Here is a 41,325-nt window from a genome sequence, read left to right on the forward strand (position 1 = left end):
AGGGTAAGGCTCGTCAACCTCATTCAAGTGAAGAACCGCCGGGAGGCGGTTTTTTGCTTTCTGGCCCCGGTGAATGCCGACCGCGTCAGGCAGCAGATTCCCGCGCCGCTTCATCCGCGGGAAACAACCGGATCCATGCAATCGCCAAGTTCCACAACGCGATCAGCAGCATCGGGACGATCGCCAGCACCACCCATCTGCTCGGCGCCCACATCAGCAGCTTCACGACCATGTAGCCGCACAGCAGGGCCCACAGTGTGTTCAGCACCAATGCCGCCCAACTGGCCAGCCGCTTGGAGTCGCTCCGCGCCGCGATGAGCGCGACGCCTGCGGGCAGCAAGCAAAGCACAGTGAACACATCGCTGCTGGTGCTCGGCCGCGCGAACGCGAGGTTGAGGACGATCACGAGCGCGAAGAGGGCGAGCTGCAGGATGTTAAGGACGCGAAGCAGTTTCGGCATGGATGAATGCGATAGCGCGGTTTGACGGGCGGCGCGGGATTATGGAGGTCTGACATCCCCGTGCGCGATGATCGCGCCATGCCGCCCGCCGCCGCCACGCCGCTCCCGAAGATCGTCCCTGTCCAGGGCTCCCCCTGGCAAGTCCTCCTCACCTTCCTCCGCCTCGGCCTGACGTCCTTCGGCGGACCGATCGCCCACCTCGGCTACTTCCGTTCTGAATTCGTCGAGCGCCGTCGCTGGCTCGACGACGCGCGGTATTCGGACCTCGTCGCCCTCTGCCAGTTCCTCCCCGGCCCCGCTTCCAGCCAAGTCGGCATCGCCATCGGCATGCTCCGCGCGGGCTGGCTCGGCGCCCTCGCCGCGTGGATCGGCTTCACCCTGCCCTCCGCGATCCTGCTGATCGCCTTTGGCTACGGCATCTCCCACTTCGCCTTCGTCGCCGACTCCGGCGCCGTCCACGGCCTCAAGGTCGTCGCCGTCGCGGTCGTCGCCCAGGCCGTGTGGGGCATGGCCAGAACCCTCTGTCCCGACCCGCCTCGCGCCGCCCTCGCCATCCTTTCAGCGCTCCTCGCGCTGATCCTCCCCTCCACCCTCGGCCAACTCAGCGCCCTTGTCGTCTGCGCGATCGTCGGCCTCCTCGCGTTCAAGGCCCCGCCGACCGACGGTCCCCATGAGCTTCCGCTCACCACCGTCTCCCGCACCGCGGGCGCGATCTCGCTCGCGCTCTTCGCCGCGCTGCTCATCGGCCTTCTTCTCGCCGCCCACACCGGCTCGCCGCTCTTCACCCTGCTGAGCGGCTTCTTCCAGACCGGCGCCCTCGTCTTCGGCGGCGGTCACGTCGTGCTGCCACTGCTGCAAGCAGTCGCTGTCCCCTCAGGCGCCATCGGCAACGCCGAGTTCCTCGCCGGCTACGGCGCCGCGCAAGCCGTCCCCGGTCCGCTCTTCACCTTCGCCGCCTACCTCGGCACCGTCATGCACACGCCCTTGCAAGGCTGGATCGGCGGCCTCGTCTTCCTGCTCGCGATCTTCGCGCCCGCCTTCCTGCTGGTCGTTGGCGCGCTCCCCTTCTGGGACAGCCTGCGCCGCCGCACCACCGTGCGCGCCGCGCTGATGGGCGTCAACGCGGGCGTCGTCGGGCTCCTGATCGCTGCCCTCTACGACCCGCTCTGGACCAGCGCCATCCATTCCAAGGCAGACTTCGGCCTCGCGCTCACGGCCTTCGGACTGCTGGTCCTCGCGCGCGTGCCGCCGCTCGCCGTCGTCGTGCTCTGCGCGATCGCCGGCGCGGCGCTTCAAGGCTTCTGACGGACCCACGCTCCGACTCCTCGACTCCTACGCCACCATGCCCGCCCCACCCTTCACCCTCCTCCCCAGCCGCCTCCCCGGCGTCGAGGTGGTGCGGGCCGACACCGCGCGATCCTTCGCCCGACACGTGCACGACCAGTTCGGCATCGGCCTGATCGATCGCGGCGCGCAGAAGTCCGCGAGCGGCCGCGGCATGGTCGAGGCCGGCGCGGGCAATCTCATCACCGTCAATCCCGGCGAGGTCCACGACGGCGCCCCCATCGGCGACCACGGTCGCAGCTGGCGCATGCTCTACCTCGACCCCGAACGCGTCTTCGAGCTCGCCGCCGACCTCACCGGCCGCGCCTTCACGCGCGACGTCGAGTTCACCCACCCCACGCTGCACGACGCCCGCCTCGCGCGCCGCTTCGAGGCGCTCTTCCCCGCGCTCATCGCCGAGCCCGCCACCGCGCCCTCGCTGCAAGCCGACGCCGCGTTGCTGATGCTGCTCGCCGACCTGCTGTCGCCCCGATCCAGCGAAACGCCGGTCACACCCGCGAGCATCACGCCCGCCCGCACGCGTCTGGACGACGACCCGACCCGCGAGGTCGATCTCGCCACCCTCGCTGCGGACGCGGGCCTGAGCCGCTTCCAGTTCCTGCGCGCCTTCTCGCGCGCCACCGGCCTCACGCCGCATGCGTATCTGATCCAACGCCGGCTCCAGCTCGCTCGCGGCCTGATCGCAAGCGGCCTCCCGCTCGCCGATGCGGCCGCCGCCTCCGGCTTCTGCGACCAGAGCCACCTCACCCGGCACTTCGTCCGCTGCTTCGGTCTCTCCCCAGGCGCCTATGCGAAGGCCTCGCGCTGAGCAGGCTGAGCCGCTGCAATTTCATCCAAGACGCTCCGTCCGCCCCGGCCGACGATGACCCCGTGTCCATCGCCATCTCCGAGGCCGCCCGTGTCGTCCATCACAAGTCCTGAGTTCCTGATCACCTCGCTGATCGTCGTCGCGTCGCCCGGGACGGGCGCGCTCGTGACGCTGGCGGCCGGCCTCTCGCAAGGCGCGCGCGCCGCGGTGATGGCATCCATCGGCTGCACGCTGGGCATCGTTCCGCACATGCTGGCCGCGGTCACCGGCCTGGCCGCGCTGCTGCACGCCAGCGCCACCGCCTTCGACGCGATCAAGGTCGCGGGCGTGCTGTACCTGCTCTACATGGCCTGGGCCGCGCTGCGCGATCGCGGCGCCCTCGCCGTCCAGGCCGACGCTCCGCCTCGTCCGGCGCGCGAGATCGTCTTCCATGCGATCCTCGTGAACCTGCTCAACCCCAAGCTGTCGATCTTCTTCGTCGCATTTCTGCCGCAGTTCATCGCCGCCGACGCGGCCCAGCCGACCCGCGAGATGCTCGCTCTCTCCGCCGTCTTCATGGCGATGACCTTCGCCGTCTTCGCAATCTACGGCGTCTTCGCCGCCGCGCTGCGACACCGCGTGCTGGAGCGTCCCTCGGTGCTGCGCTGGATGCGGCGCGGCTTCGCGGCCGCCTTCGTCGGACTGGGCGTGAAGCTGGCGCTGGTGCAACGCTGAACGCGCGTCGGCATCGAGGAAGAACCCTGCATGAGCTTCTGACGATCGCTTCCTTGGGTCGAACCGCCCCAAGCGGCACCCTGACGGATCGAGTTCGCGTCGCGCCGTCCGGCGGCGCGAGCCCCCTCCACTCCGCTCAGAGCCCGCCTTGACCATCGAACGCTTCGCCTCCTGCGCCGCGGCTGCCGCCGCCTTCGCCACCCTGTCCGCGCTGCCCGCTGCCTCCTTCGCCCAGTCGACGCCGACCGGCGCCGCGACCGCCGACAGCGCGCTCGGCCAAGTCGTCGTCACCGGCACGCGCCGCGTCGACCGCACGCTCGCCGATTCCGAATCCCCGGTCGACGTCCTCAGCGGCCAGGACCTGCGCCGCACCGGCGCCGCCGACCTCGCCAGCGCGCTCGGTCAGCTGCTGCCCTCGCTCAACTTCCCGCGCCCCTCGCTGACCGACGCCTCCGACGCCGTGCGGCCCGCCCAGCTGCGCGGCCTGTCGCCCGACCAGACCCTGGTCCTGGTCGACGGCAAGCGGCGCCACACCTCCGCCGTCGTCAACATCAACGGCACGCAGGGTCGTGGCTCCGCGCCGGTGGACCTGAACGCGATTCCGCTCGCCGCCATCGACCGCATCGAGGTCCTGCGCGACGGTGCCGCCGCGCAGTACGGCTCCGACGCGATCGCGGGCGTCATCAACATCGTGCTGCGCAAGGGCGCGACCGGCGGCGACATCAGCCTCGAGGCTGGCCAGACCGACGCCGGCGACGGCGGCCGCGGCGCCGCCTCCGCGAGCCTGGGCCTGGCGCTCGGCGACGAGGGCTGGGCCCGGCTGGCCGTCGAGACCCGTCATCAGCAGCGCACCAACCGCGCCGGCGTCGACACCCGCGACGCCGCCACCGAGCCGCGCCGCGGCCTGGTCAACAACCGCCTCGGCGATCCCGACAGCACGCAGCAGGCGGCCGTCGTCAACGCGCAATGGGGCAAGACCGATCTCGCGCAGGTCTACGCCGTCGCCACCTTCAGCCGGCGCGATTCGATCAGCGCCGCCTTCTGGCGCACGCAGGCCACCGCGACGGCCAACGGCGTCGCCACGCTCTATCCGCAAGGCTTCCTGCCGCTGGAGAACAGCGCCAGCACCGACATCGGCGCGGTGCTCGGCGTGCGCGGCGAGGCGGCCGGCTGGCGCTGGGACGTGAGCGTCAATCATGGCCGCAACCGCTTCGACATCGATGTCGCCAACACCGCCAACTACTCGCTGGGCGCGGCCAGTCCGACGCGCTTCGACGCCGGCCGGCTGACCAACCAGCAGACCGTCCTCAATGCGGACCTGTCGCGTGAGATCGACGCCGGCCTCTTCGCGCCGCTGACGCTGTCGCTGGGCGCCGAGTACCGCCGTGAGCGCTATGGCATCGATGCGGGCGAGCCCGGCTCCTATCAGAACGGCGGCGCGTCCGGCTTCCCGGGCTTCCAGCCGTCCAACGCCGGCAGCCATGGCCGCCACAACGAGGCCGTCTATGCCGGCGTCGAGGCGCAGCTGTCCAAGGACTTCAGCGCTTCCGCCGCGCTGCGCGCCGAGCACTACAGCGACTTCGGCAACGCCACCTCGGCCAAGCTCTCCGGCCGTTACGCCTTCACGCCCGCCGTCGCGCTGCGCGGCACGCTGGCCACCGGCTTCCGCGCGCCCTCGCTGGCTCAGCAGTACTTCGCGACCACCTCGACCAACCTGATCAACGGCGCGCTGGTCGACGCCGGCACCTTACCGGTCGGCTCGCCCGCGGCCAACGCGCTGGGCGCGCAGCCGCTCAAGGCGGAGAAGTCCCGCCACCTGAGCCTGGGCCTGCTGCTGCAGCCCACCGCCAACTGGCAGACCACGATCGACGCCTATCAGATCGACATCGACGACCGCGTGCTGCTCTCCGCCAACCTGAGCCTGCCGGCGACGCTGCGGGCGCAGCTGGCCGCGCAGGGCGTGCTGGTCAGCGCCGGCCGCTACTTCACCAACGCGCTGGACACGCGCACCCGCGGCGTGGACCTGGTCAGCACGCTGAGCCAGGACTGGGGCCGCTGGGGCCGCGGCAACTACTCGCTGGCCTTCAGCCACATCGAGAACTCGATCCGGCGCGTCGCCGACAACCCCGCGCTGCTGACCGCCAACCAGCTCGAGCTGATCGACCGCGTGACGCTGGCGCGCGCCACGGTAGGCTCGCCCAAGGACAAGCTGGTGGCCAGCGCCGAGCACCGCTGGGGCCCGTGGAGCGGCCGCGTCGCGCTCAGCCGCTACGGCAGCTTCGTCGTGCGCCAGAGCAATGCGGCCAACGACCAGACATTCGGCGCGGCCTGGGTGGCGGACATCTCGGCGGGCTGGGAGTCCGGGCACTGGAACGCCAGCGTCGGCGTCGACAACCTGACCAACCGCTACCCCGACAAGGTCATCGCCGCCAACGCCGTCGGCGGCATCCTGAGCTACACGCAGTTCTCGCCCTTCGGTTTCAACGGGCGGCAGTACGTCGTGAAGGCGGGCTATCGCTGGTGAGCCCCGCCCCTTGACCCTGACGTGACGTCAGGGTTCATGATCCGGGCGTCATCACTCACAGCCCCTCATGACCTACTCCATCGGCGACCTCGCGCAGCGTACCGGCCTGACCGTGCGCACGCTGCATCACTACGAACAGCTCGGTCTGCTTCTGCCGTCAGCCCGGACCGACGGCGGCTATCGGCTCTACGGCGACGCGGATGTGCAGAGGCTGCACCGCATCCTGGCGTATCGCCAGATCGGCCTGCCACTGAAGGACATCGCGCCGCTGCTCGCACCGGATGCCGTCGTTCCGCTGGCCGAGCTGCTCGACCGCCAGATCGCGGCCGTCGAGGCCGCCATCGCGGCTCAACAGCAGTTACTGTCGAACCTGCGTCGGGTATCGGCTCGCGCTCGCGGAGGCGACGCGCCCGGCACCGAGGAACTGCTGCGCCTGATCAACGCGCAGCGCGTTTTCGAACGCCATTACTCGGCCGAGGAGATCGACCAGCTCCACACCTTGCGCGAGGCGCTCGCGCCGTCCGACCTCGATCGCTTCAAGCGGGACGTTCCCCGTTTGCTGAAGACCTTCCGCGAGGGTCTGAAAGCCGGCGTCGCGCCCGACGCGCCGTCGATGCGGGAGGCCGCTCTCGAATGGACGGCGCTCGAAGCGCTGGTGCCGGTCGACGAGGAGATCCGGCGCAAGGGCCGTCAGATGGTGGAAGCGGATACCGGCTTCCACCAGCTGAGCGGCATGGATGCGGCGCTCGCCCGCTTCATCGACGCCGCCGTGGCGGCCGTGAAGCCGGCCGCCGGCCTGCCATCGCACCCGGAATCGCACGCGGAGTCGCCGGTCTTGTGACCTCCGGGACACGTGGCGGCGCGGGCCTCGGTAGCATCGGCGCCCATGACTCAGCCGACCGCCACGCCAGCATCCGCGCCCGCCCACGCCGACAGCCCCCTCCTCCCGCTGCTCTTCGTCGCCGTCTGGAGCACCGGCTTCATCGGCGCCAAGTTCGGCCTGCCGGACGCGGAGCCGCTGACCTTCCTGGCCTGGCGCTATGCCATCGTGATCGTGCTGATGCTGCCGGTCGTGCTGCTCGCCCGCGCGCCCTGGCCGGCCAGCCCCGCCGCCTCGGGCCACATCGCGATCACCGGGCTGCTGGTCCACGGCGTCTATCTGGGCGGCGTCTTCACCGCCATCGCGCGCGGCCTGCCCGCCGGGATCACCGCCCTGGTCGTCGGGCTGCAGCCGCTGGTCACCGCGCTGGGCGCCCGCGCCTTCCTTGGCGAGCGCATCTCCCGCCCGCAATGGGCCGGCCTGGCGCTGGGCTTCGTCGGCGTGGCGCTGGTCGTCGCACAGAAGACCGCCGCCGTCTCCGGCGCGGCGGTGCTCACCATGCTCACGCCCGCGGTCATCGCGCTGCTGGGCATCACGGCCGGCACGCTCTATCAGAAGAAGTTCTGCCCCGCCTTCGACTTGCGCACGGGCGCCGTCATCCAGTTCGTGCCGACGCTGATCATCACCGCCGGGCTCGCGCTGTTGACCGAAACCACGCAGGTCCGCTGGACCGGTCATTTCGTCTTCGCGCTGGGATGGCTGGTGCTGGTGCTGTCGATCGGTGCGGTGAGCCTGCTCAATGTACTGATCCGGCGCGGCAGCGCGGTCAATGTGGCCAGCCTCTTTTACCTGACGCCGCCCACCACCGCGCTCATCGCCTGGGCCCTGTTCGGCGAGACCCTCACCGGCCTGTCCATGCTGGGCATGGCGATCGCCGCCGTCGGCGTGTGGCTGGCGCGGCGCACCCGGCGTTGACCGGCTGAGCGCGCTTCCTCGCCACGCCCATCGGTCGCCGGACCTGGCCTCAGCCAGCGTTCAAGGCGCTTTGAGCGCCACATCGCAGGACACGCGCCGCATCGGGAAGTCGATGCCGCGCGTGGTGCCGTTGCGCTGGCCTTCGATGCGCGCCGCCAGGCGGTCCTCGCCGACCGCCTTGTAGAGGATGCGCTGCGGGAAATCATGCGTGGGGTTCTCGAAGGTCACCTCGCGCTCGCCCATCGTGATGGCGGTGAAGCTCGCCTCCTTCTGCCGCGCCGGCATCGCCACGTAGACGACGCGACCCTCGGCGTCGCGACGGATCTGCAGGAACTCGTGATCGACCGTGCGGCCGTTCTTCACCGTCCGGCTGACGCCGAGCATGGTCCCGCCCGCAAGCGGCAACCAGTGCTCGACGGAGCCCGCATCGGCGTTCTCCGCCGCCCAGCAGCCGGCCAGCCAGCCAAGCGGCTCGAGGGAGGGCTCCGCGGCCTGCGCCCGTGGGGCGGCCGTCGACAGCGCGAGCGGGACGAGCGCGGCGAAAACGCAGGCTGAAATCGAAGCGGCGGCGTGGCGCATGGCGATAGTTCCGTGCAGGGGGTGCACGAATCTACCGCCGGCGCCACGCCGCCGCCAGAGGGCAGGCTCCCCGGTTTCCGGGTGCCGATCCGGTCGACCTTGGCCGTCGGCCGAAGCCTTCAGCCGCGGTCGTCGGTGGCCGCGGTCAGTTGCGGTCCTCGCGCGCCGGCAGCGTGCTGTCGCTGTTGTAGCTGCTGCCGCTGTTGCTGCTGTTGTTGTTGCTCGTCGAATCGCTGTTCATCGAGCTGTCCGGCTGCGTGCGCACGTTCGGGTCCTGGCGCTGCTCGGTCGTCGTGTTGTTGCCGTTGTTCTGGCTGCTGGTGGCCGTCTGCCCCTGCTGCTGATTCAGGGGCTGAGGCGGCTGACCGGTCACCGGATCCGCGGCCTGGGTCGCAGGCGGCTGCGTGGTCTGCGTGGCCGGCGGCTGCTTCATCTGATCGTTGTTGTTGGACAGCGGATCGTTGGTCTGATCGCGCGCCCCGACCGAGCCCGAGCTGCCGCCCTGTCCACCGCTTTGCGCATACAGGATGCCGGCGCCCGAAGCCAAGGCGATGGCCATCGCCACGGTGGTGATCTTGGAACGAGGAGTCATGACATCTCTCCTGAGGAGTGGTTGGAAGGTGAACTCACTCGGCAATCACCGTGCCGGTCGCTGCGGCTGCAAGGGCTGCAACGGCTGCAAGGCTTGTTGCGGCTGCAAGGGTTGAACCAGCGCCCGCGCCTGCGCCAGACCGCGCGACGGCGCCTCCCCCATCGGATCGGCCGCCGGCGCCACTGCGGCGGCCACCGCGATCCCGACCAATCGCTGACCGATGGCCTGCAGGCTGGCCGTCTGCGCGGCCATGTCGGCCTCCGCATCGAAGGCGTCGCAGCCCAATCGCTCCGGCGCGATCCCGAGTCCCAGCGCGTGGAAGTAGCTGGCCTCGCTGACGACGCTCAACTGGCTGCCGATCATCCGGTGGACCTCCAGATCGGGCATGTCGATCTGTTGCCCCTGCACCGTGCACAGCACCGGCACGCCGGTGATGCGGCCGGCCAGTCCCGCCAGCCGATGCGCGCCGGGCAGATGCGCATGCAGCACGTCCACGTCGCGGCTGCGGATCAGCCCGACCAGCACCTGGATCGCGTGCCAGGGCGGATCGTCGGGCATGGGCACGATGACCAACTCGGCCCCTAGCGCGCGCAAGCGCTCCGCCTGCGGCCCTTCCGCCGTGCACAGCACGGTGAAGCGCAGGGCACCGCTCTGCCCCAGTTGAGCGACGAGCCGCTCCACCAGCCGTGCGGCGGCTTGCCCGTCGGCATCGGCGTCCTCCTCGGAGGCGCCGAGCAACTCGACGACGTGCGGCGCGCCTGGACCTCGCTGCCGGTTCATGGGAATCCTTTCGGTCAACAAGCGGCGGGCGGCAAGCGCCATACCCACTCACTGCGCGGCTTGCACGACGCCGAATTCGGCCTTAACGTCACCCCAAGAGAAAGCGCTTTCATAGTCCCGCGACCGAGCTTCGGACCGGGTCCGCGCCCCGCCCGAGACAGCCCTCAAGAGAAGCCCCATGAAGCGAAGCAAGCCGCTGCTGCCGACCTCCTCCCACGTGACCCTCGGCAAGGTCGCCGCCGCTTGCGGCGTGTCGCCGAGCACCGTGTCGCGCGTGATCAACGGCACCGCCATCGTCAGCGCCGAGAAGCAGGCCCGCGTGCGCCGCGCCGTCGAGGAGCTGGGCTTCGTGCCCAACACGCTGGCGCGCGCGCTGGCGGACGGGCGGACCTTCAGCGTCGGGCTGGTGGCGCAGTACCTGGAGAGCCCCTTCTACGCGCTCATGCTGCGCGGCATCGAGGAAACGCTGTCCGCCGCCGGCTACGGGCTGGTAGTCGCCAGCGGGCACTGGAACGCCGAGGAGGAAGCACGCTGCGTCCACGCGATGCGCATGCGCCGGGTGGACGGGATCATCGTGCTGACGGGGATGCTGGAGGACGAGTTCCTGATCGAGCTCGCACGCGAGCTGCCGGTGGTCGTGACCGGGCGCGCGCTGGAAGCGCCCGGCCTGCATGCGCTGCCGTCCAAGGACTTCGACGGCGCGCGCGCCGCCACGCGCCATCTGCTGGAGCGCGGCCATGCGCGCATCGCCTTCATCGGCGGCGACGTCTCGCATCCCGATTCCCATGAGCGCGAACGCGGCTACCGCGCCGCGCTGGCCGAAGCCAGCCTGGGCATGGATCCCGCGCTGATGCGCGCGGGCGACTATCTGGAGACCGGCGGCGCCGCCGCCACCGAAGCGCTGCTGGACGAGGGCGTCGACTTCACCGCCATCTTCGCGGCCAACGACCAGATGGCCGCCGGCGCCGCGCAGGTGCTGTACCGCCGCGGCCTGCGGGTGCCGGAGGACGTCTCCATCGTCGGCTTCGACGATCTGCTGTCCACCGCGCATGCCAGCCCGCCCCGCACCACCGTCAGCCTGTCGGTCGCCGAGCTCGGCCGGCGCGCGGCGCTGGCCATCCTCGACCTGCTGCAGCACCGCGCGCCGCGCGTCCATGCGCCGGAGCCCGAGTTGGTGCTGCGCCAGTCGGTGCGACCGCCCGCGCCTCAGCGCGGCGGCAGCGCGCGCTCCATGTCGACCAGCCGCTGAGTCAGCGTGCTCATCACCCAGTCGTCGCCGAGCGACTCGGTGTTGGTGAAGACGAAGGACGCGCTGCGGCCTTGCCGGCCCATGATCACCAGGCTGCTGTAGCCGCGGTCCTCGCCGCTGTGGGCGAGCACGGCGCGACCTTCGATGTCGTCGCCCTGCCAACCCAGCGCGTACTCGCCGGACTTGAGCGCGCGCAGGCGCTGCACGTAGGCGGTGGGCAGCGGCGTCGGCTCGCCGCGCAGCGCCTTCAGATGCCAGCGCAGCCAGACGGCGTAACTCTCCGGCGGCAGCGCCAGCCCGCCGCCGCTCGGCGCGAGCACCGCCAGCCAGGCCGCCATGCCGACCTCCAACGGCGCGATCGCGGTGACCTTGCCCTTCACGCCGTCATGACCGATGGGCGCTTCGGTGAGCGTCGGACGAGTCGGTGAAAGCAGCCACGCCACCGCGATGGTTGAGCAGCTGCTCCAAGGTCACGACGCGGTAGGCGGGCAGCATGCCCTCGGCCAGATCGGGCAGCGCCTCAGCCAGCGTGGTGGTCCAGGCGATCTGGCCGCGCTCGACCAGGCGCGCCGCGACCGCAGCGGTCATGGCCTTGGTCGTGGAGCCGATCTGGAAGAAGTCGGTCGCGCGGATGGGGTCGTCGCCTCCGATGCGGCGCACGCCGGCGACTGCCGTCAATGCGATCGGCGCGGTCGATGCGGCGTCGCCCCGCTTCGCGTCGAGGTGGACGACGGCGACGCCGACCAGACCGGCGGCGGCCGCGTCGCTCGCGGCGCGCTGCACGACGGCGAGCGACGCGGCCCGGTTGGAGGGGCCGCCATCGCGCCGGCCGTCGCCGGAGCCACAGGCGCTGAGGATGATCGCCGCCGCGATCGAGACGCCGAGCACCAGCGCGAAGACCATGCGGGAGCGGCCCGTGGAGAGCGGCGTCGCGGGATGCAGATCGAGATCGAGTTTGAGGTGCGGCTTGGGCGAGCGATGGCGAGTCGGAGACGTCATGACGGTGGCGGCGAGTGGACGACGCTCCGCATTCTTCGCAGCCAACCTCAAGATTGGCTAAAGATCGCTCACACCGGAGCGCCCATGCCGACGCTCATGTCGGCGCTCCTGTCGAGGGCCCCTGCCGAAGGGGCCATGCCGAAGCTCATGTCGTCGCGGGCACCCGCTGCCAGCGCACGACGACGGCCAACCCGACGCCGCCATCGGCGCGCGCGAGCCCATCCGCCATCGACGCCTCGCCGCCGAGCCGGTGCGCGGCTTCGCGCACGATGGCCAGTCCCAGTCCGGTGCCGGAGATCTCGCTGGGTTGCTCGCCGTGCCAGCAAGGCGTCGAAGGCGCCGACCAGCGGCATCAGCTCGTCATGCCTGGGCGCGACGCCCAGCGGGGCCAGGTCTTGCGAATCGCGCCGCTCGACCGCGCGCGCCAGCAACGTGAGCGGCCGCATGCCGCACCGCGATCCACATGAAGAACGGCCAAAGAGATCGAGGCGGCTAAGACGGTTCCAAGGGCTTCAGCGACTGGAGCACGGTCGGCAGCAGCTCGCTGACGGTCGGATGGATGCGCACGCCGTTCATGACCTCGGTGTAGGGCCGCTTCGCCACCGTGACGTCCAGCAGCGAGTGGATGGCCTCGTCGCCGTCCACGCCCAGGATGCTGGCGCCGAGGATGGCCTGGGTCTCCTGGTCGACGAGGATCTTGATGAAGCCCTTGTCCTCGCCCTTCTCCACCGCACGGCCGACGCGCGTCATCGGCCGCGTGCCGATCAGCGCCGGACGGCCGGTGGCGCGGACCTCGCGCTCGCTCAGGCCGATGCGCGCCAGCGGCGGATCGGTGTAGAGCGCATAGGTCACCAGCCGTTGCCCGACGCCGCGGGAGGCGCCGTCGAAGAGATTCGCGGCCACGACCTCGAAGTCGTTCCACGAGGTGTGGGTGAAGGCGCCGCGGCCGTTGCAATCGCCCAGGGCCCAGATGTGCGGCACGCTGCTGACCAGGCGGTCGTCGACGACGATGTTGCCGCGCTCGTCGAGCCTCACGCCCGCCTGCTCCAGGCCGAGGTCGTCGGTGTTGGGGCGGCGGCCGGTCGCGACCAGCACGTGACTCGCGCGCAGCACCGGGTCGCCGCGCTGGCAGTCGACATGGACGGCGACGTCGCCGCCTGCGCCGGTCCCGCCCTCGGCCGGCGCGAGCCGCACGCACTCCGCACCGGTGCGGATCGCCAGGCCCTCGTCCTCGAGCAGCGCCTGCAGCGCCTCGGCGACATCGGCATCCTCGCGCGGCACCAACTGCGGTCCGCGCTGCACCACCGAGACCTCGGCGCCGAAGCGCCGGAACATCTGCGCGAACTCCAGTCCGATGTAGCTGCCGCCCACGACCACCAGATGCCGCGGCAATTCGGTGAGCCGCATGATGGATGCGTTGGTCAGCCAGAAGACGCTGTCCAGGCCCTGCACGCCGGGCTGCGCCGGACGCCCGCCGACGTTGATGAAGAAGCGGTCCGCGCGCAGCCGACGCCCGTCGACCTCGATGGTGTGCGGGTCGATGAAGCGCGCATGGCCCATGACCAGCTCGACGTTCTTCATGCCGCGCAACCAGACCTCGACGTTCTGGCGCGACTTGCCGGAGATGCGGTCCTTGCGCGCCATCACCGCCGGCAGGTCCACGCCGTTGCCGCCGATGCCGTCGGGACCGCCCGCACGCACGCCCCAGCGCGCGGCCTCGCGCACGACCCAGGCCGCATGGGCGCTGGCGACCAGCGCCTTGGTCGGAATGCAGCCGGTGTTGACGCAGGTGCCGCCGACGCGCGAGCGCTCGATCACGGCAACGCGCCAGCCCTCGTTGGACATGCGCTCGGCCAGGGGCGATCCGGCCTGGCCCGCGCCGATGACGATGGCATCGAATGATTCGCTCACGACGACTCCCCGGTGGTTGCGGCGGGAGCCAGTCTGCCACCGTCGCGTGACGGTGGGGCGCGTTCAGGGAAGTCCGTGCCGGCGCCGGATCGCGGCGAGCGTGCCGCGTTGCTCCAGCGTGAAGATCGCCTGATCGATGCGCGCGAGGTCCTGCTCGCCCAGGCGGCGGCGTCCGAGCATCAGGCTCACCGGCTGCGAGCTGTAGCCGTAGGGCTGGCGGATCAGCCGCATCGACGACAGCCGCGCCTGCGTGTCCAGGTCCAGCGCGTCGCCCAGGATCAGCGGGGCGCGGCCCAGGCGCAGCATGTCGATGCCCTGGCGCGTGGTCGGATACGGGATCAGCAGGCCGGCCTCGTCGAGCTTGTGGCGATGCGCCTCGAACTCGGCGCCCAGGCCCTTGGATTCGACGTGGAGCAGCCGGACGCGGCCCGCGATCAGGTCGTCGAAGCTGCGCAAGGTGTCGAGCTTGGCGTCGTGAGGGACCGGCGCGGCGACCATCATGACCTCGTTGCGATAGCTCCGCGTGTACATCACCGTCTTCGCATTCAGCGGCGACGGCGTGGCCGAGAAGATCACGTCGAACTGGTCGTTCAGCAGCTCGCGATAGCGGCGCTTGCGCCATTGCGGCGGCGCCTGGACCCAGCGCAGCTCGTAGCCGGCCTGGCGCGCGATGGCTTCGAGCAGCTCGGCGTCCATGCCGCGCATCGTGCCGTCGGGATCGCGGTACAGATAGGGCGGCCAGGCCTCGGCCAGCGCGCGGATGACGCGGGCGGGCGCGCGGCTGTCTCGCGTTTCGCGGGCCGGCGGCGCGGCGTGCGCGGCGCTCCATCCCAAGGCGACCGCGCCCAGCAGCGCGCGACGCGACAGCGCCGCAGGCGTGCGGTGCTCGGCGGGCGCGCGAGGCCCGGGTGTCTCCATGTTCTTGTTCATCGAAACGGCTGGCGTCGGCGCGCCGGGGGTACTGCAAGCGTGCAGCGTACCGCTTTCATCCGGGGGAATTGCTGCGTGGTCCCCCTCATGCGCGTGTCGCCGAAGCGCGCTGGCGAGCGACTCGCGCCCGGGGACTTGCCTCGTTGACGGCCGGGTCGGCGCGCCTCTAGACTGGACCGGCCCTTACCGAGGGGCACCCGACCGATGGGGACGTCGACGACGCATCGCGCGCGTCGAGCCGCCCCGGGATCGGAGCTTGACCCGGACTCGTGCTTGCCCCGTGCGGGCAGCAGGATCGTCGCCAGCGACGGTCCCAGCGTGCGCCGGATCCATGGCTCACCCCACCGTGAAGTTCCGCCGCCGCGACCGCGCGTCCCGGCGATCTGGCGCTCGCGCCAATTGCAACGCAGAGGGAATCCATGAGCCATCTCGACGCTGTCGACGTCATCGCCCGCGACGTCATCGAACCGCTGTCCATCCGCACCGATCGCGAGGGCCGCTTCCCCCGCGAGGCCATCGATGCGCTGAGCCGCGCGGGGCTGCTGGGGCTGGTCTCCGCGACCGCGGTCGGCGGCCAGGGCGCCGGTCTGCGCGAGGCCGCCGAGGTGGTCGGCCGCATCGCCCGCGACTGCCCGTCCACCGCGATGGTGGTCTGCATGCATTACTCGGCGACCGCCGTGATCGAGGCGCTCGGCACCGAGTCCGTGCGGCGCGACATCGCCGCCGGCAAACACCTGAGCACGCTGGCCTTCTCCGAGGCCGGCTCACGCAGTCACTTCTGGGCACCCGTCGGCACCGCGCGCGGCAGTGGCGCGCAGGTGATGCTGGACGCGCGCAAGAGCTGGGTCACCAGCGCCTTCGAGGCGGACAGCTACGTCTGGTCCAGCCGCCCGCTTGCCGCCGAGGGCGCGAGCACGCTGTGGCTGGTCGACGCCAAGACCCACGGCCTGAGCCAGCCCGGCGGCTTCGACGGCCTGGGCCTGCGCGGCAACGCGTCCACGCCGATCACCGCGGCCGAGGTCTTGATCCCCGCCGACGCGCGGCTGGGCGAGGACGGCAAGGGCTTCGAGACCATGATGGGCGTGGTGCTGCCGTGGTTCAGCGTGCTGAGCGCGGCCTGCTCGGTCGGCCTGATGGAGGGCGCGATCATGCGCGCGGCCGGCCATGTGGGGCAGACGCGGCTGCAGCATCTGGAGAGCGCCCTCGCGGACCTGCCCACCATCCGCGCCTATCTGGCGCGCGGCCGCATCAAGACCGACATGGCCGGCGCGCTGCTGCAGGACACGATCGCGGCGATCGGCGCGGGCCGGCCCGACACCATGCTGCGGGTGCTGGAGGTCAAGGCCGCCGCGGGCGAAACGGCGTTGGAGGTCACCGACATCGCGATGCGCGTGTGCGGCGGCGCGGCCTTCCGCAAGGAGGCCGGCATCGAGCGCCTGTTCCGCGACGCGCGCGCCGCGAGCGTGATGGGGCCGACCTCGGACGTGCTCTACGACTTCATCGGCAAGGCGGTCACCGGCCTGCCGCTGTTCTGAGGAGACGAGATGAGCGTGCGTTCTGAATCGCTGTCTGAGCCGGTGTCTGAGCCGCTGCTGATGGGGGCCGTGGCCTACGCGCCCAAGGTGGTCACGATCTGGGAGGGCTTCAAGGCGTGGTTCGCCGAGCACGGCCTGGCCTTCGACTACCTGCTCTTTTCCAACTACGAGCGCCAGGTCGAGGCGCAATTCGACGGCCGCATCCACGTGGCCTGGAATTCGCCGCTGGCCTGGGAGCGCGCGCGGCGCATCGCCGCCGCGCGCGGTCAATCCGTCGAGGCCATCGCGATGCGCGACACCGACTGCGATCTGCGCTCGGTGATCGTCGTCAAGGAGGACTCGCCCCTGCGCTCGGTCGCGGATCTGCGCGGCCGCACGCTGGGCGTCGGCGCGATCGATTCTCCGCAGGCCACGCTGATTCCACTGGATCATCTGCGGCAGCAGGGCCTGGTCGGCGGCAGGGACTTCCAAGTGCGTCGATTCGACGTGCTGGGCGGCAAGCACGGCGATCACATCGGCGGCGAGCGCGATGCGGCGAAGGCGATGCTCGCCGGCGAGGTCGATGCCTGCTGCCTGATCGACGGCAATCACCTGGCCTTCGGCCTGGACGGCACGCTGCCCGCGGGCGGGACGCGGATCCTCGCGACCACCGGCCTCTTCGATCACTGCAACTTCACCACCAGCCCCGGCGCGCCGCAGGACGCGCTGCGCCGCTTCACCGAGCTGCTGCTCTCCATGCGCTGGGACGATCCGAAGGTGCGCCCGTTGCTGGAGCTCGAAGGCCTGCGTGCGTGGCGGCCCGGCCGCACCAGCGGCTACGCGCTGCTGACGCGCGCGGTGGACGACGAGGCCTTCTATGCCGCCGATGGACGCATCCTCGCCGCCGACTATCGATATTGAGGGGCTGGGCCTCGATCAGGGCGCGCTGCTGCTCTTGCGCCGCGCGCTCGCGGAGGTCGCGCCCGGCGACGAGCTGCGCGTGCGCGGCAGCGCGCCGGCCTGGCAGCTGCATCTGAGCGCATGGTGCCGGCATCAGGGCCACGGGCTGCGCGTGGAGGAACTCGCCGACGGTCGCTGCGAAGCGTGGGTCACTCGCTCGGCCCAGGCGGACGGGCGATGGCGTGACGCGCTGTCCACGGGCCCTGCACTGCTCGCCGACGGTGAGCTGCCGTTGGCGGAAGCGTCGCCCGGCTGGGGGCTCGCGGCGCGGGGCGCGCTCGTCGAGGCGGGCGGTCCCTCGTTCGACTTCACGCTCACACGACGCGACGAGCTGTGGGCCGCGACGGCCGGGGCGCTCTATCGCCAGGCCGCCGCTGCGCAATGGGACCCGGAGCAGGCCATCGCCTGGTCCGATGCGACCGTCGTACCCGACGAGCTCGAGGCCGCGGTCGTGCAGCTCATGACCTATCTGATCGAGAACGAGAACGCCGCGCTGCTCGTGCCCGCGCGGCATCTCGGGCGCATCCATCCCTATTACCGCGAGGTGATGCAGCTGCTCGCGCTGCAATGCGCGGACGAGGCGCGACACGTCGAGGTCTTCACGCGCCGCGCGACGCTGCGGGGTTCAGGCCCGGCGCGATCGAGCGCGGGCGGGCAGGCCTCGTTGAGGACGCTGCTGGAGGCGCACGACTTTTCGCAGGCGACCTTTCTGCTGTCGGTGCTGGGCGAAGGGACCTTCGTCAACCTGCTCAACTTTCTGCATGAACACGCGCCCGATCCGATCACACGCCAGATCGCGCGCCTCACCGCGCGCGACGAAGCGCGCCATGTGGCCTTCGGCATGGCGCATGTGGAGCACCGCGTCGCGATGGAGCCGGGCTATGTCGCGAGCCTGAGGAACGCGATCGAGACACGCTATGACGAGCTCGCCGCGACGACGGGTTTGAATGAGCACGTCTTCGATGCGCTGGTGCTGCTGGCGGCGGGCTCGCTCGCGCCGGCGGACATCGCGCGCGGGCATCAGGCGGTGCAGCGGCTGCAGGCGGAGATGGCGATCGGGCGCAAAGCCAGGCTCACGCGGCTGGGCTTCACGCCTGAAGAGGCGGAGAGGCTGGCGGGGCTGCATACGAGGAACTTCATGTGAGGGCAGAAATCCCCGCACACGACGTCGGGAACAGACATGAAAAAAGCACCTAGCGATTCCTCGCTAAGTGCTTGATTCGTTGGCGGAGAGGGGGGGATTCGAACCCCCGGTACGGGGATACCGTACGCCTGATTTCGAGTCTCGAACAATGTTCAATGCCGACAGTCACTTAGCCCACTTTAGCTTCCGCATCTGCTGCATTCTGCGGCATCTTCTTCAGTCGCGAACCGCATAGACGGAACGACTTTGCGGAAGCGATTTCTGGCTCAAATGCTGTATAAATCCACAGCATGTATTGGCACGTTCGTCGGAAATTCAGCCAGGGCGCCGCCCTCACCCAGACCCTCTTCGCGCAGCAGGACGAGGTGCTCGGGATGCTGTGCATCAGCGAGGAGCGCGACGAGGAAACGCGCCGCCTGACCAGGGTCGCGCGGCTGCGCGAGCATCCGAACTACCCGGACAAGATGCCGCTGCCACTGTTCGAGGCGATCGTGGTGCACGCCGGGCTGGGCGCCTGGACGGTGAGCGGCTTCGAGCGCGAGGGCGAAGGAACGTGCGGACAGCGCTCGTACCTGCAGAGCTGGTTCATGCGGCCGATGCTGGCCCGCGAGGAAGTGGAGCTCGAGGATCGGTACCGGCGCGAGGTGCTCGCCCGGCTACCAGATCACATCAGGCCCGGCTGACGGCGCGCTGATGCCGATAGGTCCACTTCAGGCTGATTGCGGTCCTCCGGACGGCGATTGCCGGCTGACCGCAATCCACACTGAACAGACATTGGCTGTCCCGAGCCCGTTGCCGTAAAGCTGCCGATCAGACAGTGCCCCATACGCTCGAAGGAGACGCCGCTGTGCCACCATTCACTGGATTGCTGCGCTGGGAGGCGGATTGAGGCGTGGGCGCAGCGTCGGCCAGCGCTGCCACACCCTTGGAGTAGCTTTTATGAGAATCATCAATGCGTACTACGGCCCCACCGTGCTCGACTCGATCGAGCGCAAGCTTAGTCAGGGCCGGGGGGATCGATTCGACGTGGGCGTGGGTTATGCGAGAAACCTCACCGGGGAAGTATTCGAGCGATTCGGCAAGGCATTGAAGTCGTGGCTCGAACTTGACCAGGGACGCGAGTTCCGGCTATTCATCGGTGACCACCGTCACCCGATGGACACGCCGGCTCAAAGCAAGGAAAAAATCGAAACTTGCACCCGGGTCGTCGCCGCTCTCAGCAATTACGCGCCCAGTGTCCAGGAGCGAATGGAAGTCGTATTCCTGCCGAGACTCCACGCGAAGTTCTACAGTATGTGGTCGCGTGGTGAACCAAATGATTGCCTCGAATGGGTAATTATTGGTAGCAGTAACCTCACGGACGCTGCGCTTAAAGAGCAAAACATCGAGTTGGATATTTACTTGGAAGCTAAAGATCGGCCGATACAGACCATCCAACAGACCTTGCTGGCCGTTATTGGCTCAGCTTACCGCGACGGAGACTCATGGGGGGAGTTGCACGACAAGATAGACGAGCTTACGGCGAAGACTCGCTGGGAGAACGACAAGTTGAGGTCGGTCGCGGAGTGGGATGCCGAGATGGAGGCTGAGTGTCAGGCCGAGGAGCGACGAGAGGCCGAAAAGCAGGCGCGATTGGATTCCGACCGGCGTCTTGGAATCACTGGTTCAAATTAGACAGACGAGTACGAACGTCGTGCGCCGAAGATATGTGTCCAGCCTTTTCGCAAAGCTGCCGCTAATGAGAGCCCGTTGCTGGCCGACAGCCGCCGCTCCGGGTTGGAAGCTCAACTGTCTGCAATCGCTGCAAAGCAGTCAGCCGCCTTGGCGCGCCAGAAGCTGGTCTGTTGTCTTCGCGTCGGCCTGGTCGAAGAACTGCGCCGGCTGGGGCCTGATCAGCGCCCGGGCGTCGTCGACCGCCCCGGTCAGCCAGGCCGCCCAATCTTCTGGCTCGACGTGAATGACCGCCCGCTTGTCCTGCTTGTCCGCCGGCAGCTTTGGGTCTGGCTTGTGCAGGCGCGCCAGCATCGGGTGGTCGTCGCAGTTGCATGTCAGCATGGTGAAGTTGGGGACGATCTCGCCGGTGTCCTTCTCGGTCCAGTGGTTCCAGATCCCGGCCAGCATCCACGGCAGGCCGTCGGCGCGCTTGAGCTGCCACCACACGTTCTTGCCGGTCTCCCAATTCGGCTCCTGGTACCAGGTCGCCGGGATGAGGCAGCGCCGGCCCTCGTTCCACGCCCCACGGAAGGTCGGCGAGGTGGCGACGGTTTCGCTGCGGGCGTTGTTGGTGCTGCGCGGCCGCGGCGCCGGCGGCTTTTTCCCGGGCATCACCTTGGGCTGCATCATGTCCTTGCGTGCTGGCGCGCCGGGCCGGATCAGACCCCACTGGCCGAACTCTCCAACGGCGCCGCCCTCCCCGTCCGACCGGAGGAACAGCCCGGTGTCGAACGGCCCGACCGTCGGCTTGATGCCGACCGGCGCAGCCTCCGGCAGCCAGAGCTTCCCCAGGTGGCGGCAGACGTAGACCTCGAAGTCGGTCTTCGGCGCCATGTGATAAAGGTTGCACATGGCCTCGATTCTGCGCCCGGCATACGCGTCCGACGCCATAGAGTCAGAGCTCCACTACCTCTATATCAGGGAGAAGCCATGGCCACTACTGTCACCATTCCGGGCGGCGCCAAGATCAAGATCACGAGGGTCGATGGCAGCGAGGAGAAGTACACCCTTCGCGGTACCGACGGCAAAGGCCTCATCCTTGAGGATGAGAACGGCCAGCGGGGGCCCAACGAGATTGGCGTCTACAAGGCGATCTCGGTGGACACGAGCCATCTGCCCTGACTGAAGTCGGCTATGCACGATCGGTAGGCCAGGACCGAAGCAGGCCCTTTCGGTCGTACTGGATGACCTGGACCCCGTACTCGTCACGCAGCTTGCGCGCGATGTCGCGAAAGTCGCGCGGGGTCAGGTCTGTCCCGTCGCGGCGGAGGGTCCCGCGGATGAACGCGCGGCCTCGGTCCAGCAGGTCGACGGTCGCGATTGCGCCATAGGGGATGTGGCCGTCGAAGTCGTCCAGCGTCACGAGCTCGCGCAGGATCAGGCTGGTCACTTCAGCGTGCCACATCGCGTTCCCCTAGGGCATCAGGGCGTCGTAAGTTCGCTCGCAGAGCTGGCCGGCGAGGCGGGCTTGGTCAGCATAGAGGACCACTCGCTCCGCAGCCGCGTCCATCCTGCCGAGCACGTCGGCAAGCAGTCCGGCGGCGGCGCTGGCTGACGGGCAGCTGCCGGCAGCGGCGGCGGATTCTCTGGCGCGATCACCGAGGGAGGTGGCGAGATCCGTGGCGTACCGCTGCAGCTGGCCAGAGCTAGCCCGCAGGCGAGCAGCGTCAGCCTCAGCGGCCACGCGGGCGGTGTGTTCAGCATCGATTGCCTCCTGGCGTTGCTTGTCTCGTTGCGCCGCCACCTTGGCGCGCAGCTCGATCGCCTGGGCGTGATTGCGCTCAGCGTCGGCGCGGTAGGTCGCGAAGTCGGCGGTGACCTTGTCCGTCGCGGCTCGGGCGACAAGGGCCGCGCGCCACTGCACGCCGGCCAGCACCAGGGCTGCCAGCAGCGCCAGCGCCAGGACTGGCGTCAGCAGCCGCTCGATGAGCGCCTTCACGCCGCCCCCAGACACAGGTCGGTCTCGGCTGCCCGGCGGTTGGCCAGGCCCTGCACGAACGTGAAGACCTTCTTGCCGTCGACCATGCGGCTGGTGAAGCTCCAGACGATGGTCCCGTCGTCGCCTCGGCTCAGCCGGCGGCACCCGCGATCCCACTCGCCGCGGTTGAACGCGGCCATGGCGCCGCTGCCGCAAGTGGCCGGCGCGCCGAGGTTCCAGGCGTGGCTGCTGGCGGCGTCGAAGACGCGCTGCGGCGGCAGGATCTTGAAGCAACCGGCCAGCTGGATCTGCACGCGCGCGACGGCCGCGCCTACCTCGGCATCACACTTCGCGCGTGACCACTTCTCGCCCACGATGATCGGCGTCGACGTCACGTGTTTGGTCAGACCCTCGCAGACCGTGGGCAGTCCGCCGGCCAGTTTGTCGGCATAGACCGTGTACTCGCCTGCGCCCTCCCAGTTGCCCAGGAATCCGAGCAGGCCGGCGCCGCCGAGCACCAGCGCGCCGCCCAGGTGCGGGAAGTACTTCAGCTTGCCGTCGCTCATTCGTCGAGCTCCATCGGCTTGCTGACCACGGGCGCCCCGAGCTTGCTCTTCATCCACATCCCGAAGCTGGTCTCCTCCCGCCACCACTTGCGCAGCAGGTACAGGATCTGCAGGACGATGAAGACGCCCGTCAGCACGCCGGTCCAGTTGATCGACACCCACCAGGGCGACGAGAGCACGGTGGCGCCGGCCGCAGGCGCCGCCTTCGCGGCCTCGATGACGATGTCCTTGATCTCAGGTTTCATGTTCTTGGGCCTCCCTCAGGCCTCGTGGAATGCGGCGATCACCGCGTCGATGTCGACCGATCCAGCGACCGAGTGCAGGTACTTCACCTCGATAGCGTCTCCGGTCCGCTGAACCGAGAACACGTTGGCCGCGAATGCACTGCTCGCGGCGTACTGGATGTCGTTGCCCGCGATCACGACCTTGCGCATGTGGCGTCCGGCGACGGAGAACATCGCGACCATCAGCTCGAGGATGTAGATCTGCGATCCGACCGGGAGGCTGTAGATCGGGATCGCCTGGTTCTGAGCGACGCCGCCCAGGCTCTTCGTCACGATGTTCACCGGCTTGGCGACCATCGAAGGCATGTTCCCGTTGGCAAAGATCGGGATCACGGGATAGAGGTTCTGAAGGACCGTGCCACCCGAGTCGTTGACGACGGGGTTCACGCGCAGGTCCATGTCCCACAGCTGCAGGTCAGTCGACCGGTTCTGGATGAACAGCACGACTCCCGCCGCGCCCTTGCGCGTCCAGCCTCGTACTTTGTGGTTCTTGCCGGAGAGCACGGCGTAGCCGGTTGTGTTCTCCATGCAGAAGTTGTAGAGCTCGAAGTCCTCCGCGTTGGCGTCGTTGTTCGAGAAGAACGAGCCGGCGCAATCCTTCAGATGGATGTTGTTGGCCTTGAACCCCTTGACCGGCCCGAAGGTCTGGATCGCGAAGTCGCCCACGCCCTGGATGTAGGCCTCGCGCAGGCGCACGTTCTGGGCGCCCATCGTGTTGCCGGTGTTGCTGACGTAGAAGCCGTTCAGGCCGTTCTTGATCGAGATCCGCGCGATGTCGATGTTGCTCATCGCCACGTCGGGCTGGTCGTTCATGCAGATGACACCGCCGACCTTCGCCGCGTTCTTGGTGTAGGCCTGGACCTCACCAATCAGCAGGTCAGAGCACGGGATACCCGGGGAATAGCGGACCGTCAGGGTCCACGTCACCGTGTCGATGCCGGTGACCCTCCCGATGAAGCCGCTGACGGCCTTCACCGCCACGCCCTGATTCGAGCCGATGCATTCGATCTCGTTGAGGTGCACGTCCTCGCAGAGTTCGGCCAGAAGCGCGTGGTTGCTGCTCGGATCGCCAGCGAAAGAGCAGTTGAAGATCCGCAGCCCCTTCAGTGGTAGGCCGCCGGATCCGACGAAGACACCCACCTCGTGGGACGCATGCCCCTGGGCGTCGACGCCGATGTTCTCCATGGCGAAGCCGCCAAATGCCCCGGTGCAGTTGACGACCCCCTTGATGACCGTCCCGCCCTCGTACTTCTTGGTCGTGTGGTTGAACGTCGGGCGCTTCTCGCCAAGCAGGCGCACGCTGTTGCCCACGTTCACGTCGCCGACCCACTCGCCGGAGGGGATCAGGATCGTGCGGCCCGGGTTCGCCGTGACGCACGCTTGCAGCGAGGCGTAGAGGTAGGGCGTGACAATCTGGTTGACCTGGCCGCCCAGCCCCGTCGTGTTGCTGGGCGAGTTCCCGACCAAGGTCCCGCCGGACGGCGCGCCGAGGTCCGCCGCGGTCAGGCCCTGGATGAGACGGAACTTTGCCGCCTCGAAGGTGCCGCTGGTCGTGAACGGAAGCTGGTCCAGCTTGGGGGCGTAGACGCTGCCGCTGTAGCTCACCGTCTGGTTCGGCTGCGTCATGCTCAGGCCGGACGCGTAAGCCACCGGCGGCAGGTAGCCCAGGCTGGCGAAAAAGGCCTGGGTCTGCTGCAAGGTGTCCGCCTTGATGCCAGCCAGCGTCTTGCGGGTGGATCCAAACCGGTCGACGTAGGTCAGCGCCGTCGAGTTGACGAACTCGTCCGCCTTCTCCGCGTTGAACAGCAGATCCTGAGGGAGCTTGCTGGGGATCGGCGTGGTGCTAGGCGTCGTCATGCATCGAACTCGTAAAGGCGCGCGTCATAGCGGGTGGATGCTATGGAGACGGTCGAGCCATCCGAGTCCGGCCGAGCGGACGTGATCGTGAAGAGTCCAGCCGATTCGATCTCTGCCTCCGACAGCCCTGGGCCGAAGGCATAGCGAGAGCCGCATTGCCGCGTCCGGTCCGCTACGTAGATGCCAGACGGGAGGCTCTCTACGGTCAGTAGGTAGGGGTCGCCGGCAACGGGATAGCACTTCACGGGGAGCGAACTGCGGCCGGAGGCATCGGTGACGATCAGGCGCCCATCCGGCTCGTCCTTCCAGTCCAAGGGCTCACTGGTCCGGATGGTGAGCCCGGAGATGGCCATGACCTCGCCGCCCTGCAGACCGTCGTCACCCGCGAAGTCGTTCGGGTCGATGTACCGCACCAGACTTCCGGGCCCGATGGATCCGGCATCGGCCAGGGCAATGTCGCTGAAGGTCTCGCGCTGGTAGAGCAACCTGCGCACCTCGAGCTGGGCGCGGTTCATGGCTTGGCTGCGCGTCGTGCATCCGGTGAGCTTGATCTTCTGAGGATTCGAGCTCGACGCTTCGATGATCGTCTCGCCTGCGATGGTCAGCCGGATGTAGGACTTCTTGCTCTGGGTCGCCTCATCCACGAACTCGACCTCCACGCCATCGTGAGAATCGGGCATCTGCGCAGAGAAGTTGATCGTCGAGTTGCCGTTGCTGGCCAGATTGCGGTAGTCGAACTGAACGTCCGGCTCCGACTTTGCCTCGTCGCGGCTCACCGTCCACTTCGTTCCATCGCGCCAAACTAGGCACCGCGCATGGTTTGCGATCAGCGCCATGCGCTCGCCGAGGCTCATGTCCGCGTCATCGAGGCTTCCATCGAATCGAAGCAGCGCCGAGTCCTCACCGATGCGGTCGTTGATCTCGGCGAGCATCTCCACGTCGATGCCACTGATGTCGTATCCAGCCAGCGTCCAGACATGAGCCATCGCGCGGGCGAAGTTTCGAGATGTGCTGAGCGTGTCGCTGTCCAGAGCGCGGACCTTGCGCAGCCAGCGGAGATTGAACTTCCGATCGCTGAAGCCCGTAGCCTCGTTCGTCGCCTTCGTCGTCACGCGAATGACCGTCACCCCAGGCAGCGTCTTGGTCGCGTAGTACCGCACCGCATAGAGCTCTTCGAGCTTCGCGACGTCGGTCCCTTGATCGCCGATCTGGTTGGTCTGGCGCGTGAACTCGCATCGGTAGCGACCGGTGCCGGCGGCCGGCGTTACCGTGTTGGTGTAGTACCGAGCGTCGTAGGTGTCTGCGGTGTAGCTATTCGTCTGCGTCTCGCGGGTGCCTGGAACCTCGACCCCGCCCGAGTCAACCTTCCACCACGATGCCTTGATCGCAACGGTGCCCTTTAGCCCGCGCAGGAACACCGTGTTCCAGCGAATGCGGCTGCATTCCACCGGGAGCGTGTACGGGCCGATGGTGGTGTATGTCGTTGCGGTCTGGGGAGTGATCTTGAAGTCGATCAGAGTTCCCGACTGCGCCGAGCTCCACGTCGACGTCGTGAAGATGAACGTCGCATTGCTGCCCGATACGCTGAAGGACGCCACGGCGCAGGTCTGATCGAAGACCGTCGGGCCGCCGCCGTAGGTGAACGTGACGCGCGCAGATCCAGTACCCGCGAGAGCCTTGAGCGGCGCTAGGTTCGATGCATCGGGAATCGTGACGCTCAGCGACGTCGATCCGGCCGCAGCGCTGAACGACCCAACCGGGTTGATCGTCACGGCCCCGCTGGGATAGACGATCTCCTGTCCGTTCACCTCGTCGCTAGCGAAGGTCTCGAACACGTCCCGCAGTGTCGTGGAGCGCCGCTCCGGATAGCCGGCACCAGCGTCGGGCGGAAACACCTCGTAGCTCGCGCCAACAATGTCCGTGATGGGCGTCTCGGCGTACTGGACCGCGCTGATCACGCCCTCGCCGCGCGAGACACACAACCACTCGGTGACGTACTTGATGTGGTTGATGTACTCGATGGTGCTGGGCTGAATCAGGTCCGGCCAGACCCGGCGGAAGCCGTAGACATCGGGTATCGCCTGATAGGCCCGCGCGACGTTTGACTGCGCCGTCAGCGAGTTGTTGGGGCTATCCTTGCCGGCGCCAGCCACGCTCGGGGGCTTGGGGATGAGGGCCACCGAGACGATGAGTGCTGCGACGGCCGCAGCGACAAGGACCGTCAGCGGGTCGAATCCCTCCGGCCGGCGGCACACCCGCACCTGATCGGCCACGGTCGGCAATCGCTCCATGCGGTCGTCGGTCGCCGGATCAACGCGCTCGGCGTTGATGTAAACCTCGCAGGATGCCCCGCTGTCCAAGTGCCGGGCGATGTTCTCTTGGATGGAGACGCTGTAGTCCCAGCGATAGTTCGCGGCCCCGGTCGCGCCAGACGGGTCGTTGTAGATGCTCAGCATGGGGAGTACCGGTAGAACTTCGCCTCGCCATAGACACGTTGCAGCGCGGACAAGCGCGTGACGCGCACAGCCCCGGGCTTGCCTTCTCCCCCCTCGGCGTGGAGGACGCGGCGGGCGTCTAGGAGGATTCCGCAGTGCGTTGGCGCACCATCACGCCACGCCATCCAGACCGTTGCGCCCGCCTCCGGCTCGCATTCGCGCCACTGCGGCAGCGAATGGAATCCGGCCTCGATGTCCATCTGCGGCACCGGGCCCACCTCCACCCCGAGAACCTCACGGAACCAGAGCACCACACATCCGAAGCAGTCCATCCCCCGCCAGTCGGATCGCCACTTCACCCATGGCACGCCGACAGCGCGGTTCACGAAGTCGACAGGGGTCATCAGGGCTTGCACCCGAAGGGATGCTAGGGAGTGCCCTACAAGATCTCGAGGCCTGTGAAGACCGCGGGGTCGTAGATCGGCCCGACATCGCGCCGCATCGGGTTGTCGATGGTCGCCGTCACCTGCACCTGGTCGTTCGAGAACGCAATGCCATTCGACTCGGCAACAAACAGGCTCCACGTCACCTGAGGCGCATCAGTGTCGGCAAGGTAGACCTCATAGGTGACGGCGATGGAGGTCAAGGCCAGGGAGCCTGCGATGCGCCGCATCTGCCGCTTGAACTCGCGACCGGCCTTCTCGCGTGAGAAGGCAATCGTGAGCTTGGGCTGCGCGTCGCTCTTTTTGTCCGGCGCCTTGATCGTCATGCCGGCCGGCGTGAAGACGTTGCCTCCCAACGTCACCGGCTGATACTGGTTTGCCACCAGACGAATCGGTGCATCGAAGGCTGGATGCTCGAAGGTGATCGCATGGAACGTGGGCAGCGGGCTCTTCGTAGCCCAGTAGGTGCGGCGGTCCATCAGTCGAGCGGCATCGCCTGGTTGACCGTTTCGTCCAGGTAGCCCGCCCACACGCTCCAGCCTGGCAGCCCGATGATCAAATCTACCGCGTCCTTGAAGCCGTCCGGGATCAGCTGGGCGCGGGCCATGATCTTCGCCGTGTAGCGGAACAGCGGGCCGTCCTCGGTGGCCGGTACCAGCGAGTCGGGCAGGAAGCTGCACACATGGTCCAGCAAGCCGAACTCCGTGCGGATCGGCATGACGAAGTCGTCAATCCAGTAGTTGAGCTTCTGAGTGCCCCAGAGCTGGAACGCCACGGCCTCATCGGGGCCGAACACGAAGGTCACATCCCAGAAGACGGGAACGTCTGTCCCGGTCTCCTGCTTGTACCCCGGTCCGCGCCGGGGATCGGCCATCGAGAACTTGGCCGGCTGACTGCGGCTCTTGCCCGCGCGCAGGAGCGACGGAATGGTGAACGGAAAGGCCTCAGGCATGGGGGTCATGCTAGGAAGCCGACCCGTTACAGTCGCCTTACAACAACTCGGGAGGACCTATGCTCCGTCGTATCGCCGCCGCGGCTGCGGCATTTTCGCTTGTCGGCTGCGCGACTCAGTCGTCTTTCTATCGGCCCCAGATCTCAGCTGTGAACGAGCCTGCCATCGACGCCGAGGTTACGGTTCCGGTCGGCGAGCGAATGCTCACTCAAGGTATGTTCGTGCGGCAGGACGGCTTCAGTCTCCTCGCCTCGTTCAAGCCCTCGTGGGCTTACACCCTATCGGTCGGTGACTACGTCAAGACTGGCGACGGCGATCTTGGTGAGTTCTTCATGCCGAAGTTCAATTCGACCGGAGGCGGATCGGTGGAGAAGGCACTCCTCGCGGATCCATGGAAGGCCTTGCTATTGAGGAAGGACGGCCAATTGTGCGTGGTGACCGTCTTCTCGGCATACACCTGCGATTCCAATCCTCCGCTGGTCCGGAAGACCTTCAACACAGTCACAGAGCAATCGTTCCAGCAGACGTTGATCTACAGCGGTCGCGTCGGAAACAAGATCAACATCGGCTATCGCGAGTTCACCTCCGACATGGCTCGAATGGCGTTCAACAACAACGTCGAGTACGACCTGACCGAATCCACCACGATCGGCTACAGAGGCGCTGAGATCGAGGTGATCGAGGCCACGAACCGGTCCATCAAGTACAAGGTCAAGCGGTACTTCTCAGCGGTTCGCTAACCTCCTACAGGCGACCGGTGACGTTGGTGCTGCCTCGCATGGCGGTCCACACTGGACCGCTGTTGCTGGCGATCTGGCCGGCGACTTCAGCCACCGCGATCTGCACCACGCGGCCAGTTTCGTCGACCTGGGCCGATACCTGCGCCGTCGGGTGGCTGTTGTTCACCACAACCTGCAGGTTGATCTGGCCGCTGCCGATTTCGTCGTTTGGAGTCACCTTTCCGCGCTGCCCTGGCAGCATGTACTGATTGCCGTTGGCTGCGGTGAACATCTCCGGTCCCTTCTCGCCTACGCGATAGAGCGACGAAGCCTCAACTCCGCCGCCGTACATCCGCGCCCCTGCCACTGGCGCCGCGGCGATTGCCGGCGTGCCCAACGCTCCAGCAGCTGCCGCGGCAGCGGCGGCGGCGGCCGGCGCCAGCGCTGGGCCGATGATGGGGATCGCCGCCGTCGCCATGAATGCGTTCTGCGCTGCCAGCGCCGTCGTGGCTCCGACCTGAGCCGTGACCGCCGTGGTGTAGAGCGCCGCGTTTGCCGCCTTCGTCGCCATCTGCGCCTTCTCGGCAGCTTGGCCGATGAGCGCATTCTTGATGGTCTGAACGCCAAGCTGCACGAGTGCCCCGACGCCTTCATTCAGGACCGTGTTCGCCAGGCCGCGAATCGCGTCCGTCGCTGACATGGTTCCAGTCAGCAGGCCCGTGATTGCACTCGTCGCCGAACCTTCCAGGATGTTGAGCGAGTCGATCAGCGTCTTGTTGGCCAGCCCCTGATTCGCGAACTCGGTCTCCGCAATGGCCTGGCGCTGCTGCTGGAACTGAGTGAACAACTCAGTCCGCTTCTGCTCCACGAGCGCGGCACCGTCGATGCCCGCCTGAGCCATCTGCTGCTCGTAGTACTCAACGATTGCCAGCTTCTGCTCGTACTCCCGAGTCAGGGACGCCAAGGGGTTGACGCTGAGCACCTGTTGACGGATCGCGTTCTGGGCGTCGATCGATACGCGTTCCTTCTCCGCCGTCGCACGCGCGTGGCTGATCAGCTCAGCCTTCTCCGCAGCTTCGATGCGTCGAATGTTCTCCTGGCGCAAGAGGTCGATCTTCGTCAGCTCATCGGTGGCAGCGGCGATTCTGTTATCGGCCGAGATCTGACTGAGCTGCTCTTCGATCTGATCACGCTCCTTCTGGGCCTTGAGCGACGCTACCGCCTTCTGTTGCTCCGCCTGCGTGTAGTTGATGACTCCGAGCTTGGCCAGCGCCGAGGACCGGCGATAAGCCTCGACCTCAATCATGTTGATCTGCTCTTCGCGATCGGTGGTCGTGGCGATGTTGAACTCGGCCAAATCCTGCGAGGTCTTCTCCTCGACCATCGCGCGCTCGCGGGCGTACTTCTTCTGGATCTCGACCCGACCTAGCGCGTAGGTGCGCGCGTTGGCCGCGTCTTCGATCATCCGCTTGTGGTTGTCAGCGAGCTCCGCCTTCTCCTGGGCGTTGATCTGGTCCATGGCCGTCGCGTTGGCGGCGACCAGGTTCTGGTAGTAGGCCTGCGCCTCATCTGCCTTCTGGCCGACGCCGTAGGACTTGCGGATCGCAGCGACGCGCTCTTCGATCTTGACCTGATCCAGCCCCGCGGCCTTGCCGAGCTCGCGCGCCTGCGCGATCTCCTGCTCCATGCGCTTGCGCTTCTCCAAGAACTGCTCGCCGCCCTTGTCGAACTCCGCCAGCGCCTTGATCTGCGCGGCCTGACGCGCCTGATCATTGGCGGCGTCCTTCTGGTGGGTCCGGCTCTTCTCCTGCAGCGCGAGCTGCTCCTTGAGCGCGTCGATCTGCTCTTGCATGGCCGCGGCCTGCTTCGCCCGGTCGGCTTGGGTGTAGCCGAAGGCGCCGCGCGAGCTCTGGAACTTCTCAAGGCCAGCTTGTGCTGCTGCGAGCTTCTTCTCCAGGCTCTGCGGGTCGTTCCGGCCGACGTCTAGGATGCCATCCCAGGCGGCCTTCGCCGTGTTGGCGACCGCCTTCCACGCGCGCTCCAACAGTCCCAGGTTCTCGATGATCTGCGGCGTGCGGCCGAGGATCGCGGACGCATAGGCCTCCTGGGCGACCTTGGCTGCCTCCACGGTCTTGCCCTGGTCGGTGAGCGCCTTGATCTGCTGGTACAGGCTGGCGGTGAGGAAGTTGACGCTCTCGTTCAGCTTCAGCGACGCGTTGAGTGGGTCCTTCCCGAGCTCACGGAAGGCCTTGGCGGTGTCGGCAACTGCCGGGCCGCCAGCCTGCTCCAGGCGAAGTGCTGCCTCCGTGATGCGCTGCAGCGACTCGCCGCCGCGCACGCCAGCCGTGACGAACTCATTCAGCGCATCAGCCGCGGCGCCCTGCGTCACACCATCGATGCTCCCGCTCAAGGCCTTGGCCATCGAGTTCAGGCGTTCGATGGTCTCGCCGGTCTGGTTGCCGGTGAGGGTCAGGCTCTTGCGGAACTCCTCACTCTCCTGGCGTCCCTTGACGAAGCCAACGATCAGTAGGCCGACAGCTGCGGCGGCAGCGGTGAACGGCGTCACCAGCCCGGCGACGTAGCCGCCGAGTGCGCGCACCGCGGGCCCGACGCCACCGAACATGTCCTTGAGCTGTCCGCCCTGCTGCATCAGCACGGTGAACGGCGATTGTCCCGTGGACAGGCCGGTCACGATGTCGGTGACCTGGGCGGGGATGTTGCGCTCTGCGGCCTTGCGAGCCTTGTCGGACATGCCGCCGGGAGCGGCCGACGGTGCTGGGGCGGGTGCCGGCGCAGGCGCGGGGACCTTCGGCGCGGTCGCCTGCTCCTTCTTGCGCTTCTTCGTGGCTTCGGCCGCAGCCTCCTCCGCCTTGGCCATGTCCTTGGCGGCGTCGGTCTGCTTCTTCGTGGCGGTCGTGTTCTGGCCGGACGAGCGCGCCGCAGAGCTCGACGCGTCCGCCGCGCCGCGCGTGGCCGTGGTGAGGCGGTCGGTCGCCGCCGCGGCGTCACCGGTTGCGCGCCCCTGCTGCTTGGTCGCTTCGACCAGCTGCTTGATGTTGGCCGACAGCTCCAGGACCGCAGACGTCACGGCGGTGAAGGCCGACTCCATCTTGTCGACGGACTTGTCGACGTCCTTCTGGGCTGCGACGAGGCCAGCGGTGTCCGCCGTGACCTCGTAGTAAATCTCACCGACCTTGGTTGCCACGCTTTTCCTCCAGCGCGCGGATCCGCTCGCGGTACTCCTCGCGGGTTGGCACCTCGCGAGCCTTCTCCTTCGCCTGCGGATACTTCATCTCGAACATGGTCTGGAACTCGGTCATGCTCAGCGCTTCAGCATCTGCGCTCGAAAGCCCGAAGTGCACACGCGCCGCGGCGATGTACTCCGTTGCATCGAAGGTCTGCGAGAACTGGCCACCGCCGGCAGATGCGCCAGGGCGCGCCTTGCCGCAGATCCCGTGCTGCATCAGATGCCGCGCGATGACGATCTGCTGCGCCGGAGGCATCAGGCCCGATTCCCAAAGGCCGGGCCGCACCTGGCAACCGATCAGCGGGAACGGGTCATCCTGATCGCACAGACAAGCCAGGACATAGGCCGCTTCTTGCGCGGCCTTGGGCCCGTGGAGTCCGGCGTATAGGGCCACGATCTCATGGGGTGTCCCCAGCGAAGCGATGCGACCCAGCGAGGGGGTGAAGGTCCACTCCCTCCCCTCGCTCTCTCCGACTCTGACGAAGCCGGACTCGACCAGCATCAGAGGTTGAAGAGCTGGGCGGTCAGGCCAGCGGCGCCGGTCAGGTGGACGACACCCTTGCAGTACGCGTCCACGGTCGACAGGACGACCGCGACGCTCGCGCCGACTCCCACGGGGATGGAGAGACCCGCCGATACGTCGATGGGGGAGCCCAGTCCCGGCACCGTCACCGTGGTACCGCCGTCTCCGTCGATCTTCACGGTCAGCGCGCCGGCCGTCGTGTTGCGGAACACCAGCAGCTGCTTGCGCGAACGGTCAATGGTGATGGTGTCGTCCGCCGTCAGCGTCGAGATCGCTGCAGCGAAAGCGCCGTTCTGCTTGGCGTTGATGGAAGCAATGGCAGCCATGCGCTACTCCTTAGGGGGTGGGCGGGGTGTAGACGACGGCGCCGTTCGACATGGCAGTCATGCTCCAAGTCGCGGCGTCGGCGTAGGGGCTGTCGTCGTTCCACTCGGAGACGATGAACGGACCCTGGTACTGCGCGCCGTTGGGGTAGATGACCTGCATCCACACCTTCGGCTGGTTGGCCGTTCCGGCACCCGGGCTGATGACGTGCGCCTTGAACTCTTCCTGGTTGAAGATGTCGTCGTCGTAGGTGACGCCATCACCGGAGAATTCGCTGGACTTGAACGTGACCAGGTTGGTCTTGGTGAAGTCCGGAGACTGGTCCGCCGTGGTGTCCACGGTGTCCCAGCTGGTCTTCATGCTCTTGCCGCGCATCATGCCCAGACGCTTGAACGTCAGGCTCGTGGGGTTGGCACTCTCATCGCCAATCGCGAAATTGACGATGACGTCGCGCCCGGTATAGGTACCCATGTCGGTAGTCCTTCAGGTGGTGATCGTGGAAATCGGGATCTCGAGCATGGGTCGGTCGTCCGTCGTGAACTTCGGGCCGATCGGCTCGCTCGCCTGGATGAGCACCAGGCTTCCGCTGCTCGCGCGCGTCGCCTCGACAATCCCATCCGCAGCGTCCGATGCTATGGAGAGGGCTTCGCCCTTCGCTCCCACCAGTAGGATGGTGAACAGCGGGCGCCGAACCAGCTCGGCAGGCAGGCCGCCGATTGGCAGGATCACCGCGTATCGGTCGGCGACGTTCCCGTCGGTCCATCGCCCGAACTGGATGCGCCAGCCGGGCAGAAGTGGCGTGATGAACTCACGCAGCGCGTCGGCGGCGTTCATGCTTTCAATGCTCCGGTGATGACCTTCTCGATGTTCTCGGCCGCAGCCTCGAATCCCTTCTTGAGGAATTCCTTCTCGGCGGTGGCGCGGCGGAAAGTCTGCTTGTGATCAGGGTCGTGGACCGGAAGCGCATAGGCCGCCGTGTACCCCACGGTCCCGACGATCCGGCCCTCCGCATCCTTGGTGACGTGCCGGTACTGCGAATTCAGCAGCGTCCCGGTGTCGATGGGCGTGAAGACGCTGGCCTCGGATCCGCCGAGGATGAGCGCCTGCGTGATCGCACGCGCCGCAGCGTGCTCGCGGTCGGTGATGAACTTGTCCAGGTCGTTCGTGACCTTGGGCTTCCTGATCTTGGGTCCGCTGGTCGCCATAGTCAGGTGTAGACGGTGAAGTCGTCCGCTTTGCCTTCGAACACGTCCTGATCGCGCGAGACGACGCGCACCTCGGCGGCGCCGGCCGCGATCGGGTCGGACTGGCCCGAGTGGTCGCCGATGAGGACCATGTCCTGCTGCTTGATGTCGTCCCGCTCGGTGTAGAGCACCTGCTTGGTGATGAACTCGATGCCCTTGGCGTCGGTCATGCGGTCGGCCTTGGAGGCGTATCCGCAGGCGAAGGTGCTGGGCGGCCCGTACTGGGCAACGCCACCCCAGTCAGCACGATCGATGAACGGCCAAACAGTGGCGGTGGCGGTGTAGGCCCAGCGGGCGACAGAGGACATGCCGCCGCATGCTAGGGAGCGGATCAGACCCCGGTGAGGGTCGCGCGCAGGAACAGGTCGCCGCCGGATGGGCGCGGGTAGTTGGAGATCACGCGGCCCGAGGTGTCGGGGCCGAACGGCTCTTCGCACGCGTAGCCTTGGGTCGCCGGCCGGGTCGCCAAGTCCGTCTCGCGCCACAGCTCGCGCCAGCTGTAGCCGGTGTCGGTCACGAGGATGACCGGCTCGTAGCCGTCGCTCTGGGAGTTGTAGCCGATGAAGATGGGCATGGAGTCGTCAGCGCTCCACGCAGAGCGGAAGGTGCCCTCGACGTGGTTGGGCGCGTAGATCGAAGGCCCGAACATCTGGCCGCCCAGCACCCGGTATCCCGCCTTGCTGAAGACGGTGATGCCCAGGTTCTTCATCGCGTCCCCGCCGAACATCACGCCCCACTTCGTCGCGCGCACGGGCGTGTACTGGGCGACCTGGCCGGGGTAGTACGGCTCGGCGTCCATGAAGGTCCAGGTGAGCCCCTTGTCGTCGGAGTACATGACCTGGGTCTTGCCGGTACCCGTGGGGCTCGTGATCGCGTAGCCGGCGCCCGTGTTGTCGCCGAAGGTGGCCCAGATGCGACCCCAGTCCGGGTCATAGGTGACGCCGTGCCAGTGCAGGCCCGGCCCGTACTTGTAGTCCGGGGAAAGGTAGAGGTCGTAGCGCACGTTCCAGGTGTCGCCGAAGTCGGTGGACACGTAGAGCCGGCGCGCTTTGTCCAGCGCCGCCGCGGTGATCACCCCGCCCGTCACGGTGTAGGTCACGGCTGCGCCCGAACCGTCGCCCGTGATGTTGAACGAGAAGGTCCCGCTGGTGGGGTTGTGGCCGGTGCCGCCGTTGAGCACGCCCACGCGACGCACCGCGCCGATCGCCGGATCGAGGTTCACGCGGATGTCGGCGCCAGAACCGCTCTGCGGCGTCAGGGTGATGGTCGTGTAGCCGCTGCCCGGCGTCGTGACCGTGATGCCGGTGTTTTGCGTCTGCCCGCCGCACTCGGCGATGACGATGGTCCCGTCGGGGCCCATGCACTGGTCGTTGAACGACCGCGGGTATCCGGCGAGACCGCCCTGGAACTGGAGCACCTGCGTCCACGTCGCGGTCAAGGGGTTGGTCGCCCACCCAATGCTCTTGTAGATGTAGTTCTGCGTCCCGTTGAGCCCGCTCGACGTGGAGATCAGCACCTCACCGTCCGGGCGCTCCATCATGCCGTTGACGTTGTAGTTCGCGGCCGGCAGCGCGGTCGTCTGGACGTCGGTCCAGTTCGCGCCGCCATCTGTGGAGCGCGTGACGATGTTCCGCGCGCTGCTGCCGCCCACGCGCGTGCCGTAGAAGGTCGTGCGCGCACGATTCAGGCCAAGGACGCGCTGGCCGCCGGCCGAGGCGATGGCGATGTTGGTGAGCGCGAAGCGGGGTGCGGACGGAGAGGTGAGAGCGCGAAGCGGCATGTCAGATCCTCGGAGAGGTCAGTTCGATCTCGGCCAGGCAGGACTGCCCGTTGGTCTGGGAGCGGATCCAGACCTGGTGGTCGACGTCGCCCTCGTAGAACTCTTGGTTGGGAGGAATCGCGTTCCACACCGTCGGCGCCGAGTTGTTGTTGTTGTTGTTCGTGGTGAAGCCGTACTCGAGGAAGTTGGCCGCCTCCTTGTTGCGCACGATCAGAAGGGTGCGAGGACTGGCTCGATGAACCGCACGGCAGGTCACTGCCTGATCGAACACCCGGATCTGCTGCACCAGGGCCATCTCGGTCGGGGCGACCGGAGCGCCGACGGCGGTGTAGGCGCCGCCGACCTTCATCTGGACCCCGGACTTGACGGCGTAGGCGCCGTTCTCCTTCACGCTGGCCGGCATGGTTCAGCCCTGGATGTAGACGGTGCCGTCTGGGCGGCCGTCGTTGTTCGTCGGGGCGCTGGCGCTGGTCACGACCTCGCGCATGTCGCGCGGCAGCAGCTGGACGTCCAGCGGGCCGCTCACGGCGGTGACGATCACCACGGTGGTCGTCGCATAGGGCCCGTAGTCCTGCGACGTCGCGGTGATCGTCGTGGCGGCAGCGGCTCCGACCTTCACGGAGGCGGAGCCCTCGCAGATCACGCGCAGCACGCGGCCGGGAGGGACAGCCTGCTTCGTTCGGTAGCCTTTGGCGAGGAGGGACATGGGGACTCCAGGGTCAGCAGACGACCATGAACATGGTGTTTGTGGAGGGGTCCGGGCCGACGATCTCGGCGACGGTGCCCGCGGTGTCGAGCGCGGCGAGTTCGCGGCGCATGAGGGTCAGCGCGTTGTCCAGGTTCTTGAACGACCGGGAGGCGCTGTTGGGCGCGGTCTGTGACTGGATCCGGCGCGCGCCGCCCGCGCTGGCCACGATGGCGACCGCCATGCTCTGCACCAGCACCTGCTTCGTGGCGCTGTAGCCGGCGGCCTGCATTGCGGGTTCAGCGGCGGCCACTTCGGCGACCGCCGCGTCCACGATGAACGACGGCACGCCGACGCCCAGCGCCTCATCCAGGTACTGGGTCGCCTGCGCGCTCGTGATCACTTCGCCTCGCCCTTCTTCTCGGCGATCTTCTCGGCCAGCTTGGCGTCGCCGATGTTCGGGTGGAACTGGATGCCCAGCTCCCGAGCCTCGGTCTCCAGCTTGGCGCGAGCTTCCAGCTGCGCGCGCTCGGCGTCGGCCTGCTTGGTGACGTCGTCGCCACCGGTCGAGCCGGCGGACAGCTTCGCCTGCAGATCGGCCACCAACTGGTCGCTGGCCGCGAGCCGGTCGCGCAGCTGGACGTTCTCCTGTGCCAGCAGGTCGGCGGCGCGTTCGACCTCCTCGATGCGGCGCTGGGCACTCTCGCGGAGTGCCTCGAACGCCTCTTCGATCTGCTGGCGCTGGCTGCCGTTGATCTCCGGCAGCGTCAGGTGATCGCCGGGAACGGCCACCACATGATCGGCTTGAGCGTCCTCGCCAGCCGGCTCGCACTTGCCCACCGCCCAGGCCGGCACGGAGCCCGCCTCGAAGTGGACGACCTGCCCGACCACGGCCCCGGAGGGCCAGGGCGCTTTCAGTTGAGTGATGCGCGCCTTCATGGTCACTTGCTCCAGTGGGCGATCTGGCTGTTGCCGTTGTAGTCCGACTTGAACTGCGTGGCAGCCGAGGCCATGGCGCCGATGACGTAGTCGTCCTCGGGGTTGTGGCGGGCCTTCGGGCGGGTCGTCAGCGGCATGCCGTTGAGCACCTTGCCCCAGTTGCGGCTGTTCAGGTTGGCGATGCCGATCATCTCGTTCGCCGGGACGCGCGCGGCCGGGATGAACTCGGCCACCGAGGACAGCTCCTGCAGGCGCTGGAGGATGGTCTTCGGGTAGTTCGCGACGTAGTCGGTCGAGTCGGCGTAGACCCAGTCCGAGTAGTTCAGGAAGATCGAGACCTTGCCGTAGGCGTTGTCGCCGATCAGCGCGAAGATCATCGCCTTCACCGCGGCCATCCAGTTGGCACCGGTGGCGCCGTTCAGGTCGAAGGTGTGGTTGCCGGTGTTGCGCTGCGGGAAGTTGCGCAGACCGTAGATGGTCGCGCCGCCCACGACGATGTTGCCCAGGCCGTTCAGGGCCATGTCTTCCAGCTTCTCGGCGACCTTGCGCTGGTGGTTGGAGACGGTCTCGGCCACGAGGTCGAAGCCGCCGCCCTTGCGCAGCACTTCCATCTGGCGCCAGCCGAACTCGGCCTGGCTGTCGAAGATGGGGACCGGGGTGCCCTCGTACTTGACGATGGCCTGGTCGGCGTTGCCCTTGCGGCGGCCGTCCATCGACACGTTCACCTCGCCCGAGTCGCTGACCTTCGGGAAGTAGGAGACCAGGTCGCCCATGGACACGGGCGTCTGGCTGGCGGCCGACAGGCGGTTGAACACGACCAGCTCGTCGCGCTGGATGCGCGCGCCGTCCTCGTCGATGCGACGCCACGCGTCCAGGGGGATCTGCGCTGCGTTGCCCGCGAGTTCGTCGCCAGCGGAATTGGCGGCGAAGCCGGCGGCTTCGGCGATGCGCGTCTGCGTGGCGTTGAAGGCCCGACGCGCGCGAATGACCGCTTCCTGCTGGTTCTGATTGAAGATGAGCATCGGTCCCTCCTTAGGGCTTGGTGTAGAAGTTGACGATCGTCACGTCGATCAGATCGCCCGCGGCCTTCGCGCCCGCCGACTTGGCGACCGCCACGACGACGTTGCCGGTGGCGGCGGCGACCAGACGACCGGCGGCGCCGACGGTCAGCTCCTGACCGTAGGTGTAGGTCGCGGCGGCGACGGCAGCCTGGAAGCGATCGTTCGGGTTGATCTCGTAGGCCAGCCCCGTGTCGCCGGAGGCGTAAGCAACCTTCAGCGGGTCGGTGCTGTCCAGCGCACCGAGGCTGTAGTAGTCGCGGTCGGCCAGCAGCAGCAGGTTCGGACCGAAGGCCGTCGCCTGCGTCAGCGAGGACGCGCCCTCCACCACGAAGGTGCCGGGCAGGTACGCACCAGCGACGGTCTTGTCGCTGACGCTGCGGGGTTGGCGCTCGACGTGGCCACGGTAGATGCGGTTCGGCATTACTTCTGCTCCTTGTTGACGGCGTTCAGGTCGTAGCCCTTGAACTCGTCTTCGACGCCGGTCTTGCCGCCGGCCGGCGTGACCGGTGCAGCGGTCTTGTTGGCCTTCAGTTCACGGCAGCGGGCCAGGCCCATCGCCTTGAAGTCCTCGGGCTTGAGCGAGGTGTTCGCGGCCAGCTCGGTCGCGATGGTGGTGAGCTCGGCGTCGGCGGCGGCGTTGATGGCCAGCTCGTGCTCGGCGATCTTGGCGTTCGCGGCGGTAAGCTGGGTCTTGGCCGTGTTCAGCGCGTCCAGGTGCGGCTTCGCCTGCAGGGCGTTGTAGGCCGCCAGCAGTTCGTCGTCGGTCATCGCCGCGACGCCGCTGATGCCGGCTGCATTGAGCGCGGCGATGATGATGGGCTTCACTGGGTCTTCTCCACTGTTGGTGGCGGGTTGGTAATCGACCCGGCGAACCACTTCGACCGGGTTGCTGGTCCATGCTACGGAGCCCTCCGAAGAGACCGAGTAGTCCTGCTTGAAGAGCTTCCCTTCGCGGTCGCGCCAGACGGCGTAGCGCTCGAACACCTCCTGCAACCAGCCGCCTTCCGGAAGCAGCGCATAGAGGCCTTGGCTGATCTGGTCGAAGCTCACATCCGACGTGCCATTGCCGATGAGGCGGCGGATCGTCGCGCGCAGTCCGGCGAGGACACCCTCATCACGGCGGTCGACCGGGTCGGCGTTGATCGTCACGACCTCCACCGGCTCTTCCTCGCCTTGGGCGTTCAGGAACATGCCGACGCCCTCCTCCGGGGTCCCGGCGGGCCGTTCGTTCAGGAGGATCGCCACATGGTCGAAGCGCATGTTCGTGGCGATGGAGTCATACTCCTTGCCGAGGCTCTTGCCCTGCGCGTTGACCTCCTCCAGGAACAGGCCGGAACTCACGCCGATGGGATCCGTGTTGGTCCCGGCGATGGCGGAGTCGAGTCGCTCGACGACCGCGCGCCCTTCGGGCATCGCCATGGCTTGATCGCTGTTCAGGACGATGTCCACCATCGCCCGGCCGCCTTCATATCGGCTGTTCTGGCAGTAGGCGCCGATCCATGCCGCGGCAAGCGCCTCGCCGTTCGTGGCGCTGATGTGGCGTCCCTTGCGGTCCTTTGGGTGCCCTGCCGGCGCCGGCTTGCCTTCCAGACCCTTGGCCGACTTCTCCAGTTCCTTGCCCGGGTAGAGGCGACGGTTGAGCACGATCCCATCGATCGCATGGACGACGTCCCGGATCGTGTAGATGTTCCCGCTCTTGGACACGTTGGCCGAGTTGACGGCCGTGACGATGTTGATGCGACGCTTGCTCATGCGGGCGCATGCTAGGAAGCCCAAAGAGAAAGGGCCCCGGCGTTGCGCGCGGGGCCCTGCAGGTCGCAGCAGCTAGACCGTCAGCCGGCGGCCGGCGTGAAGTCCACGTAGAACTTCTGGCCCGGCGAGAACTTGCCGTGCAGCGCGGGATTGGTGATCAGGATCTCGCAGTTCGCCGAGGGCGACCACTTCGCGAAGGTGTTGTCCTCGTCCAGCCCATCATCCGGGTAACCGCCGGACTTGCTCACGGCGCTGAACTTCACCCGCTCAGCGGACTCGAACCGCTCCACGCTGCCGACCACGAACTTCGCTCGCATGGCGGTGGCGACTTCCTCGCTCACCTGCTCCACCGCCGGCTGCACGGTGCCGCCCAGCACCGCCGAAGCGGCCACGGCAGCCATGCCCAGCTCGGCCGGCCCGACGCCCGCCAGCGCAATGTGCACGTTCGGGTCCACCGGGGCCGGGCCCGCCACCGCCATCGCGGCGGCACCGAAGGCCAGGGCCGCAACCAGAATCATCGAGATCGATCGTTTCATCAGAGAGTCCTCATCGACTGCCGCGCCTCCGGCGATCCCCTGGG

At 67.8% G+C, this 41,325-nt stretch carries 49 protein-coding genes; 14 read left to right on the forward strand and 35 right to left on the reverse strand.

The window, feature by feature from the left end:
• Window positions 1-85 precede the first annotated feature (85 nt).
• Window positions 86-460 (reverse strand): hypothetical protein, encoded by a 375-nt coding sequence (locus tag ABDW59_RS20545; RefSeq protein ID WP_343632587.1) that lies wholly within the window; start codon window positions 458-460, stop codon window positions 86-88.
• 78 nt (window positions 461-538) lie between these two features.
• On the opposite strand from ABDW59_RS20545, the gene chrA reads away from it, so the two are divergent.
• The 6 genes from chrA (at window position 539) to ABDW59_RS20575 (ending at window position 7,645) form a co-directional block, all read left to right on the forward strand.
• On the forward strand, window positions 539-1,765 hold the full coding sequence (gene chrA, locus ABDW59_RS20550; RefSeq protein WP_343632589.1) for a chromate efflux transporter: 1,227 nt from the start codon (window positions 539-541) through the stop codon (window positions 1,763-1,765).
• A 37-nt stretch (window positions 1,766-1,802) separates the two neighbouring features.
• Window positions 1,803-2,612 (forward strand): AraC family transcriptional regulator, encoded by an 810-nt coding sequence (locus ABDW59_RS20555; protein WP_343632591.1) that lies wholly within the window; start codon window positions 1,803-1,805, stop codon window positions 2,610-2,612.
• Between the two features lie 90 nt (window positions 2,613-2,702).
• Entirely contained in the window at window positions 2,703-3,326 is a 624-nt protein-coding gene (locus ABDW59_RS20560; protein ID WP_343632593.1) for a LysE family translocator, read from the forward strand.
• Between the two features lie 148 nt (window positions 3,327-3,474).
• Window positions 3,475-5,850 carry a TonB-dependent receptor gene (locus tag ABDW59_RS20565; RefSeq protein ID WP_343632595.1) on the forward strand — a complete coding sequence of 792 codons (2,376 nt, stop codon included), beginning with the start codon at window positions 3,475-3,477 and terminating at the stop codon, window positions 5,848-5,850.
• A 67-nt stretch (window positions 5,851-5,917) separates the two neighbouring features.
• Window positions 5,918-6,691 (forward strand): MerR family transcriptional regulator, encoded by a 774-nt coding sequence (locus ABDW59_RS20570; RefSeq protein ID WP_343632597.1) that lies wholly within the window; start codon window positions 5,918-5,920, stop codon window positions 6,689-6,691.
• Between the two features lie 45 nt (window positions 6,692-6,736).
• Window positions 6,737-7,645 (forward strand): DMT family transporter, encoded by a 909-nt coding sequence (locus ABDW59_RS20575; RefSeq protein ID WP_343632599.1) that lies wholly within the window; start codon window positions 6,737-6,739, stop codon window positions 7,643-7,645.
• A 60-nt stretch (window positions 7,646-7,705) separates the two neighbouring features.
• Here the strand turns inward: ABDW59_RS20575 and ABDW59_RS20580 are convergent, their stop codons facing one another.
• The 3 genes from ABDW59_RS20580 to ABDW59_RS20590 form a co-directional block, all read right to left on the reverse strand.
• A complete protein-coding gene (locus tag ABDW59_RS20580; protein ID WP_343632601.1) occupies window positions 7,706-8,224 on the reverse strand; it encodes a DUF6265 family protein in 519 nt (172 codons plus the stop codon).
• 145 nt (window positions 8,225-8,369) lie between these two features.
• Entirely contained in the window at window positions 8,370-8,816 is a 447-nt protein-coding gene (locus ABDW59_RS20585; protein ID WP_343632603.1) for a hypothetical protein, read from the reverse strand.
• Between the two features lie 45 nt (window positions 8,817-8,861).
• A complete protein-coding gene (locus ABDW59_RS20590; RefSeq protein ID WP_343632605.1) occupies window positions 8,862-9,596 on the reverse strand; it encodes a glycosyltransferase family 4 protein in 735 nt (244 codons plus the stop codon).
• Window positions 9,597-9,774: 178 nt separating this feature from the next.
• Between ABDW59_RS20590 and ABDW59_RS20595 the strand changes: the two genes are divergently transcribed.
• Window positions 9,775-10,845, forward strand: coding sequence for a LacI family DNA-binding transcriptional regulator (locus tag ABDW59_RS20595; RefSeq protein ID WP_343632607.1), 1,071 nt, complete (start codon window positions 9,775-9,777; stop codon window positions 10,843-10,845).
• Here ABDW59_RS20595 and ABDW59_RS20600 read toward each other — a convergent pair.
• From ABDW59_RS20600 to ABDW59_RS20620, 5 genes are all read right to left on the reverse strand, one after another.
• Entirely contained in the window at window positions 10,803-11,288 is a 486-nt protein-coding gene (locus ABDW59_RS20600; RefSeq protein ID WP_343632684.1) for a hypothetical protein, read from the reverse strand. The genes ABDW59_RS20595 and ABDW59_RS20600 overlap by 43 nt on opposite strands.
• Window positions 11,230-11,844 carry a serine hydrolase domain-containing protein gene (locus ABDW59_RS20605; RefSeq protein ID WP_343632609.1) on the reverse strand — a complete coding sequence of 205 codons (615 nt, stop codon included), beginning with the start codon at window positions 11,842-11,844 and terminating at the stop codon, window positions 11,230-11,232. Before ABDW59_RS20605 ends, ABDW59_RS20600 begins: the two co-directional genes overlap by 59 nt.
• A 145-nt stretch (window positions 11,845-11,989) precedes the next feature.
• Entirely contained in the window at window positions 11,990-12,112 is a 123-nt protein-coding gene (locus ABDW59_RS20610; protein ID WP_343632611.1) for a hypothetical protein, read from the reverse strand.
• A gap of 224 nt (window positions 12,113-12,336) precedes the next feature.
• Window positions 12,337-13,755: an FAD-containing oxidoreductase gene (locus ABDW59_RS20615; protein WP_343632613.1), complete on the reverse strand. Its 1,419-nt coding sequence runs from the start codon at window positions 13,753-13,755 to the stop codon at window positions 12,337-12,339.
• A 63-nt stretch (window positions 13,756-13,818) separates the two neighbouring features.
• Window positions 13,819-14,685 (reverse strand): transporter substrate-binding domain-containing protein, encoded by an 867-nt coding sequence (locus ABDW59_RS20620; RefSeq protein ID WP_343632615.1) that lies wholly within the window; start codon window positions 14,683-14,685, stop codon window positions 13,819-13,821.
• Between the two features lie 419 nt (window positions 14,686-15,104).
• Between ABDW59_RS20620 and ABDW59_RS20625 the strand changes: the two genes are divergently transcribed.
• The 5 genes from ABDW59_RS20625 (at window position 15,105) to ABDW59_RS20645 (ending at window position 19,977) form a co-directional block, all read left to right on the forward strand.
• Window positions 15,105-16,220: an acyl-CoA dehydrogenase family protein gene (locus tag ABDW59_RS20625; protein ID WP_343632617.1), complete on the forward strand. Its 1,116-nt coding sequence runs from the start codon at window positions 15,105-15,107 to the stop codon at window positions 16,218-16,220.
• 9 nt (window positions 16,221-16,229) lie between these two features.
• Entirely contained in the window at window positions 16,230-17,120 is an 891-nt protein-coding gene (locus tag ABDW59_RS20630) for a PhnD/SsuA/transferrin family substrate-binding protein (RefSeq protein ID WP_343632619.1), read from the forward strand.
• Window positions 17,086-18,303 (forward strand): ferritin-like domain-containing protein, encoded by a 1,218-nt coding sequence (locus ABDW59_RS20635; RefSeq protein WP_343632621.1) that lies wholly within the window; start codon window positions 17,086-17,088, stop codon window positions 18,301-18,303. The genes ABDW59_RS20630 and ABDW59_RS20635 overlap by 35 nt, the downstream gene beginning before the upstream one ends.
• A gap of 290 nt (window positions 18,304-18,593) precedes the next feature.
• Window positions 18,594-18,986, forward strand: coding sequence for a hypothetical protein (locus tag ABDW59_RS20640; RefSeq protein ID WP_343632623.1), 393 nt, complete (start codon window positions 18,594-18,596; stop codon window positions 18,984-18,986).
• 256 nt (window positions 18,987-19,242) lie between these two features.
• A complete protein-coding gene (locus tag ABDW59_RS20645; RefSeq protein WP_343632625.1) occupies window positions 19,243-19,977 on the forward strand; it encodes a hypothetical protein in 735 nt (244 codons plus the stop codon).
• 138 nt (window positions 19,978-20,115) lie between these two features.
• Here ABDW59_RS20645 and ABDW59_RS20650 read toward each other — a convergent pair whose 3' ends face one another.
• Window positions 20,116-20,907 carry an SOS response-associated peptidase family protein gene (locus tag ABDW59_RS20650; RefSeq protein WP_343632627.1) on the reverse strand — a complete coding sequence of 264 codons (792 nt, stop codon included), beginning with the start codon at window positions 20,905-20,907 and terminating at the stop codon, window positions 20,116-20,118.
• A 39-nt stretch (window positions 20,908-20,946) separates the two neighbouring features.
• Between ABDW59_RS20650 and ABDW59_RS20655 the strand changes: the two genes are divergently transcribed.
• The gene (locus ABDW59_RS20655) at window positions 20,947-21,138 is read left to right on the forward strand and encodes a hypothetical protein (protein WP_343632629.1); all 192 of its coding nucleotides are present in this window, start codon (window positions 20,947-20,949) and stop codon (window positions 21,136-21,138) included.
• A gap of 10 nt (window positions 21,139-21,148) precedes the next feature.
• Here the strand turns inward: ABDW59_RS20655 and ABDW59_RS20660 are convergent, their stop codons facing one another.
• Genes ABDW59_RS20660 through ABDW59_RS20700 form a run of 9 tightly spaced genes read right to left on the reverse strand, consistent with a single transcriptional unit; the run spans window position 21,149 to window position 28,471 of the window.
• Window positions 21,149-21,421 (reverse strand): hypothetical protein, encoded by a 273-nt coding sequence (locus ABDW59_RS20660; protein ID WP_343632631.1) that lies wholly within the window; start codon window positions 21,419-21,421, stop codon window positions 21,149-21,151.
• A 9-nt stretch (window positions 21,422-21,430) separates the two neighbouring features.
• Entirely contained in the window at window positions 21,431-21,955 is a 525-nt protein-coding gene (locus ABDW59_RS20665; RefSeq protein ID WP_343632633.1) for a DUF2514 family protein, read from the reverse strand.
• On the reverse strand, window positions 21,952-22,500 hold the full coding sequence (locus ABDW59_RS20670; protein ID WP_343632635.1) for a lysozyme: 549 nt from the start codon (window positions 22,498-22,500) through the stop codon (window positions 21,952-21,954). The genes ABDW59_RS20665 and ABDW59_RS20670 overlap by 4 nt, the downstream gene beginning before the upstream one ends.
• A complete protein-coding gene (locus ABDW59_RS20675) occupies window positions 22,497-22,745 on the reverse strand; it encodes a hypothetical protein (protein WP_343632637.1) in 249 nt (82 codons plus the stop codon). The genes ABDW59_RS20670 and ABDW59_RS20675 overlap by 4 nt, the downstream gene beginning before the upstream one ends.
• A 15-nt stretch (window positions 22,746-22,760) precedes the next feature.
• The gene (locus ABDW59_RS20680) at window positions 22,761-24,641 is read right to left on the reverse strand and encodes a hypothetical protein (protein WP_343632639.1); all 1,881 of its coding nucleotides are present in this window, start codon (window positions 24,639-24,641) and stop codon (window positions 22,761-22,763) included.
• Entirely contained in the window at window positions 24,638-27,097 is a 2,460-nt protein-coding gene (locus tag ABDW59_RS20685) for a host specificity factor TipJ family phage tail protein (RefSeq protein WP_343632641.1), read from the reverse strand. The genes ABDW59_RS20680 and ABDW59_RS20685 overlap by 4 nt, the downstream gene beginning before the upstream one ends.
• Window positions 27,091-27,492 (reverse strand): NlpC/P60 family protein, encoded by a 402-nt coding sequence (locus ABDW59_RS20690; RefSeq protein ID WP_343632643.1) that lies wholly within the window; start codon window positions 27,490-27,492, stop codon window positions 27,091-27,093. Before ABDW59_RS20690 ends, ABDW59_RS20685 begins: the two co-directional genes overlap by 7 nt.
• A 23-nt stretch (window positions 27,493-27,515) precedes the next feature.
• Entirely contained in the window at window positions 27,516-27,998 is a 483-nt protein-coding gene (locus ABDW59_RS20695; RefSeq protein ID WP_343632646.1) for a DUF1833 family protein, read from the reverse strand.
• A complete protein-coding gene (locus tag ABDW59_RS20700; RefSeq protein ID WP_343632648.1) occupies window positions 27,998-28,471 on the reverse strand; it encodes a hypothetical protein in 474 nt (157 codons plus the stop codon). The genes ABDW59_RS20695 and ABDW59_RS20700 overlap by 1 nt, the downstream gene beginning before the upstream one ends.
• Window positions 28,472-28,530: 59 nt before the next feature.
• On the opposite strand from ABDW59_RS20700, the gene ABDW59_RS20705 reads away from it, so the two are divergent.
• Window positions 28,531-29,211 carry a hypothetical protein gene (locus tag ABDW59_RS20705; protein WP_343632650.1) on the forward strand — a complete coding sequence of 227 codons (681 nt, stop codon included), beginning with the start codon at window positions 28,531-28,533 and terminating at the stop codon, window positions 29,209-29,211.
• A 4-nt stretch (window positions 29,212-29,215) separates the two neighbouring features.
• Here the strand turns inward: ABDW59_RS20705 and ABDW59_RS20710 are convergent, their stop codons facing one another.
• From ABDW59_RS20710 to ABDW59_RS20785, 16 genes are all read right to left on the reverse strand, one after another.
• The gene (locus ABDW59_RS20710) at window positions 29,216-32,395 is read right to left on the reverse strand and encodes a phage tail length tape measure family protein (RefSeq protein WP_343632652.1); all 3,180 of its coding nucleotides are present in this window, start codon (window positions 32,393-32,395) and stop codon (window positions 29,216-29,218) included.
• On the reverse strand, window positions 32,376-32,939 hold the full coding sequence (locus ABDW59_RS20715) for a DUF6246 family protein (protein ID WP_343632654.1): 564 nt from the start codon (window positions 32,937-32,939) through the stop codon (window positions 32,376-32,378). Before ABDW59_RS20715 ends, ABDW59_RS20710 begins: the two co-directional genes overlap by 20 nt.
• Entirely contained in the window at window positions 32,939-33,286 is a 348-nt protein-coding gene (locus ABDW59_RS20720; RefSeq protein ID WP_343632656.1) for a hypothetical protein, read from the reverse strand. Before ABDW59_RS20720 ends, ABDW59_RS20715 begins: the two co-directional genes overlap by 1 nt.
• A gap of 10 nt (window positions 33,287-33,296) precedes the next feature.
• Complete coding sequence (locus ABDW59_RS20725; RefSeq protein ID WP_343632658.1) at window positions 33,297-33,755, reverse strand: phage tail tube protein; 459 nt, start codon at window positions 33,753-33,755, stop codon at window positions 33,297-33,299.
• Window positions 33,756-33,767: 12 nt separating this feature from the next.
• Window positions 33,768-34,118, reverse strand: a complete 351-nt coding sequence (locus tag ABDW59_RS20730) for a hypothetical protein (protein WP_343632660.1) — start codon at window positions 34,116-34,118, stop codon at window positions 33,768-33,770.
• Window positions 34,115-34,489, reverse strand: coding sequence for a hypothetical protein (locus ABDW59_RS20735; protein WP_343632662.1), 375 nt, complete (start codon window positions 34,487-34,489; stop codon window positions 34,115-34,117). Before ABDW59_RS20735 ends, ABDW59_RS20730 begins: the two co-directional genes overlap by 4 nt.
• A gap of 2 nt (window positions 34,490-34,491) precedes the next feature.
• Window positions 34,492-34,836 (reverse strand): hypothetical protein, encoded by a 345-nt coding sequence (locus ABDW59_RS20740; protein ID WP_343632663.1) that lies wholly within the window; start codon window positions 34,834-34,836, stop codon window positions 34,492-34,494.
• Between the two features lie 23 nt (window positions 34,837-34,859).
• Complete coding sequence (locus ABDW59_RS20745; RefSeq protein ID WP_343632665.1) at window positions 34,860-36,308, reverse strand: hypothetical protein; 1,449 nt, start codon at window positions 36,306-36,308, stop codon at window positions 34,860-34,862.
• Between the two features lies 1 nt (window position 36,309).
• Entirely contained in the window at window positions 36,310-36,711 is a 402-nt protein-coding gene (locus tag ABDW59_RS20750) for a hypothetical protein (RefSeq protein WP_343632667.1), read from the reverse strand.
• Window positions 36,712-36,714: 3 nt separating this feature from the next.
• Window positions 36,715-37,014 (reverse strand): hypothetical protein, encoded by a 300-nt coding sequence (locus tag ABDW59_RS20755; protein WP_343632669.1) that lies wholly within the window; start codon window positions 37,012-37,014, stop codon window positions 36,715-36,717.
• A 13-nt stretch (window positions 37,015-37,027) separates the two neighbouring features.
• Entirely contained in the window at window positions 37,028-37,396 is a 369-nt protein-coding gene (locus ABDW59_RS20760) for a hypothetical protein (RefSeq protein ID WP_343632671.1), read from the reverse strand.
• Window positions 37,393-37,932 carry a hypothetical protein gene (locus ABDW59_RS20765; protein WP_343632673.1) on the reverse strand — a complete coding sequence of 180 codons (540 nt, stop codon included), beginning with the start codon at window positions 37,930-37,932 and terminating at the stop codon, window positions 37,393-37,395. Before ABDW59_RS20765 ends, ABDW59_RS20760 begins: the two co-directional genes overlap by 4 nt.
• Window positions 37,933-37,934: 2 nt before the next feature.
• Window positions 37,935-38,954 (reverse strand): major capsid protein, encoded by a 1,020-nt coding sequence (locus tag ABDW59_RS20770; protein WP_343632675.1) that lies wholly within the window; start codon window positions 38,952-38,954, stop codon window positions 37,935-37,937.
• 10 nt (window positions 38,955-38,964) lie between these two features.
• Entirely contained in the window at window positions 38,965-39,414 is a 450-nt protein-coding gene (locus ABDW59_RS20775; protein WP_343632678.1) for a hypothetical protein, read from the reverse strand.
• Window positions 39,414-40,745 (reverse strand): hypothetical protein, encoded by a 1,332-nt coding sequence (locus ABDW59_RS20780; RefSeq protein WP_343632680.1) that lies wholly within the window; start codon window positions 40,743-40,745, stop codon window positions 39,414-39,416. Before ABDW59_RS20780 ends, ABDW59_RS20775 begins: the two co-directional genes overlap by 1 nt.
• A gap of 80 nt (window positions 40,746-40,825) precedes the next feature.
• Entirely contained in the window at window positions 40,826-41,281 is a 456-nt protein-coding gene (locus tag ABDW59_RS20785) for a hypothetical protein (protein WP_343632682.1), read from the reverse strand.
• Window positions 41,282-41,325: the final 44 nt, after the last annotated feature.

Source organism: Roseateles sp. (assembly GCF_039595295.1).
In the GTDB taxonomy this organism is placed as follows: Bacteria; Pseudomonadota; Gammaproteobacteria; order Burkholderiales; family Burkholderiaceae_C; genus Roseateles.

What these genes read in the sequence shown, in the direction of transcription:
- ABDW59_RS20775 (WP_343632678.1), bottom strand. Translation starts at nt 39,414, where the DNA reads ATGCCGAACCGCATCTACCGTGGCCACGTCGAGCGCCAACCCCGCAGC.
- ABDW59_RS20640 (WP_343632623.1), top strand. Translation starts at nt 18,594, where the DNA reads ATGTATTGGCACGTTCGTCGGAAATTCAGCCAGGGCGCCGCCCTCACC.
- ABDW59_RS20675 (WP_343632637.1), bottom strand. Translation starts at nt 22,745, where the DNA reads ATGAAACCTGAGATCAAGGACATCGTCATCGAGGCCGCGAAGGCGGCG.
- ABDW59_RS20585 (WP_343632603.1), bottom strand. Translation starts at nt 8,816, where the DNA reads ATGACTCCTCGTTCCAAGATCACCACCGTGGCGATGGCCATCGCCTTG.
- ABDW59_RS20755 (WP_343632669.1), bottom strand. Translation starts at nt 37,014, where the DNA reads ATGTCCCTCCTCGCCAAAGGCTACCGAACGAAGCAGGCTGTCCCTCCC.
- ABDW59_RS20735 (WP_343632662.1), bottom strand. Translation starts at nt 34,489, where the DNA reads ATGGCGACCAGCGGACCCAAGATCAGGAAGCCCAAGGTCACGAACGAC.
- ABDW59_RS20765 (WP_343632673.1), bottom strand. Translation starts at nt 37,932, where the DNA reads ATGAAGGCGCGCATCACTCAACTGAAAGCGCCCTGGCCCTCCGGGGCC.
- ABDW59_RS20555 (WP_343632591.1), top strand. Translation starts at nt 1,803, where the DNA reads ATGCCCGCCCCACCCTTCACCCTCCTCCCCAGCCGCCTCCCCGGCGTC.
- ABDW59_RS20635 (WP_343632621.1), top strand. Translation starts at nt 17,086, where the DNA reads ATGGACGCATCCTCGCCGCCGACTATCGATATTGAGGGGCTGGGCCTC.
- ABDW59_RS20740 (WP_343632663.1), bottom strand. Translation starts at nt 34,836, where the DNA reads ATGTCCTCTGTCGCCCGCTGGGCCTACACCGCCACCGCCACTGTTTGG.
- ABDW59_RS20700 (WP_343632648.1), bottom strand. Translation starts at nt 28,471, where the DNA reads ATGCCTGAGGCCTTTCCGTTCACCATTCCGTCGCTCCTGCGCGCGGGC.
- ABDW59_RS20650 (WP_343632627.1), bottom strand. Translation starts at nt 20,907, where the DNA reads ATGGCGTCGGACGCGTATGCCGGGCGCAGAATCGAGGCCATGTGCAAC.
- ABDW59_RS20750 (WP_343632667.1), bottom strand. Translation starts at nt 36,711, where the DNA reads ATGCCGGCCAGCGTGAAGGAGAACGGCGCCTACGCCGTCAAGTCCGGG.
- ABDW59_RS20680 (WP_343632639.1), bottom strand. Translation starts at nt 24,641, where the DNA reads ATGACGACGCCTAGCACCACGCCGATCCCCAGCAAGCTCCCTCAGGAT.
- ABDW59_RS20715 (WP_343632654.1), bottom strand. Translation starts at nt 32,939, where the DNA reads ATGCTGGTCGAGTCCGGCTTCGTCAGAGTCGGAGAGAGCGAGGGGAGG.
- ABDW59_RS20620 (WP_343632615.1), bottom strand. Translation starts at nt 14,685, where the DNA reads ATGAACAAGAACATGGAGACACCCGGGCCTCGCGCGCCCGCCGAGCAC.
- ABDW59_RS20655 (WP_343632629.1), top strand. Translation starts at nt 20,947, where the DNA reads ATGGCCACTACTGTCACCATTCCGGGCGGCGCCAAGATCAAGATCACG.
- ABDW59_RS20595 (WP_343632607.1), top strand. Translation starts at nt 9,775, where the DNA reads ATGAAGCGAAGCAAGCCGCTGCTGCCGACCTCCTCCCACGTGACCCTC.
- ABDW59_RS20695 (WP_343632646.1), bottom strand. Translation starts at nt 27,998, where the DNA reads ATGGACCGCCGCACCTACTGGGCTACGAAGAGCCCGCTGCCCACGTTC.
- ABDW59_RS20580 (WP_343632601.1), bottom strand. Translation starts at nt 8,224, where the DNA reads ATGCGCCACGCCGCCGCTTCGATTTCAGCCTGCGTTTTCGCCGCGCTC.
- ABDW59_RS20570 (WP_343632597.1), top strand. Translation starts at nt 5,918, where the DNA reads ATGACCTACTCCATCGGCGACCTCGCGCAGCGTACCGGCCTGACCGTG.
- ABDW59_RS20605 (WP_343632609.1), bottom strand. Translation starts at nt 11,844, where the DNA reads ATGACGTCTCCGACTCGCCATCGCTCGCCCAAGCCGCACCTCAAACTC.
- ABDW59_RS20625 (WP_343632617.1), top strand. Translation starts at nt 15,105, where the DNA reads ATGAGCCATCTCGACGCTGTCGACGTCATCGCCCGCGACGTCATCGAA.
- ABDW59_RS20730 (WP_343632660.1), bottom strand. Translation starts at nt 34,118, where the DNA reads ATGAACGCCGCCGACGCGCTGCGTGAGTTCATCACGCCACTTCTGCCC.
- ABDW59_RS20705 (WP_343632650.1), top strand. Translation starts at nt 28,531, where the DNA reads ATGCTCCGTCGTATCGCCGCCGCGGCTGCGGCATTTTCGCTTGTCGGC.
- ABDW59_RS20780 (WP_343632680.1), bottom strand. Translation starts at nt 40,745, where the DNA reads ATGAGCAAGCGTCGCATCAACATCGTCACGGCCGTCAACTCGGCCAAC.
- ABDW59_RS20645 (WP_343632625.1), top strand. Translation starts at nt 19,243, where the DNA reads ATGAGAATCATCAATGCGTACTACGGCCCCACCGTGCTCGACTCGATC.
- ABDW59_RS20670 (WP_343632635.1), bottom strand. Translation starts at nt 22,500, where the DNA reads ATGAGCGACGGCAAGCTGAAGTACTTCCCGCACCTGGGCGGCGCGCTG.
- ABDW59_RS20660 (WP_343632631.1), bottom strand. Translation starts at nt 21,421, where the DNA reads ATGTGGCACGCTGAAGTGACCAGCCTGATCCTGCGCGAGCTCGTGACG.
- ABDW59_RS20575 (WP_343632599.1), top strand. Translation starts at nt 6,737, where the DNA reads ATGACTCAGCCGACCGCCACGCCAGCATCCGCGCCCGCCCACGCCGAC.
- ABDW59_RS20720 (WP_343632656.1), bottom strand. Translation starts at nt 33,286, where the DNA reads ATGGCTGCCATTGCTTCCATCAACGCCAAGCAGAACGGCGCTTTCGCT.
- ABDW59_RS20770 (WP_343632675.1), bottom strand. Translation starts at nt 38,954, where the DNA reads ATGCTCATCTTCAATCAGAACCAGCAGGAAGCGGTCATTCGCGCGCGT.
- ABDW59_RS20725 (WP_343632658.1), bottom strand. Translation starts at nt 33,755, where the DNA reads ATGGGTACCTATACCGGGCGCGACGTCATCGTCAATTTCGCGATTGGC.
- ABDW59_RS20630 (WP_343632619.1), top strand. Translation starts at nt 16,230, where the DNA reads ATGAGCGTGCGTTCTGAATCGCTGTCTGAGCCGGTGTCTGAGCCGCTG.
- chrA (WP_343632589.1), top strand. Translation starts at nt 539, where the DNA reads ATGCCGCCCGCCGCCGCCACGCCGCTCCCGAAGATCGTCCCTGTCCAG.
- ABDW59_RS20745 (WP_343632665.1), bottom strand. Translation starts at nt 36,308, where the DNA reads ATGCCGCTTCGCGCTCTCACCTCTCCGTCCGCACCCCGCTTCGCGCTC.
- ABDW59_RS20685 (WP_343632641.1), bottom strand. Translation starts at nt 27,097, where the DNA reads ATGCTGAGCATCTACAACGACCCGTCTGGCGCGACCGGGGCCGCGAAC.
- ABDW59_RS20785 (WP_343632682.1), bottom strand. Translation starts at nt 41,281, where the DNA reads ATGAAACGATCGATCTCGATGATTCTGGTTGCGGCCCTGGCCTTCGGT.
- ABDW59_RS20590 (WP_343632605.1), bottom strand. Translation starts at nt 9,596, where the DNA reads ATGAACCGGCAGCGAGGTCCAGGCGCGCCGCACGTCGTCGAGTTGCTC.
- ABDW59_RS20545 (WP_343632587.1), bottom strand. Translation starts at nt 460, where the DNA reads ATGCCGAAACTGCTTCGCGTCCTTAACATCCTGCAGCTCGCCCTCTTC.